General features: G+C 49.5%; 61 protein-coding genes, 1 riboswitch and 1 other annotated feature (1 of these 63 cut by a window edge). Of the genes, 9 read left to right on the forward strand and 52 right to left on the reverse strand.

All coding sequences use genetic code 11. The annotated features are described in order from the left end of the window. Positions 1-102: 102 nt before the first annotated feature. From ypeB to ABEA66_RS28780, 6 genes are all read right to left on the reverse strand, one after another. A complete protein-coding gene (ypeB, locus tag ABEA66_RS28755) occupies positions 103-1,461 on the reverse strand; it encodes a germination protein YpeB (protein ID WP_345593082.1) in 1,359 nt (452 codons plus the stop codon). 123 nt (positions 1,462-1,584) lie between these two features. Beyond that, positions 1,585-1,746, reverse strand: coding sequence for a hypothetical protein (locus ABEA66_RS28760; protein ID WP_179136005.1), 162 nt, complete (start codon positions 1,744-1,746; stop codon positions 1,585-1,587). A gap of 51 nt (positions 1,747-1,797) precedes the next feature. Next, entirely contained in the window at positions 1,798-2,490 is a 693-nt protein-coding gene (prsW, locus tag ABEA66_RS28765) for a glutamic-type intramembrane protease PrsW (RefSeq protein WP_345593084.1), read from the reverse strand. A 27-nt stretch (positions 2,491-2,517) separates the two neighbouring features. Then, positions 2,518-3,762, reverse strand: a complete 1,245-nt coding sequence (locus ABEA66_RS28770) for a Glu/Leu/Phe/Val family dehydrogenase (protein WP_079910712.1) — start codon at positions 3,760-3,762, stop codon at positions 2,518-2,520. 277 nt (positions 3,763-4,039) lie between these two features. Continuing rightward, on the reverse strand, positions 4,040-4,642 hold the full coding sequence (locus ABEA66_RS28775; protein ID WP_079910713.1) for a genetic competence negative regulator: 603 nt from the start codon (positions 4,640-4,642) through the stop codon (positions 4,040-4,042). A gap of 199 nt (positions 4,643-4,841) precedes the next feature. Continuing rightward, complete coding sequence (locus ABEA66_RS28780; RefSeq protein WP_079910714.1) at positions 4,842-5,177, reverse strand: hypothetical protein; 336 nt, start codon at positions 5,175-5,177, stop codon at positions 4,842-4,844. A 104-nt stretch (positions 5,178-5,281) separates the two neighbouring features. Between ABEA66_RS28780 and ABEA66_RS28785 the strand changes: the two genes are divergently transcribed. After that, the gene (locus ABEA66_RS28785) at positions 5,282-6,181 is read left to right on the forward strand and encodes a polysaccharide deacetylase family protein (protein ID WP_345593088.1); all 900 of its coding nucleotides are present in this window, start codon (positions 5,282-5,284) and stop codon (positions 6,179-6,181) included. Positions 6,182-6,255: 74 nt separating this feature from the next. On the opposite strand, the gene ABEA66_RS28790 is transcribed toward ABEA66_RS28785, so the two are convergent. Together ABEA66_RS28790 and ABEA66_RS28795 are read right to left on the reverse strand one after the other, a co-directional pair. Further along, positions 6,256-6,471, reverse strand: coding sequence for a hypothetical protein (locus tag ABEA66_RS28790; protein WP_144027856.1), 216 nt, complete (start codon positions 6,469-6,471; stop codon positions 6,256-6,258). Then, positions 6,472-7,065: a CPBP family glutamic-type intramembrane protease gene (locus tag ABEA66_RS28795; protein ID WP_345593090.1), complete on the reverse strand. Its 594-nt coding sequence runs from the start codon at positions 7,063-7,065 to the stop codon at positions 6,472-6,474. Between the two features lie 66 nt (positions 7,066-7,131). On the opposite strand from ABEA66_RS28795, the gene ABEA66_RS28800 reads away from it, so the two are divergent. Continuing rightward, positions 7,132-8,049, forward strand: a complete 918-nt coding sequence (locus ABEA66_RS28800; protein ID WP_345593092.1) for a hypothetical protein — start codon at positions 7,132-7,134, stop codon at positions 8,047-8,049. 130 nt (positions 8,050-8,179) lie between these two features. Here the strand turns inward: ABEA66_RS28800 and ABEA66_RS28805 are convergent, their stop codons facing one another. Beyond that, positions 8,180-8,506 (reverse strand): rhodanese-like domain-containing protein, encoded by a 327-nt coding sequence (locus ABEA66_RS28805; protein WP_345593094.1) that lies wholly within the window; start codon positions 8,504-8,506, stop codon positions 8,180-8,182. A gap of 267 nt (positions 8,507-8,773) precedes the next feature. Then, positions 8,774-9,027 (forward strand) — a binding site (T-box leader). Between the two features lie 136 nt (positions 9,028-9,163). Between ABEA66_RS28805 and serA the strand changes: the two genes are divergently transcribed. After that, entirely contained in the window at positions 9,164-10,750 is a 1,587-nt protein-coding gene (serA, locus tag ABEA66_RS28810; protein ID WP_345593096.1) for a phosphoglycerate dehydrogenase, read from the forward strand. A 144-nt stretch (positions 10,751-10,894) separates the two neighbouring features. Here the strand turns inward: serA and ABEA66_RS28815 are convergent, their stop codons facing one another. The 26 genes from ABEA66_RS28815 to ABEA66_RS28940 form a co-directional block, all read right to left on the reverse strand. Beyond that, positions 10,895-12,739 (reverse strand): ATP-binding protein, encoded by a 1,845-nt coding sequence (locus ABEA66_RS28815; protein WP_345593098.1) that lies wholly within the window; start codon positions 12,737-12,739, stop codon positions 10,895-10,897. A gap of 1 nt (position 12,740) precedes the next feature. Continuing rightward, positions 12,741-13,457 carry a response regulator transcription factor gene (locus tag ABEA66_RS28820; RefSeq protein WP_079910721.1) on the reverse strand — a complete coding sequence of 239 codons (717 nt, stop codon included), beginning with the start codon at positions 13,455-13,457 and terminating at the stop codon, positions 12,741-12,743. Between the two features lie 36 nt (positions 13,458-13,493). Then, positions 13,494-14,720 (reverse strand): c-type cytochrome biogenesis protein CcsB, encoded by a 1,227-nt coding sequence (gene ccsB / locus ABEA66_RS28825; protein ID WP_345593101.1) that lies wholly within the window; start codon positions 14,718-14,720, stop codon positions 13,494-13,496. Beyond that, a complete protein-coding gene (resB, locus tag ABEA66_RS28830; protein WP_345593103.1) occupies positions 14,720-16,402 on the reverse strand; it encodes a cytochrome c biogenesis protein ResB in 1,683 nt (560 codons plus the stop codon). Before resB ends, ccsB begins: the two co-directional genes overlap by 1 nt. A gap of 213 nt (positions 16,403-16,615) precedes the next feature. Beyond that, positions 16,616-17,146 (reverse strand): thiol-disulfide oxidoreductase ResA, encoded by a 531-nt coding sequence (gene resA / locus ABEA66_RS28835; protein ID WP_345593105.1) that lies wholly within the window; start codon positions 17,144-17,146, stop codon positions 16,616-16,618. A gap of 65 nt (positions 17,147-17,211) precedes the next feature. Further along, complete coding sequence (locus ABEA66_RS28840; protein WP_079910725.1) at positions 17,212-17,958, reverse strand: pseudouridine synthase; 747 nt, start codon at positions 17,956-17,958, stop codon at positions 17,212-17,214. A 20-nt stretch (positions 17,959-17,978) separates the two neighbouring features. Then, entirely contained in the window at positions 17,979-18,320 is a 342-nt protein-coding gene (locus ABEA66_RS28845; protein WP_079910726.1) for a peptidoglycan recognition protein family protein, read from the reverse strand. 58 nt (positions 18,321-18,378) lie between these two features. Continuing rightward, on the reverse strand, positions 18,379-18,912 hold the full coding sequence (locus tag ABEA66_RS28850; RefSeq protein ID WP_079910727.1) for a spore maturation protein: 534 nt from the start codon (positions 18,910-18,912) through the stop codon (positions 18,379-18,381). A 6-nt stretch (positions 18,913-18,918) separates the two neighbouring features. Beyond that, positions 18,919-19,551: a nucleoside recognition domain-containing protein gene (locus ABEA66_RS28855; RefSeq protein WP_192704894.1), complete on the reverse strand. Its 633-nt coding sequence runs from the start codon at positions 19,549-19,551 to the stop codon at positions 18,919-18,921. Positions 19,552-19,577: 26 nt separating this feature from the next. Then, positions 19,578-20,750: a D-alanyl-D-alanine carboxypeptidase family protein gene (locus ABEA66_RS28860; protein ID WP_079910729.1), complete on the reverse strand. Its 1,173-nt coding sequence runs from the start codon at positions 20,748-20,750 to the stop codon at positions 19,578-19,580. Positions 20,751-20,951: 201 nt separating this feature from the next. Beyond that, a complete protein-coding gene (locus tag ABEA66_RS28865) occupies positions 20,952-21,638 on the reverse strand; it encodes an SOS response-associated peptidase (protein ID WP_345593109.1) in 687 nt (228 codons plus the stop codon). Further along, the gene (locus ABEA66_RS28870) at positions 21,638-22,732 is read right to left on the reverse strand and encodes an HD-GYP domain-containing protein (protein ID WP_345593111.1); all 1,095 of its coding nucleotides are present in this window, start codon (positions 22,730-22,732) and stop codon (positions 21,638-21,640) included. Before ABEA66_RS28870 ends, ABEA66_RS28865 begins: the two co-directional genes overlap by 1 nt. A 147-nt stretch (positions 22,733-22,879) precedes the next feature. After that, entirely contained in the window at positions 22,880-23,356 is a 477-nt protein-coding gene (gene ytfJ / locus ABEA66_RS28875) for a GerW family sporulation protein (protein WP_079910732.1), read from the reverse strand. A 127-nt stretch (positions 23,357-23,483) separates the two neighbouring features. Further along, positions 23,484-24,161 carry a DUF2953 domain-containing protein gene (locus ABEA66_RS28880; protein WP_345593114.1) on the reverse strand — a complete coding sequence of 226 codons (678 nt, stop codon included), beginning with the start codon at positions 24,159-24,161 and terminating at the stop codon, positions 23,484-23,486. A gap of 176 nt (positions 24,162-24,337) precedes the next feature. After that, positions 24,338-24,946 (reverse strand): SMC-Scp complex subunit ScpB, encoded by a 609-nt coding sequence (gene scpB, locus ABEA66_RS28885; RefSeq protein WP_079910734.1) that lies wholly within the window; start codon positions 24,944-24,946, stop codon positions 24,338-24,340. After that, a complete protein-coding gene (locus tag ABEA66_RS28890; RefSeq protein WP_345593118.1) occupies positions 24,915-25,703 on the reverse strand; it encodes a segregation and condensation protein A in 789 nt (262 codons plus the stop codon). Before ABEA66_RS28890 ends, scpB begins: the two co-directional genes overlap by 32 nt. 157 nt (positions 25,704-25,860) lie before the next feature. Beyond that, positions 25,861-26,328: a 6,7-dimethyl-8-ribityllumazine synthase gene (gene ribH, locus ABEA66_RS28895; RefSeq protein ID WP_079910736.1), complete on the reverse strand. Its 468-nt coding sequence runs from the start codon at positions 26,326-26,328 to the stop codon at positions 25,861-25,863. Positions 26,329-26,394: 66 nt separating this feature from the next. After that, positions 26,395-27,603, reverse strand: a complete 1,209-nt coding sequence (locus ABEA66_RS28900) for a bifunctional 3,4-dihydroxy-2-butanone-4-phosphate synthase/GTP cyclohydrolase II (protein ID WP_079910737.1) — start codon at positions 27,601-27,603, stop codon at positions 26,395-26,397. A 25-nt stretch (positions 27,604-27,628) separates the two neighbouring features. Beyond that, on the reverse strand, positions 27,629-28,297 hold the full coding sequence (ribE, locus tag ABEA66_RS28905) for a riboflavin synthase (RefSeq protein WP_192704902.1): 669 nt from the start codon (positions 28,295-28,297) through the stop codon (positions 27,629-27,631). 16 nt (positions 28,298-28,313) lie between these two features. Beyond that, positions 28,314-29,447, reverse strand: coding sequence for a bifunctional diaminohydroxyphosphoribosylaminopyrimidine deaminase/5-amino-6-(5-phosphoribosylamino)uracil reductase RibD (gene ribD / locus ABEA66_RS28910; protein WP_345593121.1), 1,134 nt, complete (start codon positions 29,445-29,447; stop codon positions 28,314-28,316). A gap of 239 nt (positions 29,448-29,686) precedes the next feature. Further along, a riboswitch (FMN riboswitch) is annotated at positions 29,687-29,846 on the reverse strand. Between the two features lie 111 nt (positions 29,847-29,957). After that, a complete protein-coding gene (locus ABEA66_RS28915; protein ID WP_377739199.1) occupies positions 29,958-31,073 on the reverse strand; it encodes a phosphodiester glycosidase family protein in 1,116 nt (371 codons plus the stop codon). A 172-nt stretch (positions 31,074-31,245) separates the two neighbouring features. After that, positions 31,246-31,677 carry a peptidylprolyl isomerase gene (locus ABEA66_RS28920; RefSeq protein WP_079910741.1) on the reverse strand — a complete coding sequence of 144 codons (432 nt, stop codon included), beginning with the start codon at positions 31,675-31,677 and terminating at the stop codon, positions 31,246-31,248. Positions 31,678-31,883: 206 nt separating this feature from the next. Next, positions 31,884-33,215: a diaminopimelate decarboxylase gene (lysA, locus tag ABEA66_RS28925; RefSeq protein WP_345593126.1), complete on the reverse strand. Its 1,332-nt coding sequence runs from the start codon at positions 33,213-33,215 to the stop codon at positions 31,884-31,886. Between the two features lie 116 nt (positions 33,216-33,331). Beyond that, entirely contained in the window at positions 33,332-35,053 is a 1,722-nt protein-coding gene (locus ABEA66_RS28930) for a spore germination protein (protein WP_345593128.1), read from the reverse strand. A 20-nt stretch (positions 35,054-35,073) separates the two neighbouring features. Beyond that, positions 35,074-35,499, reverse strand: a complete 426-nt coding sequence (locus ABEA66_RS28935) for a stage V sporulation protein AB (protein WP_079910744.1) — start codon at positions 35,497-35,499, stop codon at positions 35,074-35,076. Further along, complete coding sequence (locus ABEA66_RS28940; RefSeq protein WP_079910745.1) at positions 35,496-36,128, reverse strand: stage V sporulation protein AA; 633 nt, start codon at positions 36,126-36,128, stop codon at positions 35,496-35,498. The genes ABEA66_RS28935 and ABEA66_RS28940 overlap by 4 nt, the downstream gene beginning before the upstream one ends. A 167-nt stretch (positions 36,129-36,295) precedes the next feature. Between ABEA66_RS28940 and ABEA66_RS28945 the strand changes: the two genes are divergently transcribed. Continuing rightward, a complete protein-coding gene (locus ABEA66_RS28945; RefSeq protein ID WP_345593132.1) occupies positions 36,296-36,505 on the forward strand; it encodes a DUF378 domain-containing protein in 210 nt (69 codons plus the stop codon). 179 nt (positions 36,506-36,684) lie between these two features. Here ABEA66_RS28945 and sigF read toward each other — a convergent pair whose 3' ends face one another. From sigF to ABEA66_RS28985, 8 genes are all read right to left on the reverse strand, one after another. After that, positions 36,685-37,440: an RNA polymerase sporulation sigma factor SigF gene (gene sigF / locus ABEA66_RS28950; protein ID WP_079910747.1), complete on the reverse strand. Its 756-nt coding sequence runs from the start codon at positions 37,438-37,440 to the stop codon at positions 36,685-36,687. Positions 37,441-37,452: 12 nt separating this feature from the next. Beyond that, positions 37,453-37,899 carry an anti-sigma F factor gene (gene spoIIAB, locus ABEA66_RS28955; protein ID WP_192704907.1) on the reverse strand — a complete coding sequence of 149 codons (447 nt, stop codon included), beginning with the start codon at positions 37,897-37,899 and terminating at the stop codon, positions 37,453-37,455. After that, positions 37,896-38,249 carry an anti-sigma F factor antagonist gene (gene spoIIAA / locus ABEA66_RS28960; RefSeq protein ID WP_079911049.1) on the reverse strand — a complete coding sequence of 118 codons (354 nt, stop codon included), beginning with the start codon at positions 38,247-38,249 and terminating at the stop codon, positions 37,896-37,898. The genes spoIIAB and spoIIAA overlap by 4 nt, the downstream gene beginning before the upstream one ends. Positions 38,250-38,399: 150 nt before the next feature. Beyond that, positions 38,400-39,581 carry a D-alanyl-D-alanine carboxypeptidase family protein gene (locus ABEA66_RS28965; RefSeq protein WP_079910749.1) on the reverse strand — a complete coding sequence of 394 codons (1,182 nt, stop codon included), beginning with the start codon at positions 39,579-39,581 and terminating at the stop codon, positions 38,400-38,402. A 163-nt stretch (positions 39,582-39,744) separates the two neighbouring features. Beyond that, positions 39,745-40,122, reverse strand: coding sequence for a cupredoxin domain-containing protein (locus tag ABEA66_RS28970; protein WP_079910750.1), 378 nt, complete (start codon positions 40,120-40,122; stop codon positions 39,745-39,747). 208 nt (positions 40,123-40,330) lie between these two features. After that, positions 40,331-40,744: a flagellar protein gene (locus tag ABEA66_RS28975; protein ID WP_345593139.1), complete on the reverse strand. Its 414-nt coding sequence runs from the start codon at positions 40,742-40,744 to the stop codon at positions 40,331-40,333. Positions 40,745-41,099: 355 nt separating this feature from the next. Beyond that, a complete protein-coding gene (locus tag ABEA66_RS28980; RefSeq protein ID WP_345593141.1) occupies positions 41,100-42,596 on the reverse strand; it encodes a sensor histidine kinase in 1,497 nt (498 codons plus the stop codon). Continuing rightward, a complete protein-coding gene (locus ABEA66_RS28985) occupies positions 42,593-43,276 on the reverse strand; it encodes a response regulator transcription factor (protein ID WP_079910753.1) in 684 nt (227 codons plus the stop codon). Before ABEA66_RS28985 ends, ABEA66_RS28980 begins: the two co-directional genes overlap by 4 nt. Before the next feature lie 267 nt (positions 43,277-43,543). Here ABEA66_RS28985 and ABEA66_RS28990 point away from each other — a divergent pair, with 267 nt between their 5' ends. The 4 genes from ABEA66_RS28990 to galU are packed head-to-tail and all read left to right on the forward strand — an operon-like array spanning position 43,544 to position 48,069. Then, the gene (locus ABEA66_RS28990) at positions 43,544-45,748 is read left to right on the forward strand and encodes a glycosyltransferase family 39 protein (protein ID WP_345593143.1); all 2,205 of its coding nucleotides are present in this window, start codon (positions 43,544-43,546) and stop codon (positions 45,746-45,748) included. A 17-nt stretch (positions 45,749-45,765) separates the two neighbouring features. Beyond that, entirely contained in the window at positions 45,766-46,749 is a 984-nt protein-coding gene (locus ABEA66_RS28995; protein ID WP_345593145.1) for a glycosyltransferase family 2 protein, read from the forward strand. Then, complete coding sequence (locus ABEA66_RS29000; RefSeq protein ID WP_345593147.1) at positions 46,742-47,149, forward strand: GtrA family protein; 408 nt, start codon at positions 46,742-46,744, stop codon at positions 47,147-47,149. The genes ABEA66_RS28995 and ABEA66_RS29000 overlap by 8 nt, the downstream gene beginning before the upstream one ends. Further along, entirely contained in the window at positions 47,146-48,069 is a 924-nt protein-coding gene (gene galU, locus ABEA66_RS29005) for a UTP--glucose-1-phosphate uridylyltransferase GalU (RefSeq protein ID WP_345593149.1), read from the forward strand. Before ABEA66_RS29000 ends, galU begins: the two co-directional genes overlap by 4 nt. A gap of 132 nt (positions 48,070-48,201) precedes the next feature. Here galU and ABEA66_RS29010 read toward each other — a convergent pair whose 3' ends face one another. From ABEA66_RS29010 to ald, 5 genes are all read right to left on the reverse strand, one after another. Then, on the reverse strand, positions 48,202-49,032 hold the full coding sequence (locus tag ABEA66_RS29010; RefSeq protein ID WP_079910758.1) for a purine-nucleoside phosphorylase: 831 nt from the start codon (positions 49,030-49,032) through the stop codon (positions 48,202-48,204). A gap of 24 nt (positions 49,033-49,056) precedes the next feature. Then, a complete protein-coding gene (gene deoB, locus ABEA66_RS29015; protein ID WP_345593152.1) occupies positions 49,057-50,232 on the reverse strand; it encodes a phosphopentomutase in 1,176 nt (391 codons plus the stop codon). Between the two features lie 102 nt (positions 50,233-50,334). Then, the gene (gene xerD / locus ABEA66_RS29020; protein ID WP_079910760.1) at positions 50,335-51,249 is read right to left on the reverse strand and encodes a site-specific tyrosine recombinase XerD; all 915 of its coding nucleotides are present in this window, start codon (positions 51,247-51,249) and stop codon (positions 50,335-50,337) included. A 103-nt stretch (positions 51,250-51,352) separates the two neighbouring features. Next, on the reverse strand, positions 51,353-51,586 hold the full coding sequence (locus tag ABEA66_RS29025) for a DUF4227 family protein (protein ID WP_079910761.1): 234 nt from the start codon (positions 51,584-51,586) through the stop codon (positions 51,353-51,355). Positions 51,587-51,647: 61 nt separating this feature from the next. After that, positions 51,648-52,784 (reverse strand): alanine dehydrogenase, encoded by a 1,137-nt coding sequence (ald, locus tag ABEA66_RS29030; RefSeq protein ID WP_345593157.1) that lies wholly within the window; start codon positions 52,782-52,784, stop codon positions 51,648-51,650. 201 nt (positions 52,785-52,985) lie between these two features. On the opposite strand from ald, the gene lepB reads away from it, so the two are divergent. Further along, positions 52,986-53,537 (forward strand): signal peptidase I, encoded by a 552-nt coding sequence (gene lepB, locus ABEA66_RS29035; protein WP_192704918.1) that lies wholly within the window; start codon positions 52,986-52,988, stop codon positions 53,535-53,537. A gap of 173 nt (positions 53,538-53,710) precedes the next feature. Here lepB and fur read toward each other — a convergent pair whose 3' ends face one another. From fur to ABEA66_RS29055, 4 genes are all read right to left on the reverse strand, one after another. Next, the gene (gene fur / locus ABEA66_RS29040; protein ID WP_079910764.1) at positions 53,711-54,169 is read right to left on the reverse strand and encodes a ferric iron uptake transcriptional regulator; all 459 of its coding nucleotides are present in this window, start codon (positions 54,167-54,169) and stop codon (positions 53,711-53,713) included. A 136-nt stretch (positions 54,170-54,305) separates the two neighbouring features. Then, the gene (spoIIM, locus tag ABEA66_RS29045; protein WP_345593162.1) at positions 54,306-54,947 is read right to left on the reverse strand and encodes a stage II sporulation protein M; all 642 of its coding nucleotides are present in this window, start codon (positions 54,945-54,947) and stop codon (positions 54,306-54,308) included. Positions 54,948-55,074: 127 nt separating this feature from the next. Next, positions 55,075-56,262, reverse strand: coding sequence for an endonuclease Q family protein (locus ABEA66_RS29050; protein ID WP_345593164.1), 1,188 nt, complete (start codon positions 56,260-56,262; stop codon positions 55,075-55,077). Further along, positions 56,262-56,665, reverse strand: partial view of an NUDIX domain-containing protein gene (locus ABEA66_RS29055; protein WP_345593166.1) — the 3' portion only. The gene runs 160 nt beyond the window's last position; the window shows 404 of its 564 coding nt (coding positions 161-564); its start codon lies beyond the right edge, outside the window; it ends in the stop codon at positions 56,262-56,264. Before ABEA66_RS29055 ends, ABEA66_RS29050 begins: the two co-directional genes overlap by 1 nt.

Consider the following 56,665-nt stretch of genomic DNA (forward strand, 5'->3'; position numbering starts at 1 on the left):
TTTTTATGCAATCCATTTATTACCTAATGCGATGAAGTTTCTTTACACAGAGGGACTTTTTCGACAATCTGAGAAGAAGCTCGGCGCTTCTTCCTCTTATGATTAAGATTGTGTTACCTGCTGCTCGTCCTTCCCAAGACGGTCAATTTTCTCTTCGGTTCCGGTCTCGCCATTGATATAGATCCGGTACACGCCGCCGTTAATTCGGCCTGTATATTCGTAGCACAGTACTTCTTCCTGAGCATCGTTGCGAATCAAGGCCTTCGCTTCTTTATCGACCTTCAAATTCGGGTTCAGCGATTTGCGCGCTTCTTCCGCCGTCAGCTTAGGCGCCTTATGCTCCCGGTCTTTATGATCGAATACGTAGTCGGTTGCCTGCAAGCCCAGGATTTCCCCGTTATCCAAAGCCACTTTGACCGATACTTTGTCCAGGTAGTTGATCACATCGTTTTTACGGCTTGCAAAAGTAATATTGGCGTTATTATTGTATTCGTCATAAGAAACAGCCGTCATATTCTTGTAATCGTGCGAGTCCAAAAACTCGGCGGCCGTGTCGCGGGCCTTGCGTACGTCCAGTTTTTTCTCGGTGACATCACGAGGCGCTGCAAACCACAGCAGCTGTCCGCCTTTTGTACTATAGTCCATATGGACCCCATCCGACGATTGATTGCGTGGAGCCGTTACGCTAAAGGAATGGAACTCCGTCCCCGCGCCATTCTCGACAACCTGCAGCACGGATGGATCCTGGAGATTCAGGAATTGGGCTGCCTTCCGTCTGATCTCTTCAGCGGTAGCATCATTGCCGGATAGCATCTTCATATCCCGCTTTTGGTAAATATTCATTACCGACGGGCTCCATTTGACGTCAGAGTATTCCGATACTTTTTTGTCCATGGTTTGGAAACCGTCAATGATCGCATTATCGAGCGGCTCCTTCTCCGTCGCCAAGGCGGTTTCGACATCCATCCAGCGGAGGTTGTTAGTCAATACCTTGGACTGCATATCCCTAAGGTTTGTGGAGATTTCAGAGGAATGCTGATACAAAGCGTTCAAGGTGCCCAGCTCTTCCTGGGTCAACGGCTGCTTGTTCAGGTCCCTTAACGCGGCCCTATAAGAGAAGTTAGCCATATTGGCCAAAAACTCCTCCGTTTTATTGAACGGCAGCAGGGTCAGCGGAAGCTGATTGATCTCGCTTTGAGCCTGGCTGGTGATGCGCCAAACATTGATTAATCCTTTCTTATAGCTGTCCTGGGACGCCGTATTCACCGCTAATGTATTCCCCAGCTCGCTATGCAGCTTGTTGACATGAAAGGATAAGTCGTGAAATGCTCTTTGGTATTGGTTCTCGGCTTTAATTAGGATCGAGTTTTTTTCCTGATGCTCCAAGTACCCCCATACACCGGCGCCAATCAAGGCAACAAGTAGAATCGGAAACATAACAATACTTAATCTGCTGTACATGTAAGTGGAATCTCCCTTCTTCAGCCAAACTTGGCTTTAGTTTTCGCTCAAGGAAGAAGTCTTATGCACAAAAAAAGAAGCTCGGAAAGGTGCTGCGACACACAGCTTCCAAAGCTTCTTTCATCAAAAATCATGAGTCTCAATATCAAAATCGTTAGCGTTGTTGCAGATGCACTGTTTGAACCCGGTATCGATCTTGCCCTTATCCTTTTTACCCCGCAGAATAAATCGTTCCCCGCAGTTTTTGCAGCGTATGGTTACCTTGACTCGTTCATTTACAGACATGCATACCCTCCGGTTTTATTAAAGTCGATACGTCAAGTATAGACAAACCGGTTAAATTTTAACCCTATCATCCGCTTGAACGACCCGGAGGGGGGAGGTTGCGTTAGCTCTCTCCACTTTGCGCAAGCTTCGAATCCATAGAAAGACCATGAGCGGGATCATAAACCAGATCCAGTAGGTTTTGGTCGTCGCAAGCACATAATCGAACACGCCGTGCCAAAAAATCGGAAACGCCAGAGAAAACGCCAAATGCCTTGCAGACCGATGGGGTACAAACTTCGCTTTCCCCAAATGATAGCCCATAATAACGCCGAACATCGCATGCCCCGATACTGGAAGCAGCGCTCGGAACAGAAGGCTGGATATGGACGAGGAATTCAGCAGCGCGTAAAATACGTTCTCCAGCGTTGCAAACCCAAGCGATGCGGCAACCGCGTAGACAATGCCATCATAGGGCTCATCAAAGGATGTATGCTTATAAATAATGAAATAGACAAGGAACCATTTCAGAAACTCTTCAATTCCAGCCGAAATGATAAAGCTGAACACGAACGGATTTTCACCGAGCGCATGAACAAATGCCCGCTGCAGTACCATGACCGGGAATACAAGGAGCACCCCGAACAAAAATACTTTCATCACCAGATGAATCGGCTCCGTATCGTAGCGATCCTTCAAATAAAAATATGCAAGTAGAGCGACACCGGGCGCTATCGCCGCCGCTAAGACTGAGAAGACGCTCATGTGTCCCCCTCCATTTCCTATCCAGAATCAGATCCACCCTCTGAACCGGGCGGCCTCTGCCATCTTGCGTACGCCAACCATATAGGCGGCCAAGCGCATATCAACATTTCTTGTAATATGAATATTATAGACATTTTCAAACCCTTTTTCCATCACTTCTTGCAGTCTGGCATGCACTTCCGCCTCTGTCCAGTAATATCCTTGGTTGTTTTGCACCCATTCAAAATAAGACACGACCACCCCGCCCGCACTTGCCAGCACGTCCGGTACGATCAGGATGCCTCTGTCCGTTAGTATCTTGGTCGCTTCCAGAGTCGTCGGTCCATTCGCTGCCTCCACAACGATGGAAGCCCGGATGCGGTCTGCATTCTCCGCTGTAATCTGATTCTCGATCGCCGCCGGTACAAGAATATCACATTCTTGCTCGAGCAGCTCTTTGTTCGTCAGCGTATTCTGGAACAATTTCGTTACCGTACCGAAGGAATCTCGGCGATCGAGCAAATAATCGATGTCAAGCCCATCTTTATTGTACAGTCCCCCATATACATCGGAGATTCCCACAACCTTGGCTCCCGCATCATGCAAAAATTTCGCCAGAAAGCTGCCCGCATTGCCGAAGCCTTGAATAACAACCTTGGCGTCCTTCAGCAAGATTCCTTTCTTTTTCAACGCAAGATCGATCATAATAGTTACACCCTTGGCTGTAGCCGTTTCCCGGCCTTGAGAGCCGCCGAGTACAATCGGCTTGCCTGTAATAAAATTCGGCGCATCAAACTCGCGAATGCGGCTGTATTCGTCCATCATCCACGCCATGATCTGGGAGTTGGTCATCACATCGGGGGCAGGAATATCTTTGGTCGGCCCGACAATCTGGCTGATGGCCCGCACATATCCGCGGCTTAGCTTTTCAAGCTCACGCATCGACATGTTCCTTGGATCGCAAATAATGCCTCCCTTGCCGCCTCCATAAGGAAGATCGACGATACCGCATTTTAAGCTCATCCAGATGGACAGCGCTTTGACTTCGTCCTCATTGACATCAGGATGGAAGCGAACGCCCCCCTTGGTAGGGCCAACAGCATCATTGTGCTGGGCACGGTAGCCGGTGAAGATCCGGATAGAGTCATCATCCATACGAATCGGAATTTTTACAGTTAATACCCTCATAGGCTCCCGGAGCAGCTCCACCATACTTTGGGAATAGCCGAGCTTGGTCAAAGCCTTTTCAATAATGATTTGGGTGGAATGAAGCACATTCAAATTCTCTGTCATCTAGAATCATCCTTTTGAAGTTGATTGGTCTAGTCCTGAACGGTTCATTCCCCTATTGTTGCACTATCGAAACACCCTCATGCACTCCCCATTTCTCCCAAAAAAGGGGAAAGAAAACGCCAAAATAACCCCCACCGAATGGAGCCTTGGCTTCGGTATTCATTCGAAGGACTCTGCGGGAAGCCCCGGAGTAACAAATTCAAAAAAAAGCATCCCCCAAAAACATCAAGTTTTTGTTGGACGCTTTTATCATCTAGGTCAAGCCGACTGTGACAGCTTATTTAAAGTGGGAACACAGCACCTTCACAGCGTCAGACGCTATAACCGTCTTGCCATACTCCTCGAGAACCGCACGCGTTACGGTAGCCACATCCCCAAACTCGGACAGAACAGCAATCACAGCCTGGTATCCGCTCTCATCCAGTTCATCGGCATTTAATTGCAGAAACCACTTGTTCTTATACGAAAACAGGATTCCACCGTCAGTAACCAACGGATTCAGCACTTTCGCCATGCGCAGTAAGTCTTCAAAATCATGAAACATATAGGAGATTTGGTCCGTTTGCTCCAGCGTGACTTCAAGCTCATACATTTCTTCGACTTCCTCGTCGTAGGACTCAACGGAATGTTGGAAATCGACCTTCCCGCGCGTAACGATAACGACCATACCTTGCGCCGGGAGCTGGAGCACCTCAACGGCAAGCGGTCCGGAAGGCTCGAAGCCTAGCTCGGAATAAGCCTGATCCATCATATCGCTGAACAACTCGTGCACTTTAGGAATTTCTCTCCACATGTCATCCTTTTGAATGCCTCGCTCCGTCAAGTCGTCGAATGTGAGGAAAATCCGTATCTTGTCCTGACTTAAACGCTCCATTTTCATACAGGATTCCTCCTTGCCGACGCATATATTATAGCTTATGAAGTAAGGTTAAAAAGGTGAGTAAGCATTTATAGCTTGTATTCAATTATATGACTATTATATCACAACATAACAAGAAATGTACGAATGTCCTGAAAAAAAGAAAAGACACGAGCACAGGTTCTGCTCATGTCTGGTACTTCCGGTCCATCTACAGACTTCATTGAGTCTGATATACTTCCTTTTGTTGATTCTCTGTCAGAATTTCATCGACTGCGGCTTTGATTTCGGCATCCTTATTAATAAGGGCTTCCACTCTGGCGAGGCCTTCATGGGTGGAACCCGCTTCCTTCTTAGCATGTATGGATTCCGATCCGGAGGCAGGCTGGTTTTTAACGTCCGAGTGATTTGAAGCGCCTGCTTTGTCCGCAAAGCCGCCGAGCGATTGGTTTTTGCTGCTAATTGCTGAAAAGAGCATGGATTTGCTTTTATTATTGAAATAAACAACAGCGGCAGCTCCAACCAATCCCCCAAGCAAGAATGATCCGAACTTCATGGCTATCCCTCCATCCGTTTGATTACATACGTATTGTCCGCTATGAAGAAGCGAAGCATGCATGATAAAATTAGGAAACCAACACAGAACAGGAGAAGTCAGACATGAACAAAAAGCTGCTTACAGGGCTTGCAGCCCTTCTTATTTTGACAGCAACAGCCTGCCAAAATGACGCAAAGCCTTCCGGTACCATCACAGGTGCGCAACCCAGCCCTTCCGTAGGGACGACGGAGCATTCCGAAAATACCCCAGCTCAAACAACCAAGCCGACGGATACCGCTCCCTCGCAGCCGCCTACGGTCCAATCTGCCGAAACTGCGCCATCGCCGAAGCCATCAGCCGCGCCGTCCACAGCGCCGAAGACAACCTACCGGTTAAATACGAAAAGCTATGATATCCAGCCCATCGATCCCTCAGTGACCGAGAAAAAAATGGTGCTGCTTACGTTCGACGACGGACCCAAGGATAAAGAAATGCTCGAATCGATGCTGAACACATTGGACAAGCACTATGCCAAGGCGATTTTTTTCGTCAATGGGTACCGCGTGAAGCAAAAGCCGGAGCTCCTCAAGCTGATTCATGAAAGGGGGCAAACGATTGGTAATCACTCCTGGGATCACATTGACTTGAAAAAAGAAAACGAAGAAAAGGTCAATCAGCAAATCGGAGACGTTCAGGCTATCGTAAAAGAAGCCATTGGGGAAGCGCCTCGCTTCTTCCGTCCTCCATTCGGTTCCGGCGGTGATATCGTCAAGGCCAAGGTAAAGGAGGAGCAAATGCTCTTTATGACCTGGTCCAACGGATCGAAGGACTGGGAGATGAGCACCAAAAACAACAATCCCGATCAAGTGGTCGCCAATGTGCTGGAGCAGCTTCGGCCCGGAAGCAACATCTTGATGCATGAGCTTCCTTGGACCGATAAGGCGCTGGATAAGCTCCTCACCGAGCTGGAGCAGAAGCAGTACGGCTTTATCGATCCGGCGACGATAGAAATCACGCCTTAACCCCGTTCTTCAGATCCGCGGGCAAAAAAAAGATCCGTTCCCCAGGACGGATTCAAGATATCTTCTATGGTTTGTTAGCTGTGTTTCTTCAGATAATCCCAGCCCCAGATCAAAAGTCCGATGACTAGCAAGATAAATAACCACAGCAAGGTCCGGTAAAAGACAGGGAGCCATCTTTCCTTTTCCGTAGGATGTATGGTGCTGCGCGGAGGAAGAAAGTGTTCCTCCTCCCATTCCTCTTCCGGGCCTTGTTTGTTTTGTGCGCTCATATCTTGTTGACTCAAATGCATTTAATCCTCTCTCCTGTAACGTATAATACATCCCATTATAAAATCGATGACGAAATGGGCTATGATAGGCGTCCATAAGGAACCCGTCTGAATATAAATCCAGCCCAGGCCATAGCTGATGCTGAATACCAGACCCGTCATAAGCCAATGCTGCAAATACCGGATATGAATGGCCGCGAATAATATACTTGTCCAATAAGGCCCCCATGAAGCTTGAACGGCGCCTCTGAATAAAAGCTCCTCACATAGGGCAACGAAAAGGGACATAAGGGTAATATGCCATAAAGGGCGGTTTTTGAACAGCAGCTCGTTAATTCCGCCGTCGTCTGTCACTTCGGGAGGCACCCATCTCGAAATTAGCAAGTCGACAATCAACACGGCTAAGGCGAAGACAACTCCCCAAACAGGGATCCAGATTCCATGCTTCCAAGAAAACATCTGAGACAAGGAAGGCTTCTGAAAAAACATAATAATGGCTCCAAGCAGCAGCACCAGCACTTGCGTCATGTATAAATTCATGATGAGAAACCGTTCGTCGATTTCATCGGCCTGGACGTGCCTGAACTTAAATTGTTTAAAATTAAATTTTTTCATGCAAATTATTCCTTTTTTCGACAGGATCACCTATACTATCAATAAAAAACATCAAGGAGCTTGAACATGGAGAAAAGGTTGACCCGTACAGATTACTTATTTGTCCTCATCTTCATTTTTATGCTCGTACTCGCTCTCGGCACTTTTTTCCTCGGAGTCAAATTGGGTCAGGAACGTTCCGCCGCAAAGTACGAAGGTCAGATCTCCCGGCAGCAGGATGCTGCCAAAGCGTATTCCGCTTATCATCAACAGTATCTGGTGTCTTTCTATCATACCATTTATCAACACTACAGGGAATTTCAAACGAGCTGGTTTGATAAATTAGACGTGCTTGAAGTCAACCGGAGCGCGGATGCCTCTTTATTGCTCAAGGATTTGTCCAAGCTGGCTAAAGACAAGTACGATGAAATCATCGACAAATCCATGCCGGAATCCTCGCCTCTTCTGCAGGAAGGACAGCAAAACTATGCCAAGAGCCTGAAGCTGTTTAGCGAAGCTTTGAGCAGCCTTCAATCCAGAGCCAATTCCATGCCGGCTGCGGAGCTGCTGAAGGATATGGACAGCAATGCATACTTGATCGAAGCGAAAAACTTTGCTTTGGCAGCGCAAAAGAACTATTACGATTCCATCGTCAAATGGCAGCAATCTGCATCCGCTTCCATTCAAACCGCCGATGCCGGAAAGCCGTTAACCATACAGGAGTGGAACTCACTCCCTCTTAATGTCAAGAATGATTACATATCCGGTGTTCTGGTAAATACCAAGCTGTATAAGCCGTTTACACCGCAGGATCTATCCATCCGAATCGACGAGATGATCGCAACGGGGCAAGCCGCGAAATACAATCTGACTCAGATTCAACCGGTTATTGAAGTGCTTCTGGCAACGGACGCCGTTCGCTCCGGAGATTTTACCCGTAACAAAAGCAGATGGTATCCGAACGAAACCCTGCCGCAAATCCCCTTCTTTACCGGACAAAATTGAGGTAACCCTACAAGGTGGTGCCGCGGCTTCGAAGCACATTGAAGTGCTTTACGGGAAGCCAGAAATTAAAAGGCCGTTTCATTGCAGACCCGCGGGTTTGCATTTTGAAACGGCTTTTTTTGTCAAATCATTAATCGTATTGGAAGCCTCGAAGCATGGCTACGGCTGCCATGCCTCCTTCCACATTCACGACATTGTCATACCCTTGCTGCTTCAAGTAATAGCACACGTTGGCGCTCCTCACACCGTGAGCACACACGATATAGAGCTTACGATCCGTGGGAAGCTCCGATAAACGGGCAGGTATAGTGTTCATAGGAATCAGCTTCGCCTCGTCCAGATGGTAATATTCCCATTCCATAGGCTCTCTTACATCAATGATAATGGAATCTCCCATCTCCTCTTGGTTCAACTTTTCCACGAATGCTTTCGGATCTATCATTTCAAAAGGTTCCATTTAGCCCATCTCCTTCTCTTGATTGCCTCGTAAAGAACAATAACGAAAAATTCACAATTGATCAAGTAAAAACCATTGCAATCCGTACGAAATTGCCATAAAATATGGTTTGTAGCTAGTGAAAGGCGAACAATAATCGCCATTCAAGCACAAAGCGTACGTAGATATCGTCCCCTAGCAGGCTTGTCAAATTAGGTCGGACAACCTATTCGACACCTATTGACACGAATTACAGGGTCATGGTACGCTAATGAAAATTCATTTTAACAATCGACTTTGACGGAGACAGTATAATCCGGTAATGCGCAGAGAGCCGATGGTTGGTGCGAGTCGGACATTATCCTTTATACGGAGCACTCCAGAGTTGCTGTATTGAAATGCTACCGCTTCGTGTGAACGGGCAAAGTAGGTGCAGCCGGGTAGGAACCGTTACCTTTCTGAGTCTTATGACTCGCGAGGCTGCTCGTGTGAACGCGCAGCGAATTAGGGTGGTACCACGAAAGTAACTCTTCGTCCCTTATATACGGGCAATCGTATGGGGATGAGGAGTTTTTTTATGCTCATTTACAAGGTGATATGGCTCGAGGTGCAGCCCACCCTCCCTATCGTCCGTCATTTGAGCTGTTAGACATTATACTATATTTGGAGGTCTGAACAATGTTTAAAGTGTTAGTAATGGATGGCATTAGTGACATGGGAATTCAAATGCTGTATGACGCAGAGGATGTTACCGTTGAGAAGAAAAACGGTTTGTCCGAAGACGAGCTGATCGCCATTATCGCCGATTATGACGCTTTGATGGTACGCAGCCAGACGAAAGTAACCGAGAAAATCATGAATGCCGCTGCTAAATTAAAAGTTGTAGGCCGCGCAGGCGTTGGCGTTGACAATATCGATTTGGAAGCTGCAACCAAACGCGGTATCGTGGTTATCAATGCTCCGGACGGAAATACCATCGCCACTTGTGAATTGACCTTCGCCATGATGATGTCGGTCGCGCGCTCCATTCCTCAAGCTTACAAAAAAACAGTCGGCGGCGAATGGGACCGCAAAACCTTCGTCGGCGTAGAGCTGCGCAACAAAACCTTGGGTATCCTGGGTATGGGACGCATCGGCAGCGAGGTTGCGAAGCGCGCTAAAGTATTCGGCATGAATGTTATCGGATATGACCCGTTCCTGACAGAAGAACGCGCTGAGAAAATCGGTGTCAAATTAGGTACGGTTAACGAGATCGCCGCACAAGCCGACTTCATTACCGTTCATACGCCATTGACTAACGAAACCCGCCATATGATCTCCCGCCCGCAGTTCGAGCTGATGAAAAAAGGCGTACGCATCATTAACTGCGCGCGCGGCGGCATTATTGATGAAATGGCTTTGGTTGAAGCTATCGAATCGGGTATTGTAGCAGGTGCTGCATTTGACGTATTCGAACAAGAGCCGCCAAAACCGGATCATCCATTCCTGAACAACCCTAAAATTATCGTGACTCCTCACTTGGGAGCTTCCACTGTAGAAGCACAAGAGAACGTAGCGATTGACGTTTCCGAGGAAGTCCTTCATATTCTGCGCGACCAGCCGTTTAAAAATGCCGTTAACATGCCTCCTGTTCCTCCGACTGTGTTGAATAAGCTTCAGCCTTACTTCAACCTAGGCGAACAGCTCGGACAATTCGCAGGACAATTGACCGAAGGCGCCGTCAACGAAATCGTAGTGAACTATTCCGGCGATTTGAGCGATGTGGATCCTACTCCGCTTACCCGCTACATCGTCAAAGGCATTTTGGCTAATCAGCTGGAAGGCGTAAATATCGTAAATGCGATGCATTTGGCAAAAACTCGTGACGTCAACATCGTGACTCAAAAATCGACGGCATCCAAAACGTTCACGAACTTGGTATCCGTTACTTTAAAAACGAAAAATGAAGAGCGCACATTGGCTGGAACCCTGCTTGCAGGCTACGGCGAACGTATCGTGCAAATCGATCAATATCCTGTTGATATTGCCCCTCACGGTCATCTGCTGCTGATCTCCCATAATGATAAACCGGGCATCATCGGTAAAGTGGGAACCTTGCTTGGCAGCAACGACGTGAACATCGCCTCGATGCAAGTGGGACGTAAAGTATTCGGCGGCTCCGCGATCATGGTTCTGACTACGGACAAAGCAGCTCCTGCAGACGTACTGGAACAGCTTGCACAGCTTCCGGAAATCGAGAAAGTAGCCGACCTTACTCTGCAATAATTTCACTTTGTTTCACGGACAACAAGATTTACTTCCTGCATTCAACAAAAAGAAAGAGCTTCCGATAATTTCTGTCGGAAGCTCTCTTTCTTCTTGTCGATATGTGATGCAGATCCGTGTAGAATCGTCCGATATCCTGCTTACCTACCTAGGATCGCATGGAAGAATAACCGAAAAGGTCGTCCCTTGCCCTACCGTACTCTTTACTTGCACGGTACCCTTATGGGCTTCCACAATGCTCTTCACAATGGAAAGGCCAAGTCCGGTGCCTCCGCTCGTTCCCCGCGTACGGGCTTTATCCGCTTTATAAAACCGCTCAAATATATAAGGCAAGTCTCCAGCAGGAATCCCTTGTCCCTGGTCCGAAATCTCGAGCAAGATGGCATCCTTGCCCTCATAGGTATGCTTTGCGGCACGCAATTGGATTTGCGCTTGCGGAGGAGTATGGCGTATCGCATTATCGAGTAGATTGGTCATGACCTGCTCCAATCGATCTTCATCCGCATGGGCCAGCAGCAATTCCTCCTCGGGAAGATCCACCGTCATCGTGATGCCCCGCTCCTTGGACAGTACGGCGAATTTCCGGTGCATCCGCCTCATGAAATGAAGGATATCCACTTCACGGAAATTCATCTCCATATTGCCGGTTTCCATCTTGGCCAGATCCAGAAGATCGCGTACCAGCCTGCCCATGCGAAGGGACTCGTCATGGATGACTTGGGCCAATTCTTTCCGTTCCTCCGGTGATGAAGCGATATCATCCACAAGGGCTTCGCTGTATCCTTGAAGCATAGATAACGGCGTCCGAAGCTCGTGGGAAACATTGGCTACGAAATCCTTCCTCAGCTTATCCAGCCCGAACTCTTCCGTTACGTCCCTCATAACGGCAACGACTCCGCGGACGACATCGCGCGAATATAACGGAGCCATTACAACCGACCAGACTTCATTACGAACATGAAGCTTGGATGTGATCTCGGCGGCTCCGTTGATGACTTCTTCGAATAACGGTCGAACGGGCGGCGGAATCATATCGATATGCAAGCTTTGATCCCCTTCAGGATCCTTCTCCTGACCAAAGTCGGTCCATTGAAGCTGCCCCCAATCGCGAACGATTTTATAGCCTTGGGGATTCGTAAGGATCACTTGACCGTCTGCATCAAAAGTAATAACGGCGTCCGCCATGCTTCGCAGCACGCTGGACAGATGCTCCTTCTCATGATTCAGCGCCTTGATCGTATCCGACAGCTCTTCTCCCATCCGGTTGAACGTTTTGGACAGCTCGCCGATCTCATCATCCGAGGAAATCGGTACCCGAGTACCGTATTCTCCATGCGAGATTAAATCCGCGGCTTTTTTCAGCTGCTGCAGCGGCTGCGTAATTTTGGTCAACAGGAAGAAGGCGAAGAACGTTGTCATGAGGAACCCAGCGAGCGATACGTACGCAAATAAACGCATGACATAGGCTTGAGTCTCCTCTACCGACTGGGTCGATTGATACAGCACTGCCGCACCGATAATGGTTTGCTGGGACGCATCCTTCAAGGGGACGGCTACAGCGGAATACAAATTATTGGCTCGCTGTTTGCCCCCCGCCTTTCCGATAACCTTATTATCGATGATCTGACCTGCAAATACCTTCTGCATGTCCTGCTTGCTGAAGAAATCGTCATAATGAAGATCCCCCAGACTGCCAGGCTCAAAATAACCGGATTGGTTAAACTGTTTGTCTAGAATAAACACGGTCGCTTCCTGAGCGCTCAGCAAATCGTTGACCATCGTAATATAGTGATTGTCCTCGCTATGAAGGGAAATGCCCTCTGCAACCTTCGAGCCCAATTTATGCAGGCTTTCAATCTGATCCTGCGACTTGGGGAATGAGGTCTGTATATATTGAAACAGGAACAGGCCTAATACCATCAAGATAACAGCAACCAGCCCGATAATAGTCAGCCAGAGCTTTCCGACAATACTTTTTAAAATAAACACCTTATTTAGGCACCTCAAGCTTATAGCCGACGCCCCAAACCGTCGTGATCATGGCGGCAGCATCCGGCGATACTTTATTCAGCTTCTCCCGCAGTCTTTTGACATGGGTGTCCACGGTTCTAAGATCACCGAAAAATTCGTAGTTCCATACGTCCTTCAACAGCTCTTCTCTAGAAAATACTTTGTCCGGCGAGACCGCCAGGTAATGCAATAGCTCGTACTCCTTAGGTGTCAACGCCACCTCTTGTCCTCCGGCCGTAACACGGTGTGCATCATGCTCAATGACCAGATTCGGGAACACGATGTTATTGCTCGTGTTAACATCTTTGGACAAGTACGCTGTAACCGAGGAACGGCGCAATATCGCTTTGACCCGATAGATCACTTCACGAGGGCTGAATGGCTTCACGACATAATCGTCCGCTCCCATTTCGAAGCCCTGCACACGATTGGTCTCCTCACCCTTGGCTGTCAGCATGATGACCGGAGTGGATTTCACCTGACGCAATCTCGAGCATACCTCGTTGCCATCTATACCTGGAAGCATAATATCGAGCAATATTAAATCATAGTCGTTCTCAACCGCCTTCTTCAAGGCCGTTTCTCCATCCTCCGCTTCCTCGATAGAAAAGTTCTCCTTCTCCAAGTACATCCGCAGCAACCGGCGAATGCGCTCTTCATCATCGACAACCAATATGTTCATCTTTCTTTCTGTCATGAACCTTCATCCCTTTCCTGTTCCATTATCCCTGCATTATACACCCGCGTAAGAGTGCAATCCCGCAATGACCAGGTTAACACCGATCAACGTAAACATAACGACGATAAATCCGATAACAGCCAGCCAAGCGGATCTTTTACCCTGCCAGCCTCTGGACAGACGAAAATGCAAGTATGCCGCATAGTAGAGCCATGTAATAAGTGCCCACACCTCTTTGGGGTCCCAGCCCCAGAACCGCCCCCAGGCCTCCGCGGCCCATATCATGGCAAAAATAAGTGCGCCTAAGGTGAAGATAGGATAGCCGATCGCAATGGCGCGATAGCTGATTTCATCAATATCTTCAGGGTCAATTTCCTTCATCAACGGACTGATTGCCGCCGACAAAGGCTTTCTTGCGATCAAACGGAGCACCGCATAAAGAATGAGGCCGCCGAGGAATGACCAGATCACGGTATTCAGCTTTCTCGCCGCTCCGCTGCCCTTAAACCATCCCGGGGCTTCAAATAAAGGCTCGGTCAATCCAATAAACGGTTTCATCTCGAGCACTTGAGAATCCTTAGGCATAACAATCGGAGGCAGTACGTACTCCGTCGTTTGCTGTACGGCTCCTTCTGCTGCCGGCATCGCGAATTTGGCGCTGTAGCCTGCGGCATTGAAGCTAAAGATCATAACTACGAACGCTACGATGGTTACCAGGAAGAACATCGTGATCTCGACGCCGACTCTCTCCTTCTTGCCGGCTTGATCGCTGCTGTTGAAATTGATGGTTCGAAGCAAGTACATCAATCCGGCGGCGAAGCCTACTGCAAAGAACGCCTCACCGGCAGCTGCCGTGGTCACGTGAATTTTCAACCAGTAGCTCTGCAAGGCCGGGATCAGCGGTTGCACCTCTTTTGGAAATACCGATGCATACCCAATGATAATGATGCCTACCGGCAATGCAAACACTCCAAGCACCTGCGAACGATAAATGAAGTACACGATAATAAACGCCAGCATGATCATCATCGCAAGGAAGGTCATAAATTCAAACATGTTGCTTGTCGGTATATGACCTGCTTCCGCCCAGCGCTTGAAGAAGAAGCCCAGATGACAGAGGAATCCAATAATGGATAAGATAATCCCTGCATTCCCCCACTTCTCGCTTTTGGCCTCCGCATCCTGCCGGTTTAGCTTCTTGCCCGTAATGCCAATTACAAATACTAAAAATGCTGCGCTGTACACAATGAAAGCAAGCAATAACAAAGAACTGCTGTCCACTACTTCAACACCCCTGCCTCTAATGTCTTGGGATCTACCTGAATCCCGGTTTTATGAAGAATGTGCGCCACTTCTTTTCGAATGCCGAACCAGTTTTTGTTGGTGTGCGCACCTAACGACAGCTGCCCGTCGTCAATTCTTACCCAGACACGGCGGTGGTGCCAATAAAAGCCCATTACCAGGCCGATCATGGATATGGCTGCGCCTACCCATATGAAAGGAAGCGCTCGGTCCACGCGGATATTCAAGTAGCTTGTATAGGAAGAGAATTGTACATCTGACATCGAATTGACGGAGAGGTCCAACTTCTTGGCAATCTCCCCGTTAATCTGATCTTGTGCAAATGCTTCTTTATCCACTTGTCTCGGGAAATAGATAAACGGCTGGCCCTCCGGAGATAGTCCAGGCCCGGTTATGTAAAAGATAAACGCGGGAGCCTTTGCTACATTGGACTTCGTCATTGGAGTCCCTTTGTCGTCCAGGCCGAATTCAGGGAAATAGCCCTTCAGCTTGAACTGGTACGGACCGACTTTGTATTCGTCTTCCGGCCGGGTCATTGATAATTCCATGCTGCCGTATACTTCTCCTGTCTGTTTATCTTTCAGTGAAGGCTTCACGGAAATTAAGAGCGGATCTTCCTTGTAGTCGTACTGGTATGCCAGCAGGCCTTTATAATTAAGCGGCTTGTTGACGATGATATCCTGACGATGAACTTCCTCTAGGGTTGGTTCCTTGAGCGGGTCATCACAGTTAGCCGTACATTTGTAGAGAACGGCCTTGGTCTCGTAGATTTTGGCGACGGCTTGCTGCTTGGCCCGGAAATCGGCGGACATCTCGTCTTCCGAGTAATAGTCTACGGTAAATTTCTCGTTTTTCAGATAGTAGGAAGTAGAAGGGATTTTTATAGGAGTTCCTTCCGGAAAAGCAACGTACTGGTCCATATTCCATCCTGGAAGACTGCGCATAAGGACGGCCATTAAAAAAATGATCAGCCCGATATGATTAATGTATGGTCCCCATCGGCTGAATCGGTTCTTCTCCGCAAGGAGCGCTGTACCGTCCGTATGAACTCGGTAGCGCTTCTTCTTGAGAAGCTGGGCCGTTTGTTCAATCCACGCCCTTGACTGTTGTTCTATATCGGCTTTCTCCGTGCTTTGCGTAATAGGACCGCTGTAAGATACTTTTTGCCGCAAAATAAAGTTGATATGCTTGCGAATTTGCTGCTTGCTGAGCGCCCGGTACAGCGGTAGGACACGGTCCAGACTGCAGACCACAAGCGAAGTGCCTAGCATAAAAAGAAGTGTAATAAACCACCATGATTCGTATGTACGTGATAAGCCAAGCTTGTAATAGATATCCCCAATAATTCCGTACGTTTCCTTGTAATAGGTCGACGGGTCGAAATTAATGAAGTTGCTTTCTTGCGTAAAGATGGTACCCAGGGCGGCCCCCAACAGTGTGATAATGATAATATAGATGGCGATTTTCACGGAAGAGAAAAAATTCCACACCTTGTCAAGCAAACCCGGATTGGCCTTCTGCGAACGTCTTGCGACACCGTCATAACGCATTTCAAGCGGTTCTGTACCATCATCGTCAAACAGCGGCTTGCCGCAAGACTCGCACAGCACGGTTCCGACCAAATTTTGATGACCGCATTCGCATTTTGTATTCTGAATCATGATGTTCCTCCTGAGAGCTTCATGGAAAGCTTGCTTCTTGTGCCAAAGCCGATGATTCGTTGGAACATCCGCCTTGCCAGACTAACTGGATTCATTGAGAATCGATATCCGTCTACGTTACTGCGCTCATACAGCATTACGTAAAGGGAGTATCGGAAGGATAGCACGCCTTTACGTAATGAAATCACTGCTATGAGCATCACCGCTGGATGATTATTTACCGGGAGCTGCTATGGAAGCGAAAGTCTGCTCAATATAAGCTTCGTCCATTTCGCCGATTTTAATCTTCGCAATCTTGCCGTCCGGAGAAATAAAAAAGGTAGTAGGGTACTGCATAACGCCGTACCGCTTACGAGTCTCTTCGTTGTCGTCCAGCAGAATGGGGAAATTAATTTTGTACTGATCAATAAAGCTCTGAACCGTAACCTTGCTCTCCCCCAGATTTAATCCGAGTATTGCCGTCGTATCCTTGTTCATCTTATCGTAATGATGCTGAATGGCCGGCATTTCGTTCTTACAAGGCGGGCAGAACGTACCCCAGAAATTAACCATAACGGACTTTCCCTTATAATCGGACAGCTTATGCTGCTTGCCGTCCAGGCCTACAAGCGTAAAGTCGGGTGCTTTGGAGCCTTCGACCGGCTTTTTATCCGTAGCATACAAATTGTTGAACATCGTAAGCGCACCGATAACAATCACCGCGGCAAATATCACCATCTGAACCCAACGTTTATGTTTTCCCATTATTTTACACCCCAAACCATCTCGGTCGATTCTATCCCCATTATATCGAAATTTGGCGTCAGCGATTATTTGCCTTTTTGAATTTTATGTGTCTTGAGAGCGCTATCGATCAGTTCTTTCACTTCCTGCGGTTTTAAAAGCCGGAATTTGCCTCTGGGTACCCCGAGCAAAGGTATAGGACCGAATTGAACACGCTTCAGCTTAATAACCGGAAACTGGATCGCATCAAACATACGCCGAACCTGACGATTTCTTCCTTCGTAAATGGTCATGGAGATTATAGTTTCATTTTTTTCCGGATTGACATCGTAATATTCAACCTCCGCAGGAGCTGTCATTCCGTCCTCAAGCTGAATCCCTTCGCGGAGCTTGTCCAGAAGTGAACCGTGCGGCACCCCTTTGACGGTTGCATGATATGTACGTGGAACATGATGCTTCGGATGCGTTAGCAGATTGGCGAAATCGCCGTCGTTTGTCAACAGAAGCAAGCCTTCGGTGTCGTAGTCCAGCCGGCCTACGGGGTAGATTCGTTCCTTAATTTCTTTCATGAAATCCGTAACGATTTTGCGGCCGCCGGGGTCGGAAGCGCTAGTAATGACGCCCTTCGGCTTGTTGAACAGGACGTAAACCTTCTTTTGCTGTCGAATAGCCCGTCCATCTACGTGAATCACATCCTTTTGGGGATCAACCTTTACCCCTAAAGTTGTGATTACCTTATCGTTCACCTGCACGCGGCCTGCAGTGATCAATTCCTCACATTTTCTCCGGGAGGCCACTCCCGCTTCTGCCAATACTTTTTGTAATCGTTCCATTGGACTGTATTCACCTCAACCTAATGATACCTATCATCAGGTGAAATCACAAGTTGAGACCATGGGAAAAAAGCTCCCGGACACGAAATACTGTGCGGAAATATGTCATCCGGTTGAAAACGCCATGCTTCCGCAAGCCGGATGATCAGTTTATTCAAAATAAACAGCTGTTCTTTCTCCTTAACCGTATAGCTGTAACGGGGCTCGGAGAAATCACCTTCCACACAAATGTGAATATACAGGGGGTCGGTTTGCTCGGAAGCCGGGATAATGGTGCCATCCCGGGAGATGAAGAAATCATAGCCTTTACCGTTAATGGAGGGACATACCGAATGGTGGATAATAATGCCGTAATACTGCACTCAGCTCACCTCTTATCTGTTAGCTGGTACAGTATATGTGCGGAGAATTTTGGGGGTTCTAGGCGAAGACTAAATAACAGATGGCGATAGAGGCTATAAACCCTACGGCATCGGATATTAAGCCGACCTTAAGAGCATAGCTCGCCTTGCGGATACCGATGGCACCGAAGTATACCGTAATGACGTACAGCGTCGTGTCAGTGCTCCCTTGGATTGTAGAGGCAATGCGGCCGATCATGGAATCAGGCCCAAACTGTTGAACAAGATCTGTCGTAAAAGCAAGCGAGCCGGCGCCCGTGAGCGGACGAAGGATCGCAAGTGGCAGCACTTCGCTCGGGATGCCGATCATCGCACAGAATGGCTTCACCCATCCTATCAGCAGCTCCATAGCCCCGGATGCCCGGAAGACGCTGATAGCAACCATCATGCCGACCAGATGCGGAATGATCCGGATCGCCGTATCAAAGCCTTCCTTGGCCCCGTCTACGAACGATTCATAGACGGGCACTTTACGGTAGGCGGCGAATAACGGAATAAAGACAATGATGACCGGGATGGCCCAAGCCGAAATGATATTGACGAAGGAGTACAAACGCGATCATCCTTTCCCTGGAGGAGTAGCTGGCGGATTGGCGGGAGGCTTCCGAAACAGGGGTGCGCTTCGGCTCCGGTACCACTTATCGACTATAATTGCTGCCAAGGTCGATATGAAGGTTGCCACCAGCGTCGTTCCGACGATATCGGTAGGGTTCGCCGATTGAAAATTCATTCGTATGGCAATCAGTGTCGTAGGAATGAGAGTAATACTGGCTGTATTAAGCGCTAACAGTGTACACATGGCCGGGCTCGCCTTATCCTTGTCCGGATTGAGCGATTGCAGCTCCTGCATGGCCTTGATCCCCATCGGGGTGGCAGCGTTGCCCAGCCCCAAAATGTTGGCGCTCATATTGGACATGATGTATCCGATAGCGGGATGGTCTTTGGGGATGCTTGGGAATAAGAAACGCACGAAAGGCCGGAGCAGGACAGCCAGCTTCTGCAGCAGTCCCGCATCCTCCGCAATTCGCATCATGCCGAGCCAGAACACCATCACGCTGATCAAGCCGAAGCAAACGGTTACTCCGCTCTTGGCACCCTCAAACGCCGCCTGCGTGACAACTTCAATATTTCCCTTGACGGCAGCCACTACAAAACCGGCGACAATGAAAAACAACCATATAAGATTCACCATAGAAGAGGCGTCTCCCTTCCTAATTGTTAAGCCGCTTGTCCCGTGAATAAGACACGGACCAGGAACTGTACAATATAGAGCCATTTATCCGCGTATGTCGCCGTTCCCTGATCGGAGGCCTGAAAGAAAAATGCAGACTGCTCCTGCTGATTTAACCTCGGACTATCCTTGTCGTACAGCGGAATGCTGCCAATAGGCTTGCCGTTCAAGCTGTAGGTGAGTGACCCTCTTTCACCCAGACGATAATTCGTTGAAGCAGGGTCAACTAATTGGATCTTGGTTGAGAATTGGCCCTTTTCGCTTTCCAGCACCGGATAAGCAAAGCTTTTGCCGGCAACCAGGTCGGTGCCTTGCACCGCATCGCCTTTGCCGATAAACTGCTGCAGAGGGTAATTCTTGAACCCGTAATCCAAAAGCTTGGCGTGATCAGCCCAATCATTGCCGTCATTCAGTGTGACGACAGCCAGCTGTTGTCCGTTGCGGGTGGCCGATGAGACGAGGCAGCGTTTCGCGGTCTTGGTATAGCCGGTCTTGACTCCGTCCGCGCCTTCGTACAAGCTCAGCATCTTGTTCTTGTTAAGCCAAGTATAATCCCAGGCTTCGTTAGGATTTGGCACCTTCTTCACCTTTGTTTTTACGATTTCCTGGAAAACCGGATTTTGAAGCGCGTGGGCCGCAAGCTTGGCCATATCATTCGCTGTTGAATAATGTCCTTCCGCATCAAGTCCGCTAGGATTCTTGAAGCTGGAGCGGGTCATACCGAGCAGCTTGGCTTCCTCATTCATCATGTAGGCGAATCCTTCCACAGTTCCTCCTACATGCTCCGCGATCGCGGTAGCCGCATCATTGCCGGAACGAAGCATCATCCCGTACAGCAAATGATTCAGGCTCATTTCCTCACCGACCTTCAAGTAGATGGAGGAGCCTTCTTTGCCGGCGGCATTTCTGCTTACTTTCACCATATCTGACAGCTTGCTGTTCTCTATCGCAACAATCGCCGTCATGATCTTCGTCAAGCTGGCAATCCGCATCTGCTTGTCTCCCTGCTGACTATACAAAATACGGCCCGAGGTTACATCTATCAGCGCTGCCGCCTCCGCATGCGTGGATACAGGGGGAGCGGCTTGTACAGCTGCCGGCCAGCCTGCCGAAATTATCAGGTAGATCCCCATTATCAACAATGAACCCAGTCTTTTCATGTGGTCCGATCCTCCTAATTTTATTGCAGCCTCCGGCATACCATTTCCGGATGGCTTGATTCCTGTTAAGGAAACGTGACTCGATTCGTTTACGGAACATCTTGTACAAGTATATGCTTATCCACCATGGTTATGAGTTGCCATGCAAATAAAATAGCCCTGCGGAAACGAGGTATCGTTCCTGCAGAGCTATTTTTAGCGTTATATCAAGGATCGCATCGGAGCGATGCAATCCGGTTCATCATAGCGTACGTTGCCCACCTTGGGGTCGACTTCATAGGAAGTCATAAGGCTGGCGGGATAAGAAGCCAGCACCGGCTTGAGTCTTGAGACCTCCGTTACAGTACGGTCCAGCCATAGCGATTCCGATTCTTTGGTTAAGATAACCGGCATCCGATCATGTACGGCGGCCACAAGATCGTTGGGTTCCGTAGTAAGAATAGTACAGGTATGCAGCTTCTCACCATTAGCTTGTACCCAGGTATCATATAAACCCGCCATGCCGAAAAGACCGCCGTCTTTCATCGTAAACCGGATAGGCTGCTTGCTTTTCCCCGCCTTCTTCCACTCATAGAATCCGTCGGACGGAATCATGCATCGTTTACGGCTTAACAGACGTTGAAAGGACGGCTTCTCCGTCACCGTCTCCGCTCGTAAATTGATAGGGGTGACACCAGCCTTCTCATCCTTAGACCAGCTCGGCACAAGCCCCCAGCGAAGCTCGCCCAACCGGCGATCTCCTTGGCTCTCTCCCCCTATGATAGCGGGAATCCATTGGCCCGGAGCTACATTATACCGGGGAGCATATCGGGCTGCCACGTTCTCGCCTAATAAGAAATGGAGCATCAGCTCCTCCAGTGTAACGGTGACCGTATACCTCCCGCACATTATCTGCCACCCCCAGCATCCACACTGCTTACGAACACAGTCAGCTTTTCAGATAGATCCACTTCGTACGGCTGTGTTTTCTGCCCTTCAGCATCCTCAAAGATACGGATGACAGGACGCTGAGGTACCGCAGGGTTAATATTGACAACGACTCCCTTCTCGCCTGTACTTAGTACAACGGATAGTCCGAGCGGGTAGATCGCGACATTGTCCCGGAATAAAGCTACCTTCTTGTGCTCATATAATGTCCCTACGCCTGCGAACAGTGTCTCCATCGCTTGGTGCGGCAGCATGGCTGTCCTGTACGGGCGATGCATCGTCATCGCGTCATAGCTGTCTACAATGGCGATCCATTTGGCGTATTCATGAATTTCCTTGTCTTTAATTCCTCGCGGATAGCCGCTGCCATCCAGACGCTCGTGATGCTGGAAGGCGCAATGGGCAGCCAACAACGGTATGTTAGGCTCGTCCTTCAATAATTTGAAGCCTAATTCCGCATGAGTCTGAACCTCTGCGCGTTCGGCATCAGTCAGAGGTCCCGGTTTTTTCAGCAAGTCCTGATTAATCTTGATTATTCCGATATCATGTAATAGCGCTCCCAGACCAAGTGTCAAAATTTCATCCCGGCTGTATCCGTTAGCCATGCCCAGCATGGTAGCATAAATGCAAACATTAAGAGAATGCTGGTATAAATATGTATTCGTGACATTCATATTCATCAACATAATAAGGGCATCTTCTCTGGAATCCAGATCTTCGATAATCATCTTCATCACATTGCCGAAGGCTTTTCCCATAAAATGATTTTTTGAAAATTTCGGTCTGCTGTTACCTTCGATCATGCTTCTAAATTGTGTTCGTATTTCGCTAAGGGCTTTAACCCTCGTTTCATCTGAGATTGGATCTTCTATGACGATATCGCTAGTCGCTTCATCTTCAATGTATAAAAAATCGATGCCAAGCTGCTCGAGCCGGTTGAGAACGGTTTGTGAAAGCTCAACATGCTCTTTAAGCAGGATGACACCTTCCTCATTATAAATGCATTTCCCTAGCTTCATACCAGGAATACAGGATCGAGTAGGAAGTAAACGCACAAAAAAACCTCTTTCATTATTGACTCATAACCTAACTATAAAAGAAAGCTTTTTAAAGAGCAACCATAAACAAAAAGCAAAGCTGCCCAAACAAATTTGAGCAGCCGGCAAAAGTTGGAACCATACTAATCACTTATAAAATTGCCGCTAAACAATAAAATTTTGGTTCTCGATATTATTTGTCACGTGGCTACCGCTCTCCGGCATGCCGGTTTTGTTACCTTTCATCATGCTTTGGATACGGTCCACCACCGTCGGTGCGGAATCAATGAGACGCTCCAGCAAGTGCGTTTGGTTATCTAAAGGAACGATTTTTACGCCATGCTTGCCAACCACCAGGAACGCTATTGGGGTAATCGACACACCGCCGCCGCTGCCTCCGCCGAAAGGAAGGGCTACTTGCGCGTTCATTGCATCGTTGCGATGGCCTCCCGCATTGTTCTCTTCGGCGGATGAAAATTCACTGCCCCCTGCCGCAAAACCGAAGCCCACCTTGGAAATCGGCATAATGACGCTGCCGTCAGGGGTTTCTACAGGATCGCCGACAATGGTATTCACGTCGACCATTTCCTTAATGTTTTCCATTGCAACCTTCATTAAGCCTTCGATCGGATGTGTTGTCATTTAGTCTCCTCCTCTTCGTGTGACACAATACTTAAGGGAATCCTGTCGCATCTTTATCATCTCCAGAAGAAGAGGTGCCTATGTAATGGTAAATTTATTTAACAAGCCCTCAAGAAGTCGATTCGCATTATGACGCTTTGAACAGCACTTTACGCCACATCCGTAAACCGCCTTTAATCTTCATGATGCGCAGCAGCAATCGAAGACTGGCGTACATGATTTCGTATACGCGGATTTTGAGCAAAACCTGAACTTCCGAGGAAAAAGTAGTTATATTGTACTGAGGGACCACTTGAATAACCGGTTTCGTCTGCAGCTGAATATACCGGAATACGTAACCTAAAAGGGAAGCCTTGAGTCCCCAGACCATTCCTGCCGTCATGGCCGTTTCTGCCGCATCTCCAATGCCCACGTTCGTTTTCCAAAATAACTCGGTACAGCGTACATGCCGCAGCGTCTCTCGGAACCATCGGTTAAATTGGAAACAATGGGCCAGCAGCACCTGATAATTCGCGAACGCCTCTTGAATGGTCCGTTTGGTGATATGGCTCTTGTTATCGTTCGTCAGCTCATTATTGGTTTTATTAACTTGTTCCGCCTTAAAATGGACTCCCTCTTGAACATTCAAAAATTTGATAACAGGAATAGCGAATCTACGTTTCACCAAACCGTACAGTGTATGCAAATCCAGCACGATTTCATCGTCCTGCCGCTGTCTCACCACCGTGAATCTGCACTGCATACTGCTGCAAGCAAAAAGAAGGATAAGGACAAACACTATTCCTACAATCCAAGGCCAAATCATGTTCTACCTCCCGCATGCATCGCGCTGCCAAAATCCATAATCCTTTGCAAGCAAGGATAGATGTATTTTCGCAAAGCGCAAATAACTCCTTATGCTCAAGAAGCACAGCTTCTGTTCATTCAGGAGTTAGTATAGCCCTGTGATGGTAAAACATGCGCAGCTATATACAGGCTTTATTATTCGGATTGGGATACATCCTCGAAGGTGATTTGCTTTTCATCCAGCTTGTCGAAAAGCAATCTTGTCTCTTCTTCCAAATTATCATCATTTTGAAATAATGAAGTTTCCGGCAGCTCATCAATCGAACTAAGAGCAAAGTAATCAAGGAACGCTTTGGTTGTACCGTATAAAATAGGACGGCCCGGCGCATCTGCGCGATCAACCTCTTGAATCAAATCCTTAGCCACCAATGTCTGGAGGGCACGATCCGCCTTGACGCCGCGGATTTCCTCAATCTCGACTCTTGTGATCGGCTGCTTATAAGCAACGATGGCCAGGGTCTCCAAAGCCGCTTGTGATAAGGAGGAACGGGACGGAGAATACGCCAAGCGCTCTAAATAAGGAGCATGGTCCGGAAGCGTCGTCAGCTGGTAAGCTCCTGCCAACTCAACAATTTGCAAGCCGCGGCCGCTTCTCTTGAAGTCCGCTTGAAGATCCAGCACAAGTTCTTTGATGAAATCAGCGTTTTGCTCTAACACTTCAGCCAGTTGCTTGGCATCCAGACCCTCGTCCCCCGCCACAAACAGCAAGCCTTCAATAACTGATTTCATCTGTTGAAAATCCATGTGCTATTCCTTCCTCTCTTGCCTGAATCACGATATCCTCAAATAATTTATGCTGATAGCAGATGACAACCTTCACCTTCATCAGCTCCAGCAGCGCCAAAAAGGTCGTTACGATCCCTTCCCTGGTCATGTTGTTGTCCACCAACCTGGAAAACAACACCTTGCCCCCGGCCTTCTCCAGATACTCCACTACTTCTCTCATCCGGTCCTTAACAGAAATCTCATCCTTGCGGATTTTGGCAACCATATTGCGGCTGGACATCCGGTTCATCGCCCTTTGGAACGCACGTACCAAATCTGCTATGTGCAGGCCTTTGACCGGATTTTCAACGATGGCGGGAACATAAGGCGTCAAGTCCTCGGGTTCCCTGGTATATATTAAGCTCCGCTCCAGCTCCTTGTCCCTCAAATGATCGGCAATCGCCTTGTATTTGCGATATTCAATCAGCTTGGCAACGAGCTCGGCACGCGGGTCATAATCCTCGTCCATCATATAGTCATCATATTCCATCTCAATAACGGGAGGCTTAGGCAGGAGCATCTGACTCTTAATGGACAAGAGCGTCGCGGCCATCACCAGAAACTCGCTGGTGACTTCCAGCTCCAGCTCCTGCATAGCATCCAAGTATTCCATGTATTGATCCGTAATCTCTTTGATCGGGATGTTGTAGATATCTATTTCTGATTTATCTATTAAATGCAACAATAAATCGAGGGGGCCTTCAAACGTATCCAGCTTGTATGTAACCTTTTCCAAGTAGAATTTCCCCCTAAGATTTTTCTTTAGAAAAATCAACTTCGTAAGCGTACGCTAAGATTTTTCGTAAGAAAAATCGACTTCGCTAGTATCTCGGGCGATAAATTTCGCGCAAATATGACATCGTCTGCAAATCGCCCTAATACATCATTGTAGTTCAGGAAAGCTGTTTGGTCAAATTCGCCATCTCAATAGCGGTGGTAGCCGCTTCCCATCCCTTGTTGCCGGCTTTGGTTCCCGCACGCTCCACAGCCTGCTCAATGGAATCCGTAGTCAATACGCCAAAGATGGTCGGAACACCCGTTTTAAGGCTGATCGCCGCAACTCCTTTGGCAACTTCATTGCACACATAGTCAAAGTGAGGAGTGGAGCCGCGGATTACTGCTCCCAGGGTGATTACAGCGTCATATTTGCCGCTTTCGGCCATTTTTTGAGCGATCAACGCGATTTCGAAGGCCCCCGGTACCCACGCAATTTCAACTTCTTCATCCGCTGCACCGTGACGCTTCAAGGCATCCAGCGCACCGCCAAGCAGCTTGCTTGTAATAAATTCATTAAACCGTCCAACAACAATACCGTATTTTAATCCTTTAGAAATTAAATGTCCTTCGTATATTTTCGCCATGTTTTTACAACATCCTTCCGCTGTAGTCGTTATTTTATAAAAAAAATGTGTAGGTTTCGACAAAGGTCAGAACCGCAGCATGTGACCTAGCTTCTCCTGCTTTGTGTGCAAGTAGTTCGTATTCGACTCATTCTCTTTCATTTGGATCGGGACGCGTTCCACAACCGTTAAACCGTACCCTTCAAGACCTTTGATCTTGCGTGGATTGTTCGTAAGCAGCCGTATTTGTGAGATGCCCAAATCCTTCAATATTTGAGCGCCGATTCCATAGTCCCTCAGATCTGCCGGAAAGCCCAGCTGCAAATTCGCATCGACCGTGTCCAGACCCTGTTCCTGAAGGACGTACGCTTTAAGCTTATTGATCAGACCGATGCCGCGGCCTTCCTGCCTCATATACAGCAGCACGCCCGACCCCGCTTCGTCAATTTGCTTCAGCGCCGCATCCAGCTGTGGACCGCAGTCGCACCGATGCGAATGGAATACGTCTCCGGTCAAGCATTCCGAATGAACGCGAACCAGCGTTGGCACGGAGCTGTCAATTTCTCCTTTGACCAAGGCTACATGCTCTTTTTGGTCCACAGCATTGGAATATGCAATAGCCGTGAACAAGCCGTAATCTGTCGGAAGCTTAGCCGCCACCTCTCGTTTGACCAGCTTCTCCTTGTGGTTGCGGTATTGAATCAGATCCTGAATGGTGATGATTTTCATATCATGCTTGCGGCTGAATTCCATCAGCTCGGGAACGCGGGCCATTTCCCCATCTTCTTTAATGATTTCGCAAATGACCGCGGCAGGGTAGGAACCGCACAGACGAGCCAGATCAACGGCTGCCTCCGTATGTCCCGCCCGGCGAAGTACTCCGCCCTTTTTGGCAATAAGAGGGAAGATATGCCCCGGACGACGGAAGCTCTGAGGGTTCGTGTCAGGATCGATCAGCGACTTCACCGTCATAGAGCGCTCCGATGCGGAAATGCCTGTCGTCGTATCGACGTGGTCTACCGAAACCGTAAAGGCCGTGCCATGGTATTCCGTATTTCTCGTTACCATCGGGGGCAGCTCCAGCTCCCGGGCACGTTCCTCGGTAATAGGGGCGCATACGAGACCGCGGCCTTCCTTGATCATGAAATTGATGATCTCCGGGGTCGCTTTTTCGGCCAGAGCGATAAAATCTCCCTCGTTCTCTCTATCTTCATCATCGACAACGATAATGATTTTTCCAAGCATCAAATCCGATATGGCTTCTTCAATCGTATGGAATTGAAACGATGTATCCATGCTCACTCCCGCCTTTCTTGATCGTTTAGATAAAACCGTTCTCAGCCAGAAACGCTTCCGTCAGTGTTCCCTTTTTGCGAGCCGTTTCACCGCTCCCCGGCATCCGGTGATTCATCAGCTTTTCCATATATTTGCCCAGAACATCCGCTTCAAGATTCACTTCATCTCCGGCTTTCTTATGCTGAAGAATCGTCTGAGCCAGCGTGTGAGGGATAATGGACACCGTAAAGCTCTGTTCCGTTACCTGCACTAGTGTCAGGCTGATGCCATCAATCGTAATGGAGCCGTGCGGAATCATATACTTCAATATGGAAAGCTCCGAAGGCTCGATTTGAAACACAACGGCGTTCTCTTCCTGGTATCTGTTCGTTATGAGACCCGTTGAATCTACATGGCCCTGAACGATATGGCCGCCAAAGCGCCCTCCCGCAAGCATCGCCCTTTCCAGATTGACAGGGTCCCCGACATGCAGCTTGTGGAGCGACGTACGCCGGAAGGTCTCAGGCATGACATCCACCGTAATCGACGATTCGTCATACTGAACGACCGTTAAACAAACGCCGTTAACAGCAATGCTGTCGCCCAAATGTACATCCTCCAGGATTTTCCTGGCACCTATGGTCAGAATCATTGCTTGTCCTTGCCTGGTTATTCTTCTCATGGAGCCTATTTCTTCAATGATGCCCGTAAACATCCGCCACATTCACCTCTCATCCGTATTTCGGATAGCCGGATATACATACATCCTCGCCAAACTGTTGAACCTGAATACGTTCCAGTTGAACTGCGTCCTTCATCTTCTCAAAGCCGGCAAAGTCAAAATTGGACGGCGCGTCGGCGCCTCCGCCTATAATTTTGGGGGCATAGAACAGCAGCACCTTATCAATCAAGCGATTTTCCAGCATGGAGCCGTTCAGCTGTCCCCCGCTTTCGAGCAGGATCGATGCAATTTCTCTCTCGCCCAACAGCTCCATGGCTTTTGGCAAATCAACCTTAGGGCCTTCTCCGCATTCAAGAACCGTCACCCCGGCCGCTTCCAGTGCCCTTCGCTTGGCTGTATCGGCATCTCCCGTTGTCAAGACCAGCGTCTCGGCAGACCGATCCTTGACGACACGGGCATCCAGGGAAATCTTGAGCTTCGAATCGACGATTATACGAGTGGGGTTCAGCGCAGGAACATCCAGTCGGGTCGTCAGCAAAGGATCATCGTTCAACACCGTTCCAACACCCACCATGATGGCTTGATTGCGATGTCTCAGCGTATGGACGAACGACCTCGATTCGGGGTTCGTTATCCACTTGCTGTCCCCTGTCCGCGATGCAATCTTGCCGTCCAGCGTGCTTGCCGTCTTCAACGTAACGAACGGCATCTTCGTCACGATATACTTGTTGAACGCTTCGTTTAACGACAGGGCGCGTTCTTGCAGCACGCCTACCGTAACATCAATCCCGTGCCGTCTCAGCCGTTCTACGCCGCTTCCTGCGACAAGCGGGTTCGGATCGGTGCATCCAACGACGACACGCTTCACCCTCTCCTTAATAAGCCGATCGCTGCAGGGAGGCGTCTTGCCGTAATGGCTGCATGGTTCAAGCGTCACATAGGCCGTTGCCCCCTCCGCCTCAGAGCCGGCCATTTGCAGAGCATGAATTTCGGCATGGGGAGTTCCGCGCTTTAGGTGCGATCCCATTCCGATGATGCGTCCGTCCTTAACCAGTACGCAGCCTACTGCGGGATTGATTCCCGTTTGGCCCGAAGCCCCTTCGGCAAGCTGGATAGCCAGCTTCATGTAGAACTCGTCGTTGATCAGCTCCACCGCTGCATCTCCTTTCTTTGTCTCTGGCATGCTATTTCCTTTGCGGACATACAGAAAAGGCCCTCTTTCCTCCACGAGAAAAGGGGCCTGACTTTGATAGGCATACGTAAAAAACGCACAACTAAAGCAATCTACGGCACAGCTAAATAAAGTTAATGAACCGACAGATTTTTTCTTAAATCTGCCATGCGGAAAGAAACATTTCCTAAGTTGTGAAAATGACTTTCCCCTGTTTCATTAACTGCCGCGACGATAGTTCGCCGTTTGCATTTTTCCTTCTCCCATCCAGACTATACTGTCGGTCTCGGAGTTGCACCGAGTCAGCCGAGCGGCGGCATGAAGCCACTGCGCGGGTCACGGACTAAGTATTGCAGTCAGCTGCAATACATCACCGCCGGTGGGGAATTGCACCCCGCCCCGAAGGAAATTCTTATGAATCTTCATGCGCCGATGATAACCGACGTTTGTCAGAAATCATAACACCCTGAAACAAAAATTGCAAGACATTACTCGATGAGAGCATGGGTATTCCCATCGGAATTAGGGATTAAACGGCTTATAGGATGAGTTAAAGTGATCCATATCGATGTTTTCCCAGATATTTTTGACTGCAACCTGATCCGGTTTGCTGAATACCAGGAAGGCCGTTGGCAAATATCTCATTCCGTAGCTGCTGGAAGGCTTATTGACGACCTGATTGTCTTTAACGAGCACAGAGGATGAGCCTCCGTCGAGGTTAGCCGCCGTTACCGCTCCTCTGTCGAGCAAAATGTTCTGGACGTCATATAGCGTTGCGCCGATGGAGTAGCCCGGCTGGCGACCGTCAATAACGACGAACATAATGGTTCCGTCCTGCTTCTGGGCCATACAGGTTCTTGGGGCGATCCCCCATCCGTCGGCCTGATTCTTGATCAGCCCTTTTCCGTTGACGATAAATTTGGGCTGGAAGGTCACCGCATCCCTTACCCCCATGCTGAGCAGCTCGGATGGCTTATAGCGTCCTGCCACCATGAGACCGTTCTTGTCAATCCCTACGACATTGACAGGGTCCTCCATGCCCACATCGCTGTACAGGAGCTTCCCTCCGGACATAACAATTCCCGCAGGCTTGAAGCCGTTGCCGTCCCAGTTCGGGTCGTCAAAGGCCCCGCCGTTCACGCCAGCTATTGCCTTCGTCCGCTGAACCATGCTCAATATTTGCTCGCCTTGCCCTACTATGCTTGTTGTGACTACGCGGATCATCTTGGGGTCATGAACATATAAAATATGCCCTTTATAATTTTTCCCCTCTATATCTTCTACTTCCACATTCTTGTTCGCTTTATTCTCCAGATCAATATTGTGCTGGTCCTTGATCTGTGCCATCTCGTCGAATTTCTTCTCGTAGTCCGCAACCCTACGGTTCAGCTCGTCTTCGCCGATCAAATACTTGGCCCAATGCCTATGCTGCGTCGTTATCAGCGTATCGGCCATCATGTAGCGGAGCGTAGAGCCGGAAGCCGTACCGTAGAACCATATCAGCGCCGCAAGAGCTAAAAATATAAACACCAGCAGCGTATAAGCGATTTTGCGATTCCTTCGCTTCTTACGGGCATTCTTCCCTGTCGAAGTGCGGGTTTGTTGCAGGGATAAGCCTTGATTGCTATCCAACGTGATAACCTACTTTCATTCTAGTAATCTGAGTTGTCTATTAAACAATACCATGAAAAAAAGCTGAAAATGAACTGGGAATGAAAAGAAATTGGGCTGGAGAGCACGGAAAATGCACGAAAAAAAGACCGAAAGCCCTGTAAAAGAGAGCTTCCGGCCTTCATTTCCTGTCGAGAGATTACACTTCGACTACCTTTACGGATTCCATGCGGTCTCTTCCTTGGAATTCGTCAACATGCTCCATACCGGAAACCACTTTTCCGAATACGGTATGCTGACCGTCCAGATGCGGCTGCGGCTGGTAGCAAATATAGAACTGGCTGCCGCCGGTATTGCGTCCGGCATGCGCCATAGCGAGCGTACCGCGTTCATGCTTGTTAGGGTTGATTTCGCAGTTGATTTTGTACCCAGGGCCGCCTGTGCCGGTGCCATGAGGGCATCCGCCTTGCGCTACGAAGCCAGGAATAACGCGGTGGAACACCAGACCGTTGTAAAATCCTTCGTTCGCCAATTTTTCAAAGTTAGCGACCGTATTAGGCGCATCTTTGTCAAACAAATCGATAACGATTTGGTTACCGTTTGCCATAGTAATATGAGCTTGTTTTGCCATTCTATGTACACTCCTTTATTCTTCAATGTGTCCTATTGTACTATAACCAAGCCTCGTTCACAAATCACTTTTTGTTCAAATGCCAAAGAAACCCGCAAAGCGGGGGGATTGGCATCAGAGCTGATTCAGGAACTTTGCGGGTAGCCCCGAAAGAATGCCAAAAAAGCTGGCTCTCCGAAATTTTCGAGAGCCAGCCGGCTTGAAAACTATACCATTTTGGTCACTTGCTTCATACGCTCAGGAATCAAATCATTGCCAACGATGTTGTCGTAGGATTCGCGCTGAACTACGACGTCCGCTTGGCCGTCTTTCACAAACACTACAGCAGGTCTGCGAATACGGTTATAATTGCTAGCCATGGCATAATTGTATGCCCCTGTGCAGGATACGGCCAGAACATCTCCGCTGTTCACCTTAGGCAGTTGAATATCCCAGATGAGCATATCGCCGCTTTCGCAGCATTTACCGGCGATAGATACCAGCTCATCCTCCGGCTCAGTTGCCCGGTTCGCCAGCATCGCCTCGTAACGCGATTCATACAACGCTTGGCGAGGATTATCCGTCATGCCGCCGTCCACAGCAACATACTTGCGGACTCCAGGGATATCTTTATAAGTACCCACCGTATAAAGTGTCGTTCCCGCTTCGCCGACAATGCTGCGGCCCGGCTCGACCCAAATTTCCGGCGTCGGATAATTGTATTTGCTGAAGTTGGTTTTGATCGAGCTTGTAATGGCTTCAACGTATTTGCTGACCGGCAAAGGAGTGTCCCCTTCAACATAACGGATGCCGAAGCCTCCGCCCAAGTTGACAACGCTGAACACAACGTCCAGCTCATCCCTTACCTTGGCGGCAAAAGCGATCACCTTGTCCACGGCCAGCTGGAAGCCTTCGACCTCGAAGATTTGCGAGCCGATGTGGGAATGAACACCTAACAGCTCGATATTTGGAAGCTGAACCGCTTCTTGAACCGCGCGGTACGCTGAGCCGTTATCCAAATCCAGGCCGAACTTGGAATCGATTTGTCCCGTCGAAATGTACTCGTGAGTATGTGCTTCAACCCCCGGAGTAAGACGGAACAGGATGTTTACCTTTTGACGCTTCTCACCCGCAATGGCATTGAGCAAATGAAGTTCGACCATGTTGTCAACGACAAAGCAGCCGATCTTGGCATCAATCGCCATTTCGATTTCATGCGGAGATTTATTGTTGCCGTGGAAATGAATGCGTTCGGCCGGGAAACCGGCCTGCAGCGCTGTATACAGCTCACCGTCGGATACGACGTCCAGCGACATTCCTTCCTCTTCCGCAATGCGGCACATCGCCATCACGCAGAACGCCTTGCTCGCGTAAGCCACCTGAAATTTCAGGCCGGACGCGCGGAATGCTTCGACATACTCGCGGCATCTTTGGCGAATCAGCGCTTCGTCCATCACATACAGCGGTGTTCCGAATTTAGCTACGAGATCGGTTGTATCGCAACCGCCGATCTGGAGGTGACCTTTATCATTAATTTTACTGGTTCCATGTAAGTACATTATCGGTTTCCCTCTTCCCCCTGAACATTACTTCTAACTTACCATAATCGAATGCAGGCTGACAATAAGAGAAACTTGTAATTGTCTTTTTGTGCGGTTCGAAGTCGATAACACCGTTAAGATTTCGGCTGCCGGGTATTATCTGTCGTCTGGGTTAAGCTCATCCGGTTCTTCCGCGCCATGAACGGACGACGGACAATAATCTCGTTCAGGGCTTTGAAATTGAACGGTATGAACGGCCACATGTACGGAGCGTTGTAGGATCTCCGCGTCGTCAAGTAGACCAGCATTGCCGTAAACCCGATGACGACACCGGGCACTTTAAATACGGCTGCCAATACGAGCAGCCCCAATCGGCTTAGACGGTTCGCAAGGCTTAACTCATAGCTCGGCGTCGCAAAGGTTCCTACCGCCGCTATGGCCAGGTACAAGATGACCTCGTTCACGAACAGCCCGCTTTTCACCGCTACATCGCCTACCAGTATGGCGGCAACAAGCCCCATCGCCGTAGCCAGCGGGGACGGCGTATGTACGGCCGCCATTCGCATCAGATCAATGCCTAGCTCGGCTATGAGAAACTGGGCCAATAACGGCAGTCTGGCCGTTTTTTGCGGACCGAGAAACTCCAGGCCTGCCGGCTTCAGCTCCGGTGAAGTAACAAGCAGGAACCAGAGCGGCAGCAGGAAGATCGATGCAGCGATCCCGATAAATCGGACCCAGCGCAGATAGGTCCCTACGGTCGGCGTCTGTCTGTATTCTTCCGCATGCTGAACATGGTGGAAGAAGGTGGTTGGCAAAATAATGACGCTCGGGGACGTGTCTACAAACACAGCGACATGACCCTCCAGCAGATGAACAGACACAATATCAGGTCTTTCGGAGTAGCGGACCATCGGATAAGGATTCCAGCTCTTGCCTACAATCGCTTCCTCAAGCTGCTTTTCGGCAAGGGGAAGTCCGTCAACCTCCACCTTTTGAATTTTATCGCGGATGGATTCGACCAGCGCGGGATCACAGATGTCATCAATATAAGCGAGGCAAATATCCGTGTGCGTTCTTCTCCCTGCACGCAGCATCTCCAGCTTCAGCTTGGGGTCCCGGATGCGGCGGCGCACCAGGGTAACGTTCGTCAGCAGCGTCTCGACAAAGCCGTCTCTGGCTCCGCGCACGACCCTCTCCAGGTCCGGCTCCTCCGTAGTCCGGACAGGGAATGATTTCGCATCCACAATAATCGCTGTGTTCGACCCCTCGAAGAAAAAGCCGCTCGCTCCCATGGATACGTTATCGATCACTTCGCTCAGCTTGTCCGTTTCCTTAACCTGGATGTGGGGAATGATGGCATCCATGAACAGCTGTACCGCATCCTGCCCTTTACCGCCGGTGACCTGATGTGAGACGGGGGACTTCGTAATGTCGCCTTCCAAAGTGCGGCTGTGAATTTCCGCGGCCGACATCCGGTCCAATATCATGGTCAGAACCGTATCTTTTGCAAATCCGTTGTAGTAGAAAATCCCGGTTTTATGCCCTCCGAATACCATTTCCCGGAAGACGATATCAAAGCTTTGATTCAGGCCGACCTCTTTTTCCAGCAGCTTCTTCAGCCGTCCAAAATCGCTTGGGATATGGTCTTCCTTCGATGAGCCGCCGGCTTTTGAGGGACCTCGATGCTCCGTCTCCCTCTTCTCCGCTTCGTCTTCCATCGCCTCGTGATGGAACTCCGGCGGCAGCCAGTCATGAGATGAAATAATGTTGCCTTCATGGTCAATTTCAAGCTTCGCCTCTTCACCGGCTTCTTCGCGGCCGGATAATTGTTTAGGCTTAATCGGTATTTTTTTCATATCCTTCAGCTCCCTTTCTCTTATCCCAAAAAATTAAGCCAATCCAGCAAGGAACCCAGTACTTTCCCGAAAATCATAGCCATAAGAAGCCATATCATATACGAGCTCATTCCAATGCGCTTTGCCAAAATAGGAATCACGTTGACCACTTCCGTAAGCGCGCCTGCCAGCATGCCTACGAAGCCGCCGGCGAATAATCCGAACAGCCCTGCAGCCATCGGAAGAAAGGAATAGGACCAGTTAAAGAAATCGGATAATGTGAAAAAGAGGGAGCCCGTAATCACGGAGGCCTCATACCATCGGATAAGATGATAAGTCCTTGTGATTTGCGCCAGTCGTGGAATCACGTCGAGCACGACGAGAAAAGCCACCATCCCGCTGCCTACCGCGATACCGCCCGCCAATCCGATGAACATCTGAAGCGGTGTCGTCCACCACCCGTTCATTTCCGCTCCCTCGCTTCATGGATTTTGGCGTATTCCTCCGCCACGACGTACGTGTTCACATTTTCCTCATACAGGAACATTTCGACTTCCAGAGGACTCGGCTCCTCGTTGAATTTCTTTTTAAAAAGGTGATTAAAAAAGACGATCATTCCGATTCCGATCCCGATGGAATAAGGTATTTGCAATATCAGCGGATGCTGCTCCCATTTGCCCGTCAGCAGCTGATAGATTCGCCGGTGAACCTCGGCCATGCTGACATCGGCGTGAAAGTTCATGATGGCAAGCCCGGAGCCTACAAATAAAAGAAGCCAGACCACAATAATCTGGACTATGTTCGGCGGCTTGCGGGATTCATGAATATCGATCAAGCAATGGGGTTCTCCAAAATGCTCAATTTGAAAAAATGGATACAGTTTCCTCACCTTCTCCACGATCAGCATCATATCGATTAATATTTTGTTGCCCTCGTTCTCCTTAGGCTGATGAATCAGCAGATGATTCAAAGGCTCTTCATAATCGCTATCGACCAACAATTGTGCTATCCTGCCAAGGTAGATCGCCTCACCCCGGCGCACGCAAACCCGTTTGCGCAATCGGATATATAAGGTTGGATTGGAGGCAGCACTCATTCCATTCACTCCCTTGTGCATTTATCCCATAGTATGAATAACAATCATCTCTCATAGTCATTTGCCGGCTTGCCAATAATTCACTGCCCCTTCTGCATAAACTTTTGTCATTTATGAAAAAGTAACAATATGACATAACTCTTAATCCCAAGAAAGGGTGCGTAGAAATGGGTAAAATCGCTTTAACGCTCGTAATTATCGGTGCCTTAAACTGGCTGCTTGTCGGTCTGTTCCAATGGGATCTGGTTTCCGCTATCTTCGGCGGAGATATTCATCGCACGTCCTCCGGCATAAGCCGCATTGTATATACGCTGGTAGGCTTATCCGGATTATATTGCCTGAAATATTTATTCGTGGATGAATCCAGAGCGTCGTAGAGGGTCATTCATTTTGGGGTTCCCCCAAGTACCTTTAGTTCGAAGTCCGGCCTATTGTGCGGAGCATGTTTAAAATAAATCACCGTTGCAGCCGGAGACCTGTGTTCAAGTAACGCGAGCGATCCGGTTTTTTCTATTGGTTGGATCTCGATCCCGGCACGTAAAAAAGACCAAACAGCCTATTGGGCTATTTGGTCTTTAATGGACTGCAATATTTTTTTCTCAAGCCTTGAAACCTGTACCTGCGAAATTCCGAGCCGGCTTGCGACCTCGGACTGCGTCTGATCCCTGAAATACCGCAGGTAGACGATAAGCCGTTCCCGCTCCGATAAACTGCCTATCGCTTCGTTCAATGCCAGCTTCTCAAACCATTTGTCTTGACCATCATCCGCAATTTGATCCATTAACGTAATCGGATCTCCATCATTTTCGAACACGGTCTCGTGAATGGAAGACAACGGTTTATTCGCTTCTTGCGCGAAGACGACATCCTCAGGAGAAATCTGCAGCTCACTCGCTACCTCGGTAATGGTAGGCAAGCGCCCATTTCGTTTGGACAGCTCATCCTTGGTTTTTCTTATTTTATTCGCCAGCTCCTTCAAGGACCGGCTAACCTTCAGCGTGCCGTCATCACGGAGAAAGCGCTGAATTTCGCCGATGATCATAGGAACCGCATAGGTTGAGAACTTTACATCATAGGATAAATCGAACTTGTCTACCGATTTTAACAATCCGATACAGCCAATTTGAAACAGATCCTCGGCTTCATATCCTCGGTTCAAAAAGCGCTGCACAACGGACCAAACCAGACGGATATTGCAGTTTACCAGCGTTTCTCTGGCAAGTGCATCTCCGGATTGACTCAAAGCAATTAACCTTTTGACTTCGGCATCATCCAAATAGCTGTGGGAGGCATGTTTCAAATCGACATCCATAAGATCAGACCCCTAATTGAACAAAGCTTTTTTTGATAAAATTCGCTTTTTCATTTTAATTTTTGTTCCGATCCCGACTTCGGTAGTCACTTCGATCTCATCCATGAAATTTTCCATAATCGTAAAGCCCATTCCCGAGCGTTCCAGCTCAGGTTTGGAGGTAAACAACGGCTGTTTGGCCAATTCCAAATCCTCGATTCCTGCCCCTTGATCCTCAATGGTCAAGTAGACGGTGTCATCCTCCATCTCGGCATGAATCGTAACAATCCCGTCCGGCCGATTGTTGTAGCCATGAATAATGGCATTCGTTACCGCTTCGGAAACGACGGTCTTCAGATCCGTCAGCTCATCCAATGTCGGGTCAAGCTGCGAAACGAAGGAAGCGACGGTAACGCGGGCGAAAGATTCATTCTCAGAGCGGCTAGCAAACTGCAGTGTCATAAAATTTCGTTCACTCATGATACGACCTCCAAACTGGTAAGAGCTTGTCTTTCGTTATCCTGAATAGACAAAATTTTAAATAAACCGGACATTTCAAACAAACGGTATACGGACGGATTGACGTCACAAACTACCATTTTGCCGCCCTTTGCCGTAACTTGCTTGTAGCGGCCAAGAATGACCCCGAGCCCCGAGCTGTCCATGAAGGATAAATCCTTCAAGCTCAGTACGATATGGCTCGTATTGCCCTTCAGCAGAGCCTCCTCCATACGCGTTTTTACGGAATCCGCGGTATGATGGTCCAACTCTCCCTTAAGCCTGACGATCAGCGTTTTGCGGTTATGCTCCAGTTCAATATGCAGACTCAAGCTGCTCACTCCTTCCCTTTCATGCACACTCATTTCTACATCGATTTTGTCTTTTCCTGCCCTCCGACAAAACTAGAAGAAATGCGCTAGAAATAGAAGAAATGTGACATATTGCGCTTGAGCCGCACATCTGCCTCTGCAGGCAGCTCCTTAATCAATAAAGAACAAACGTTTGGCGGTACGCTTGGTCAGCACCCATAAGCCCGCTTTCTTAACGTCAACCGGCGAAGTAAGCTCGAACTCCGAGAGCACCTGATCGCCTTTATACACAACAAGCTTACCGACCTGCTGGCCCATGCTGATTGGTGCCTTCAAGTCCTGATTCAGCTGCACCTCGTGGCGGATGCCTTCGGCAGCATCGCCTTTTTTAAGCAGCAGGCTGTAGCGCTGCGTTGCGGTCAACGGAATAACCGGCTGCTCGCCTTTGCTTACCTTAATTTGTCCCAGGGTGTCTCCTTTGTTGACAATCGGCAGGTTTGTGTATTGAGCGAAGGCATAATCGAACAGGCTGGATACTTCCGCATTTCGCGTCTTCGTATTCGGCTCGCCCATCACAACGCTGATGACTCGCAAATTATCTCTTTTGGCCGTAGCCGATAAGCAAAATTTCGCTTCGCCTGTGAAACCCGTTTTCAGACCGTCGGCACCGCTGTAGAACCGGACCAGTTTGTTCGTGTTGACCAGCCAGAAGGGCTTAGGCGTATCCTTGCGCAAGTAGTCTTGATATGCTCCAGTAAACTGTGTAATCTCTTCATGCTTCAATAGTTCTCGCGACATGATGGCGATATCTTGGGCAGAGGAATAATGATTATCCGCCGGGAGGCCGTTACAGTTAACAAAATGAGTGTTCTTCATTCCCAACTGCTGGGCCCGCTCGTTCATCATTTGAACGAAGGCCTGCTCGGAGCCTGCTATCCTCTCCGCCATAGCGACGGAAGCATCGTTACCTGAGGCCATGGCAATCCCCTTCAGCATGTCTTGAACGGTCATTTCTTCTCCCGGTTCAAGAAATATTTGCGAGCCTCCCATAGAAGCCGCATATTCGCTGGTGCGAACCTTATCATCCATCTTGAGCTTTCCATGATCAATCGCTTCCATGATGAGCAGCATCGTCATAATTTTCGTAATACTGGCCGGGGGCAATTTCGCTTCCTTGTTTTTCTCGAAAATGACCGTTCCCGTATCCGCATCGACGGTAATTGCCGACATCGCATTCGGTGCCAAATCAACAGCTTGGGACGGAGCCTTCTTCTCCTCCGCAAACGCCGCAGGCCATGCAAATGACGCCAGCAGCGAGATAGAAACGAACAGTTTGAGTACCTTGTTGAGCATACCTTTCTACCCCTCCAAAAATGTTATATTACTGCTTATCAGTGTTGACTACTTTACCTTGAAATATTCCAATCCGTGGAAAAAGAAAAAGCCGGGATGAATTTCATCCCGGCCCGGAATAGAAAAGAGAGCCGATCTCTCGACTCCCTTAAGCTGTTCTACCTTATTGTACGATAAGCTTGGTTTTCATGTCAGCATGTCCAGGACCGCAAGGAAGCACGCAGTGTACTTCGTAAGTGCCTGGTTTGTCAAACGTAACATCAGCGGATTTCGTGTTATTGTCCAGCTTCACGTTCAATCCTACGATTTCCAACGCATGAAGACCTTCTTTGTTCATCAGAGAAACGGTCACCTTTTCGCCAGCTTTGACTGTATATTCAGGCTTATCGAACTGATAGTTCGAAGCCACGAATTTCAACTGGGGTCCGGCTTTCGCTTCCGCTGCCATTTCCGCTTGACGCTCCGAAATGTTTTGGAACAGCACTCCTGCACCCAGAAGGCAGGCTACAATAAATAAAGTAAACATGATCCACTTTTGCATTTGGAAATATCCCCCTTACAGTTTTACCAACAGACGTATAGCCTTATTGTACATAATGAAACGTGCTTTACCTATTCCTTTTCGAGGGAATCCGGTGAAAAATTTGTGACAATTTATCACATTTCCGTTTCACCAGATATTCTAACACAAGTTTATGCAAAAACAAAAAGCCCCTCCAAATGCCGTTGGAGCAAGGCTTTCCTCTATCTTATTTGCTTCTTGCCCGAACCCTGTCTCTGCTGTAAAAGCCGATGCCCGGATCTATTTTCTTCGCCTCCTGGGCGTGGAACTCCCGGATGTCGCGAGTCAATCTGCTGCTGCATGGCAAGCATAAGTGATGCTGGCGGATCGGAGCTCCGCAGCTGTTGCAGGAATAGGTCAGATTAGGAAAATCGGCAACCGATAGCCGATGGTCTTTCATCCACTGCGTGATACGCTGCTGGCTGACACCTGTAGCTTGTCTTAATTGTTCAGTCGTAGCTCTACGGTTATATAGCATAAAACGGTAACAGGCTTCGAACTCATCGTCAATAGACTTGATGCAGTCCATACACATGTTGCGCAGGTTTCTTTGGAACACTCTCCCGCATCCCGGACAATTGGCCACCGCCAAAATACTCATCGCCGCCACTTCCTAACCTTGTATGTAAGTACTTTGTGCCTAGATTATAGCACGAAAGAACTATTTATCATAGGTCTAAATCCGTGAAAACCGAATTTGGCCCTGTGATACAACCATGTATATGCTCATGAGAGGCATGTCATACTAAAAAAGCTTGTCCATTACAGGAGACAGGCTTGGGAGGTGACGAGGATGTCCGATAAGCAGCAAGGTCATGCAAACCAAAACACAACGACCCGAACCAGCGATAAAGGCTCGAAAAAATCGAACAAACGTTAACACTGAGCAACAATACGTCAAAAAAGACTGCCGGTCGACGTTTCGCTTTGTTCAAGCAAACCGTCGACCGGCAGTCTTATTCGTGATGGTCTGAAGATTCTACAGCAGGCTGGTGCTCGGGTATCCAGACATGGAATGTGCTTCCCCGTCCTTCTTCACTCTCGACCTGGATCGCGCCTCCATGCATATCAACGATCGTCTTGGTGATGGATAATCCAAGCCCTGCTCCCCCATATTTGCGTGCCCGGGACGTATCGACGCGGTAGAATCGGTCGAACAAATGAGGAAGATGTTCCTCCGGAATGCCGGAGCCGTTATCTCCTATAGAGAGCCGCACCCCTTGACCCGCTCTGGCCAGGCTGATGGTTATATGACCCGTATCGGCATTTGTGTGCTGAACGGCATTATGAAACAAGTTCAAGATGATCTGCTTCATTTTGTCCTGATCAAACATGCATGACGTGTCAGGCTCTACATGCAATGTGACCTCCCTATCCCCCGCAAGCAGACGAAGCTGGGGCTCCATGCTCAGAACCACCTCGTCCAGATGCCCCTCCTCCATCTCCGATGTCGGTGTGCGATCCAGCCGCGCCAGCAGCAGCAGATCCTGCACCAGCTTGTTGATACGCTCCGATTCGGAATACATGCTCTTCAACGCCTTATGCAGCTGCTCAGGCTGATGGATGGCCCCGCGAAGCAGGATTTCGAGAAATCCGTGGATGGACGTTAACGGCGTACGGAGCTCATGCGAAGCATCCGCAATAAACCTCCGCATCCGCTCCTTGGCCTCCTTCTCCGCCTCAAACGAAGCCTCCAGCCGTTCAAGCATCCGGTTAAAGGAAATGGACAGCCGGTCGATTTCCAGCTGATTTTGCCGACTCGGAAGCCGTTCGTCCAGATTGCCTGCATCGATCTTTTCCACTGTACCTACCATTTTGGATAGCGGAACCAATGTCCGCTTGAGCACCGGCAGGAAGGTGAGCAAGCCGAACACGAGGGCCAGGAAGGATAGGCCTATAAAGGTCACCAGCTGCAGCAGCAGCACATCCTTCAGCGGAGCCGTTCCCGTATTGACTTGAGCGAGACCGATAAGCTTGCCGCGGTTGACAATCGGCTGCAGAACGACAAGCTGCTCGACTCCGTTCTCGTCGTTGACGATCTTATAGTTAATCCAATGCTTGGAACCCATAGCTTCCTGATATTCCTGCTGGGAAAGCTTCACCGTCGCCCCTGTCTCGGGTGGGTCAACGATCAGCTTATAATTGCCTTCCGTATCGATAAAAGCAACCGAGGAATCCGGAGAAAAGAACAGCAGGCGCATCGGCGGATCCTTTCTTGGCCCCTGCATCTCTTTGTTCATATTCGACCAAGCTTCCCGCGGGATCGTCATTATCTGGCTTTGAATGCTCTCCGCCTTATTTTTATACACGAATTGCTGCATAAACAAATATTGGAAAATTCCGATAAGCAGCAGCAGCCCTGCCAATATCAACAAGGAGCGGGAAAGAAGCTGATATCGCAAAGAACGGGGCGCGAATAATCGGGCCAGCCGTCTTAGAACGTTACGTTTCATGACAGATCCACCCGATATCCGGCACCCCGCAGCGTACGAATCAACCGATGCTCCTTATCGTTCAATTTGTCTCTCAAGGAACGGATATACACTTCCACAATATTTTCTTCCCCGCCGAAATCATAGCCCCATACCTTGTCCAATATTTTACTTTTGCTGAGCACCAGCCCGTGATTAATGACAAGAAAGGAAAGAAGCTCATACTCGGTCGGCGATAGCTCCAGTACCCGATTCTCATAGCTGATCTCCTTGCGACGGTCGTCGATGCGGAACGGACCGATCGCGACCTCCCCGAGCAAATTCGGAAAATGATTGCGAATCCTGGCATGAATGCGCGCCAGCAGCTCCTCGAAGCTGAAGGGCTTCGACATGTAATCGTCCGCACCAAGCGTGAGCCCCTTGACCCGGTCTTCTACCTCCTCCTTCGCCGTCAGCATGATCACCGCAATATTCTCGGTTTTCTTTAGCATCCGGCATACCTCGAAGCCGTCCATGCCGGGCATCATGACATCGAGGATGGCGATATGCGGTTGAAATTGCCTTGCTGCGGTGATCGCCGCAAAGCCGTCCTGAGCGGTTTCAACCTCGAAGCCTTCATTCGTAAGTCCCAGCTCCAAAAATTGAAGTATATTAGGCTCGTCATCAACGAGCAATATTTTGATTCCTTTTAGCTGATTCATTCTCTGATCCCTCCGGATTCCATTGTACACCATTTTATCCTTTGTGCACTCCTATTATCCGGCTTCGATCTGAAAACGATCTGAACGCAAGCTGAACGTCCGCTGAAAATCAAGAATGATTTCATTAAAAGCACTTCCTGGAGCCCGCACCTCTCAGCAAATATTCAGCGGACTCTCACGTTCAATTAAGGTTGCAGGTACATAATGATCCCAAGCTAAGCTCATCACTTGATAACAGCCATAAAGGAACGGAGTGAACATGGACAAATGAAGCAGCCTCGGACTCGATTTCAACATATCGATGCGGTCCTTCTTCTCATAGCCGCATTATCCGCTTTCCTGAATACTTTTAATATTTGGAAAGAAAAGTATGTTAACGCCTATTACACCTCAGCCGTGCAGAGCATGTTGCAAAGCTTTCACAATTTCTTTTACGCCTCATTTGACCCGGCGGGCTATGTAACGGTAGATAAGCCTCCGGTTACGTTCTGGATTCAGACGTTAAGCGCAGCTCTATTCGGTCTGCACGGCTGGAGCGTTATTCTTCCTCAGGCTTTGGCAGGCGTAGGCTCAGTACTCCTCGTGTACTGCCTGGTAAAGCCCAGCTTCGGAAGGGGCGCCGCACGTATAAGTGCTTTGGTAATGGCCTGCACCCCCGTTGCAACGGCGGTCGCCAGAACCAATAACGTCGACAGCCTGCTCGTCTTTACACTGCTGGTCGGTGCCTGGATGCTGTTCCGTGCCGTCAGAAGACAGCAGGCCTGGTGGCTCTTGGCCGCATTTGCCGTAATCGGTATCGGCTTTAACATGAAAATGATGCAAGCCTATATGGTGGTTCCAGCCTTCGGCCTGTTTTATCTGCTTGCCTTCAAAGTGAATTGGAAAAAGAAGACCGCCCTATTGGCGGGAGCAGCGGCTGCCCTGCTTCTCGTGTCCTTGTCATGGCCTGTAATCGTCGACTCGATTCCTAAGGAAGACCGGCCTTACATCGGCAGCAGCCAAACCAACTCCGTACTGGAGCTTGCTTTTGGCTATAACGGGATTCAAAGGCTGACCGGAAAAAATCGGGGCAGCACCGGGCCCAGCAATGCCGCTCAAGATCGAAACTTGCTTGAACAGTCTGAGCAGCAATCCGGCAGCCGGTTTGCCAATCCTTCGGTTCCAGGACAAACGGGAGCTGAAGGTTCAGCTGCTATAACACCGAACCAGCCGGAGGCCGGCTCCAATGTATCGCAGTCACCGGACCGGATGGACGACTCCAACAGTGCTGCTAACCAGAATCAGCCGGATGGCATGATGCGGGATGGCAGCGGGAATCGCGGTCAGATGCCGAATTCGGGCGACGGCGGCGGCAGGCTCCGATCTGGCGGTTCTATGGGGGACGGAGGTCCTATGGGAGGAGGCGGACCGGGCGGCGGAGGCATGTTTGGAACCGGTAACCCGGGTCCGCTTCGCCTATTCCAGTCCGGACTGTCCGGGCAAATCAGCTGGCTTATTCCTTTAGCCGCCATAGGCTGCGTAGGGCTGCTCGGAAGCATCCGAAGAAAAAGCGGTTTGACACCTCGGCATAAAGAAACGATCTTTTGGCTGGCGTGGCTTATTCCAGGAATGATTTTTTTCAGTATCGCCGGATTTTTCCATCAATATTATCTCATTATGCTGGCTCCTCCGATAGCGGCTCTAACGGGAGCCGGGTGGATTGCCTTATGGAACCTGTATAAAGCCAAATCGGGCTGGACTTCATGGCTTCTTCCCGCTTCCGTGCTGGCCACTACAGCCCTGGAGGTCGTTATATTGTACGAGAATATCCGCTCCATCCACGCAGCGTGGTTATATGGCGTCGGGACAGCGGGCTTGGCTGCTACCCTGGTCCTCGTGCTGATAAAGCAGCAGCACAAGTCTTACTCTTATTACGCTGCGCTGGCCAGTCTGCTCATCCTGCTTGCCGCACCCTTGTACTGGACGGCGACACCGATTCTATACGGACAAAACAGCAAGCTTCCGGAAGCAGGGCCTCAAGCATCGGGAAGCGGCCGTGGAGGAATGCCGATGGGAGGAGACGATCAGATCAATGCTGGTCTATTGTCCTACGTGACCCGTCATAATACCGGAGAGACCTTCCTGTTCGGCACAACTAACGCAACTACAGCAGCGCCTTATATTATCGAATCCGGTAAAGCAGTCATGGCTATGGGCGGCTATAGCGGCTCTGACCCCATCATGACGGTAGACCGATTGAAGCAAATGGTTGCCGACAAGCAAATCAAATACTTTTTACTGCCGTCTGGAGGCGGATTTGGAGGAGGCCCGGGCGGCCAAGGAGGCAGCTCGGAGGTGCTCCAATGGATTAAGGACAATAGTCAGGTGGTACCTTCATCCGAATGGCAAACAGGCGCCTCATCTGACACAGATACTCAATCCTTCAGCAGAAGCAGCAGCTTAACCTTGTATGAAATCAACGTAAACGGATGATAAGGAGGAAGAATGGTATGGATAGCCCCATTCGATATACCATCATTATCCCTGTATATAACGAAGAAGCCGTCATCCACGAGACCTACCGGCGGCTCAAAACGGTCATGAACCGGACCAAAGAAACCTATGAGCTTCTGTTCGTCAATGACGGAAGCCGTGATCAAACGGCCTCCATCCTGCTGGATTACAGCCGGTTCGACCCTACGGTCAAGCTGATCGATTTTTCCAGAAATTTCGGACATCAAATTGCCATTACGGCAGGAATGGACTACGCCTCCGGGGATGCCGTCGTCATCATTGATGCGGACTTGCAGGATCCTCCGGAGCTGATACCGCAAATGATTTCCAAATGGAAGGAAGGCTACGATGTCGTCTATGCCAAACGTACGAGGCGTAAAGGTGAAACGGTGTTTAAGAGACAGACGGCACGCCTGTTCTACAGACTGCTTAGTGCAGCAACGGACATCTCCATCCCCATTGATACCGGCGACTTCCGGCTGCTGGACCGCCGAGTCTGTGAAGAGATGAAGCGAATTCCCGAGAGCAACCGGTTCGTACGGGGGCTGGTCAGCTGGGTCGGCTTCCGCCAGACCGCCATAGAATATGAACGCGATGAACGGCTTGCCGGAGAATCCCACTACCCGCTGAAAAAAATGCTCAAGCTAAGTCTGGACGGCATGACGTCATTTTCCCATAAACCTTTGAAATTAGCCGGTTATCTGGGATTTCTCTTCTCCTTCTCCGGCTTCATCTATATGCTGTACGTGCTGTATGCCAAGCTGTTTACCGACGCGACCCTCCCCGGCTGGACATCCATTACGATTATTCAGCTCTTCTTTAACGGGTTTATTCTCATCATGCTGGGAATCGTCGGCGAATATATCGGCCGGATCTACGACGAAACCAAAGGCCGTCCCTTGTATATTATTCGCGAAAGCTATGGCCTGGCTAAAAAGGACCGCCATCGCAGCCAACGAGCCGGTGCCGGCTATGAGTAAGCCGATTCAGCGCCTGGTCAAATTCAGCATCGTCGGCTTGATGAATTCCGGCATAGATTTATCCATTTTTGCTGTGCTCAGCTGCTTCGGCGCTCATTATTTGATCGCCCAGTGCGTCTCGTTCCTATGCGGTGTGCTGAACAGCTACACCTTCAACCGTTCCTGGACCTTTCAGCGGAAAGGCAAGGCGGATAAAGGAGAATTCACCAAATTTCTATTGCTTAATATCGTCGTCCTGCTCTTTACTTCCTGGGTGCTTTCACTTCTGTACACGGAGGCAGGCCTGTCGCTTCCGGTAAGCAAGCTCATCTCCGCTTTTGCCGGTGCATTCATCAATTTTGCCGGCAGCCGTCTATGGGTATTTCGATTTACCAGAGAAAACAAGGAGGAAATGTTATGAAAATCAGAAAAGCCGTTATTCCTGCCGCCGGTCTTGGCACCCGGTTTCTCCCGGCAACGAAAGCACAGCCCAAAGAGATGCTTCCGATTGTGGATAAGCCCGCGATTCAATATATCGTGGAGGAAGCGGTCCAATCCGGCATTGAAAGCATCATTATCGTGACAGGGCGCAATAAAAAATCGATCGAGGACCACTTCGACAAATCCTTCGAATTGGAGCAAACGCTGCAGCAAAAAGGGAAGCTGGACTTGCTTAACGAGGTGCAGCGCATTTCGGAAATGGCGAGCATTCACTATATCCGGCAAAAAGAGCCGCTGGGGTTAGGACACGCTATTCTTTGCGCGCAGCAATTTATTGGCGATGAACCGTTCGCTGTACTGTTAGGGGACGATATTATGGTGTCCGATACACCTGCCCTCCAGCAGATGATTCATGTATACGAGGCATTCGATGCACAGGTCGTCGGCGTCCAGCAGGTGGATCGGTCCGAGGTCAATAAGTACGGCATTATCGCGCCTGCCAAGCAGCATCGGCAAGTGTATGAAGTGGGCGATCTGGTAGAAAAGCCGGATCCCGGCTCCGCTCCTTCCCATATTGCCATTATGGGGAGATATATATTAAAGCCTTCCATCTTCTCCTATCTTGAAAGAATCGATCGAGGCGCAGGAAATGAATATCAGCTGACGGATGCGCTTCGCGTGGCTTGCAAGCAAGAGCAGCTGCTAGCCTTGGATGTGGCGGCGAACCGTTATGATATCGGCGACAAATTGGGCTATATGAAAGCGATCGCGGAAATCGGCTTGCAGAGCAAGGAGCTGCGGCCGCAGCTGCTTTCCTATCTTCAGCAATTGGTACAAAGGGAGACGAATAAGGAAGAGTTACAGCTTCGGTACACCCAGGGTTCTATCGAGGTTTTTTAGAGGAAAAAGCGATGTCCGGCTATCATCAGCCTTGCAGGTGCTGCAAGGACATGCCTTCATCTCATACTCGATGAGGTTGAAGGCATTCCTTCGGTCACCGGCACAGCGTACAAGCTGAAATGCTGGTTGAGCCTAGTCCAGCTTGCCTACGATACCCAGAATCAATTGCAGGAACTTCGGCTTCACGCGTTCCGTTGTTTCCATCACTTCTTCATGTGATAACGGTTGATCAAGAATTCCGGCCGCCATATTGCTTATGCAGGAGAAGCCCAGCACTTCAATGCCAGCATGGCGGGCAACGATGACCTCCGCTACGGTAGACATCCCTACAGCATCGGCGCCCAGTGTGCGCATCATGCGGATTTCCGCGGGAGTCTCATAGGATGGGCCCAGCAAGCCGATATAGACGCCTTCCTGAAGCTTAACGCCTTGCTCAGCGGCCACCTCTTTGGCTATTTGGCGCAATTGACGGTTATAAGCTTCCGACATATCCTGGAATCTTACCCCCAACTCGTTATGGTTAGGTCCGATAAGCGGATTGCGGGAGGTGAAATTGATGTGGTCCTTGATAAGCATCAAATCGCCGACTTCATAGGACGTATTGATCCCGCCCGCCGCGTTGGTAACAACCAGGGTTTTCACACCCAGCTCCTTCATGACGCGTACCGGGAAGGATACGACCTCCACTCCATATCCTTCGTACATATGGAACCGGCCCTTCATCAGCAGCACATGCTTGCCTTGAATCGTGCCCAGTAGTAATTCGCCTGCATGTCCTTCTACAGTGGACACTGGAAAATGCGGAATATCGCTGTAAGATATCACCGTGGCGTTCTCTACCAGATCGGCAATCACGCCAAGCCCGGAGCCGAGAATGAGTCCGATGCTCGGTGCTGTCGCATATTGGCTTCGTATGTATGCTGCTGCCTCTTGAATTTTCACAAGTATCGATTGATCTTCCATCGTTTGACCCTCTTCCTGAGATTATTAGGATAATTGCTGTAAAAAGCTGTTCCCGTTGCCTGTCGATTTCATACCGAAATTATCGGCAATCGTGGCCCCGACGTCGGCGAAGGTGGTTCTCACACCTAAGGAGCCTTGGTTGTTCAAGCTCGGACTATAGACCAGCAAAGGCACGTATTCTCGTGTATGATCCGTTCCGTGATGAATCGGGTCGTTGCCGTGATCTGCTGTCAAGATAAGCAGGTCGTCCGGACCGATGCACTCCTGCAGCTTCGGGAGCCATGCATCGAATTCCTCCAATGCCCGGGCGTAGCCCTGCGGGTCGCGGCGGTGACCGTACAAGGAATCGAAATCAACGAGGTTCGTAAACAAGAGCCCGTTGAAAGGCTTCTTCATGTATTCAATGGTCGCCTGAATGCCGTCCAGATTGCTTTTGGTAGAACGCGCTTCGGTAACGCCTTCGCCGGAATAAATGTCGTTGATTTTCCCTACGGCAATACAATCTAGTCCTGCGTCCTTCAAATAGTTCATAACCGTTGGCTCGGGAGGCTTCACCGCGTAATCGTGACGGTTCGGCGTTCGCTTGAATGCGCCGGGTTGTCCGACATAAGGTCTCGCGATCACCCGTCCTACCGCATACGGGTCTTCAAGCGTCAGCTTGCGGGCAATCTCGCATGCCCGGTACAGCTCCTCCAACGGAATAATGTCTTCATGTGCAGCCAATTGAAACACGCTGTCCGCAGAGGTATAAACAATCCATGAGCCCGTCTTCATTTGTTCTTCGCCAAGCTCGTCCAAGATTTCCGTACCCGAAGCAGGCTTGTTGCCCAGCACCTTGCGTCCAGTCTCCTGCTCGAACCGTTCGATTAATTCCTTCGGAAAACCGTCCGGGAACACGTTAAACGGGATGCTCACCTTGAGCCCCATAATTTCCCAGTGGCCCGTCATCGTATCTTTGCCTACAGAGACCTCGGCCATCTTGCCGTAGGAAGCAAGCGGCTTCTCCACCGGCGCAATGCCTTTAAGCGGGGCAATGTTGCCAAGCCCGTACTGCTCGAGATGCGGCAGGGCAAACGAAGGGTTCTTCTCCGCAATATGTCCCAACGTATGGGAACCGGTATCGCCGAAGGAAGGCGCGTCAGGCAGCTCGCCAATGCCTACACTATCAAGAACAATCAAACATATACGTTGAAATTTCAAGCGGTACACCTCCTGTTCATCCTCAAGTCTGATGTTATTATCGCAAATCCTTCATTCGTTTGCAAAAAAAGCCTGCTTGTACCTTAAGCAAGCTTTCATGCATTATGGCCGGTCTGCCAGCGCCTTTTTCGCCCTCGGATGAGCGTTGTCATACACGTCCTTCATTTTGCCGCGGGCTACCTGGGTATAGATTTGCGTCGTCGAAATATCGGCATGTCCGAGCATTTCCTGTACCGACCGAAGATCCGCCCCGTTCTCAAGCAAATGAGCGGCAAAGGAGTGGCGCAGTGTATGCGGCGTGATCTCCTTCATGATCTGCGTCTCTGCTGCATACCGCTTGATAATTTTCCAGAACCCTTGTCTCGTCATTCTTGTGCCGAGATGATTCAAGAACAAAGCCTGCTCGGATTGGGACTGCTTCAGCATTTTTGGCCGGGCCGCCGTGATGTAGTGCCCGACATATTCCGAAGCGATAGCCCCGAGAGGAATAATGCGTTCCTTGGACGCTTTTCCGATGCAACGAAGAAATCCCATCTCCAGATTCACGTTCTCTACGTCAATCGAGATCAATTCCGATACGCGTATCCCCGTAGCATACAATATTTCCAGCATCGCTTTGTCCCTCAATCCATTAGGCACTTCCGTTTGAGGGGCATCCAGCAGCGACTCCACTTCCTCGATGGTCAACACACTGGGAACCCGCTTTTCCAGCTTAGGCATTTCCATAAGCATGGTCGGATCATGGTCCATTCGATGCTCCCTGACCAGATATTGATAGAAGGCCCGAATAGACACCAGACTCCGGGATTGTGTAGCGGCAGCTCGTCCCATTCGCTTCAGGTGCAGCATATAACTCGATATATGTATTTTTTTGGTATCCTTTAATGCAGCAATATCCTGATTCTCCAAGAAATCAAGATACTGGATAATATCTCTTTCATATGAGTCCAGCGTGTTCTTCGCCAATTGCCGCTCGACGGACAAATAGTGAATAAACGAGTCCAGTTCCTTTTTCATGCTGATTTCCCTTTCTATGTCAGTCCCCGCGATGGACGCTTGTCGTCCAATCCGTTACTAAATTCAACATGAAAAAGGATAATCCTGCTTTTTGCTCAAATCGTTATTCTCCGATCCAGTAAAAGAGCTTCAACCGTTCGCTCATCGGCCCCTGCTCCGTCATCATGACATGATTCTGGAATACTTTGACCGCTCTCCCTGTCGGCTCCTTATATCGCTGGGTCGGCTCGATCCATTGGGTAATCGCCAGCAGCATATGATACATCGCATAAGAGAACACAACGAAGACAAGCAGAAATTTTAGACGCCCTACCCATTTGCGTAAAGAAAAGATCATAGCCTGTACCTCCCCTCTTAGGATAGACTATGATCCCTTTCGCCTTTTTATGTTCGGTTGCTCAAGAACGCGGAAGCAGCGAATCCAGGTCGACATATGGTTTTCCCACCGCCGCGGCAACGGCCGGATGCGTAATTTGTCCCTGATACGTATTCACTCCGAGCTTAAGCTCTTGATGGCCCTTGATGATTTGGGAAAGCTCTTTACCGGCGAGCTCGGCCGCATAGGATAGGGTCACATTCGTCAGAGCCAACGTGGAGGTACGGGGGACCGCTCCCGGCATATTCGCTACCGCATAATGAATAACGCCATGCTTCACGTAAACCGGATCGCTGTGGGTCGTTACACGATCAACCGTAGCTATGGTGCCGCCTTGATCGACCGCAACATCGACAATAACGGAGCCGGGCTTCATTTGTTTGACCATTTCCTCCGTAACAAGCTTCGGCGCCTTGGCTCCCGGGATCAGTACAGCGCCGATCAGAAGGTCCGCCTTTTGGACCGCACTGGCAATATGATGGGGATTGGACATTAAGGTTCGTATTCTCCCGTGAAACACATCGTCCAGATAACGGAGACGCTCGGCATTTCGGTCTATGATCACTACGTTAGCTCCTAGTCCCAATGCCATTTTGGCTGCATTCGTCCCGACAATACCGCCTCCCAGGATCACCACATCCGCAGGCGGTACTCCAGGAACGCCACCGAGCAGAATCCCCCTCCCGCCATAAAACTTTTCCAAAAATTGTGCGCCGACCTGGACGGACATTCTCCCTGCAACCTCGCTCATTGGAGTAAGGAGGGGCAGGCTCCCATTAGATAGCTGGATGGTCTCATAGGCGATACCGGTTACTTTCTTGTCGAGCAGCGCTTCAGTCAAATAAGGTGCGGCAGCCAGATGGAGGTAGGTGAACAAAGTCAAGCCTTCCCGGAAATATCCGTATTCCTCCGGCAGCGGCTCCTTGACCTTCATAATCATATCGGCCTGCGACCATACGTCAGCCGCTTGCTCCAGCAGGATGGCCCCTTCCTTGGCGTAATCCTGATCCGCAAAGCCGCTGCCTGCACCCGCTCCGCTTTCTATCACTATTTTATGGCCCAATTGGCTAAGCAAGCCCACGCCTCCCGGAGTTAAAGCGACACGGTTCTCATTGTTTTTGATTTCTTTAGGAACCCCAATCGTACATGCACGACTCATACCGTCGACCTCTCCTTCCATATGCTGTGACAGGATGCCCTTAATTTCCCCGTTATTGCTCTACCTTAACCGTTTCTCCTTCTCTGTCGCGTCAGAAACCTACGCTGACCTATCCTAATGACCCATTTTTCAACTTTGGAACTTATCGCTTTCTCATGATATACTTTATTCAGCAAATGATATTGGGGAAGGGGAACCCGAATGAAAAAATTAGGAGCTGAGATTCGAAGCTGGGCAGGCTCCATTGGAGCGGCAATTGGCTGCGCCCTATTGATCGGCATCTTTATTATTCAGCCGACCAAGGTTATGGGACACTCCATGGATCCGACGCTTCATGATCAGCAGCGCATCTTTATCTCGAAACTATCGCATACGTTCCATCTTGAACCCCAGTATGGCGACATTGTCATTCTGGACAGCCGAGTGGACCGCGAAAGAACCTTTGCAGACGATTTGGCAGAGCATCCGCTGATTTCCTTGTTTACCCACGGTGCAGATAACCAGATTATTTATGTAAAACGAGTCATCGGCAAGCCGGGAGATGTTCTGGAATTCAAGAACCATCAGGTGTACCGAAACGGGGAGCCTTTGAATGAGCCTTATCTCAATGAAACGATGAACTACTCCAGCAGCGAGAAGCTGACCGTTCCGCCGGATCATATCTTTGTCATGGGAGACAACCGGAACAATAGTAAGGACAGCAGAAATATCGGCTTTATTCCATTGGATCACGTATTAGGCAAAAAGATATAACCGTCCCACGGGGTTGTCTCAAAGTCATGATAGATGACGGAGGGACGCCCCTTTTCTCATTCCATGAATACATGGATCTCCTTGGAGATCATTCCAGTCTGACCCCTTCCGAAAAGGTCTTATTAACGTAAAAAACCTCCCGCTTGGAATCCCAAGCAGAAGGCTTCGTCATTTTAATTTTTAGTTTTGTCCGTCTTATCAATACATCGGTGGCAAATCCCCTGAAAATCAAGACGGTGGTCCAGCACCTGGAAACGGTATTCCTTCTCAAGCCGTTCCTCCAGCGGACCCAGCCAATCCTCCATAATCTCATCGACGGCGCCGCATTGCACGCAGATTAAATGATGATGATGATGATGAGTGCTGTCATTGCGCAGATCGTAACGGGCAACGCCGTCCCCGAAATTCATCTTCTCCACGACATGAAGCTCGGTGAGCAGCTCCAGCGTCCGATAAACCGTCGCCAGACCGATTTCCGGAGCTTTGTCCTTCACAAGCATAAATACATCTTCCGCGCTTAAATGGTCTTCTTCGTTTTCAAGCAGCACACGGACTGTAGCTTCCCGTTGAGGAGTTAGTTTGTAGCCCTGTGACTGCAGCTGTTGTTTAATTTTATCAATGCGAGATTCCATGCTACTCCCCCTACGGGTTTTGCGAAAGCAAAACCTGCTGCGTAAGTCTGCGCCCAGAATGGTGCGGCAAGAGCTTCAGCTTCTGCTGGGCTTCATTCTTTCATTATAGGTTGAGGGTGCCCGGAAAGTCAAACATTTAAAACGACATCGTCATAAGCATCGGCGTAACCCACTTCATCATGACAGGCGATACGTAGGCCTCAAACAGTGCTACACCGGCCAGCAGCACGCCCGATAGTAAGATCGTTGCCGAATATCGCATGAACGGTTCATAGAATGTTCCTCTCCGCGTCATAAACCGGTGTTTGACCATATGAATGGAAAAGGCCATGGCTGTCACGCTGCATATGATGATCGCCGGGATGACGATCAAGTTCTGCGGAGCGACTGATACAAGGGCAAACAGCAATCCCTTCCAGGACAGCTGACCGACCAGATAACCAACCGTGAAGCCTACCAATACCCCTTTTAAAAAATCGAGCACCCATATAAGCGGAAGTCCGATAACGGACATCCCCAAGATCCAGATAATGAGAATCCACTTGATATGCAGACTGAAGGACTGCTGGAACGACTGCTGGACATCGCCAAACTCTCCCTGGTCCACCGTAGAGAAAAAGTGGCTCAAATACCGCATAATCTCTTGCTTTTGCTCCAGAGAAAGCGCATTGACCATGACCGCGCCGAACACTACACCTATGATAAATATAATTAAGACAAAAACATACAGAGGCAAATGTTCCTTCATATAGAGCTGTAGCGAACGATTCCGGTTCATGCTGCATAATCCCCCCTTGCACGATTAGTACAAGCATATGATCGGAGAACGGCAGATATGACCATAAACCAACGAATCGATGTACAGGTAACGACATGTAGAGCTTAGAAGTACGGCCGGCATTAAGCTACTTTCCGGTTACTTTGCCGTACTTTCCTCCCCCGCCTACCTGCAGCTTCAGCTTATCCTGACGGGCTTGGACAATATAGTGGGCGATCTCCTCGCCCGCGGCGCGCTCCAGCTCTTCCGGCGATACACGGTGCAGAAGATTCATCTCCGTACCGAACTCCGCTAGAAGGGCGTTGAGCTTCTTGGGCCCCAAGCCGGGGATATATTCTAACGGAACCTGGTAAAAATACGGAGGCCTCGAGTCCGGTACGTAGGGCTTCCCTTCTTCCCGGTCCGCAAGCTCCAGGATGCGGTCCATAACGCCACGGACGATTTTGGGGCTGCCGCAGTACCTGCAGCGTTCTACGCTTATTTCCCCATCGTCCGCAATAGTCCCGCAGCTGGCGCAATAAGTCCGGTGATATTTGCCGAGCCGCGGATTCAACCCGTAATTGGCAGCGACACCCCGGCCGTTCAACCCCGCCAACGCCTGGCGCAGCTCCTCAAAGCTCGGCTCCGCCAACAAAAGCTTATTATATTCCCGCCCTATCTTCGCCAGGGAATGGGCATCCGAATTCGTCAGGAACGTATAGCGGTCCAGCTCCGAAATGTATCCTGCCATCTCGGAATCAGCGCTAAGACCAAGCTCAACCGCCGCAATACCGTCCAAATCAAGCAAATGCTCCATACGAGTTGAGCAGCTGCCGTAGACACTCTTATGAGGCGTGAAAATATGCGCGGGGACCAAGAGGCCTCCCCTTCCCAGCACTTCCTGCTGTAATTCCCTGGCGGTAACATAGATCCGCTGAGAGCTTAGGCCTACGTTCTTCATATACCTGGAAAGCCAGCTTGTAAATTCTCTCATTACGGCAACCGTAGGCATGTAAGCCAGCAGGTGGGCCGTACCGAGTCCGGGATCGTGAACCTCAATTTCACTGCCAAGAATAATGGTCGTCTGCTGGTAGCGGATTCCGCCGCCCGGCAGCTCCTCCATCTCTCCTTTATCCAGGTAGTTCAGCATATCCTTCTGAACCGAGGGAGACTGGCAGTCAATAATGCCGACAATATCGATTCCTTTACGTTCGGAAGCTTCGTGGGCAATATTGTAAAAGGTCAAATTGTTCGCAGCACTGATTTTTACGGCCTGTCCCTCTTCTGTCCGTCCAATGTGTATATGCAGGTCAGCGTAAAAAGGTCGTACTTGCATCAGAATGACCCCGTCAGCTTAAACGATTGCCATGCATAGACTGCCGTGATCGTCTTGGCATCGCTGATCCGCCGGTCGTGGATATATTGCTTCGCCTGCTCCAAGGTAATGCTGTCGCATTCCAGAAATTCATCCTCGTCGAGGTGAACCTCTCCCCGGGTCAAATTCTCGACGACATAGAGATGGAGGATTTCATCAGCGAAGCCGGGTGAAGTGTAGAAGGAACAAATATGGCGGATCGTCCCCGCTTTATATCCGGTCTCCTCCTCCAGCTCTCTCCGGGCGGCTTCAAGCGGCTCCTCTCCGGGATCCAGCTTGCCTGCAGGGATCTCTACCTGACTTTTCTCCAGCGGCTTGCGGTATTGCTCCACAACGAGCATACGATCATCCTTCAGTGCCAGAA

Source organism: Paenibacillus vulneris, assembly GCF_039543185.1.
GTDB lineage: Bacteria > Bacillota > Bacilli > Paenibacillales > NBRC-103111 > Paenibacillus_S > Paenibacillus_S vulneris.

Excerpts from the sequence above, each read along its gene's own strand:
- ABEA66_RS28800 (WP_345593092.1), top strand. The coding sequence starts at position 7,132 with ATGGAGAAAAGGTTGACCCGTACAGATTACTTATTTGTCCTCATCTTC.
- spoIIM (WP_345593162.1), bottom strand. The coding sequence starts at position 54,947 with ATGAACCGGAATCGTTCGCTACAGCTCTATATGAAGGAACATTTGCCT.
- serA (WP_345593096.1), top strand. The coding sequence starts at position 9,164 with ATGTTTAAAGTGTTAGTAATGGATGGCATTAGTGACATGGGAATTCAA.
- ABEA66_RS28805 (WP_345593094.1), bottom strand. The coding sequence starts at position 8,506 with ATGGAACCTTTTGAAATGATAGATCCGAAAGCATTCGTGGAAAAGTTG.
- ABEA66_RS28930 (WP_345593128.1), bottom strand. The coding sequence starts at position 35,053 with ATGAAAAAAATACCGATTAAGCCTAAACAATTATCCGGCCGCGAAGAA.
- ABEA66_RS29025 (WP_079910761.1), bottom strand. The coding sequence starts at position 51,586 with ATGATCTTTTCTTTACGCAAATGGGTAGGGCGTCTAAAATTTCTGCTT.
- ABEA66_RS28945 (WP_345593132.1), top strand. The coding sequence starts at position 36,296 with ATGGGTAAAATCGCTTTAACGCTCGTAATTATCGGTGCCTTAAACTGG.
- ABEA66_RS29000 (WP_345593147.1), top strand. The coding sequence starts at position 46,742 with ATGAGTAAGCCGATTCAGCGCCTGGTCAAATTCAGCATCGTCGGCTTG.
- ABEA66_RS28775 (WP_079910713.1), bottom strand. The coding sequence starts at position 4,642 with ATGAAAATGGAGCGTTTAAGTCAGGACAAGATACGGATTTTCCTCACA.
- ABEA66_RS28975 (WP_345593139.1), bottom strand. The coding sequence starts at position 40,744 with ATGAGTATTTTGGCGGTGGCCAATTGTCCGGGATGCGGGAGAGTGTTC.
- ald (WP_345593157.1), bottom strand. The coding sequence starts at position 52,784 with ATGAGTCGTGCATGTACGATTGGGGTTCCTAAAGAAATCAAAAACAAT.
- spoIIAB (WP_192704907.1), bottom strand. The coding sequence starts at position 37,899 with ATGAGTGAACGAAATTTTATGACACTGCAGTTTGCTAGCCGCTCTGAG.
- resA (WP_345593105.1), bottom strand. The coding sequence starts at position 17,146 with ATGGGAAAACATAAACGTTGGGTTCAGATGGTGATATTTGCCGCGGTG.
- ABEA66_RS28995 (WP_345593145.1), top strand. The coding sequence starts at position 45,766 with ATGGATAGCCCCATTCGATATACCATCATTATCCCTGTATATAACGAA.
- ABEA66_RS28965 (WP_079910749.1), bottom strand. The coding sequence starts at position 39,581 with ATGCTCAACAAGGTACTCAAACTGTTCGTTTCTATCTCGCTGCTGGCG.
- ABEA66_RS28935 (WP_079910744.1), bottom strand. The coding sequence starts at position 35,499 with ATGAACGGGTGGTGGACGACACCGCTTCAGATGTTCATCGGATTGGCG.
- sigF (WP_079910747.1), bottom strand. The coding sequence starts at position 37,440 with ATGGATGTCGATTTGAAACATGCCTCCCACAGCTATTTGGATGATGCC.
- lysA (WP_345593126.1), bottom strand. The coding sequence starts at position 33,215 with ATGTACTTACATGGAACCAGTAAAATTAATGATAAAGGTCACCTCCAG.
- ABEA66_RS28855 (WP_192704894.1), bottom strand. The coding sequence starts at position 19,551 with ATGGTGAATCTTATATGGTTGTTTTTCATTGTCGCCGGTTTTGTAGTG.
- ABEA66_RS28795 (WP_345593090.1), bottom strand. The coding sequence starts at position 7,065 with ATGAAAAAATTTAATTTTAAACAATTTAAGTTCAGGCACGTCCAGGCC.
- ribH (WP_079910736.1), bottom strand. The coding sequence starts at position 26,328 with ATGGCGAAAATATACGAAGGACATTTAATTTCTAAAGGATTAAAATAC.
- prsW (WP_345593084.1), bottom strand. The coding sequence starts at position 2,490 with ATGAGCGTCTTCTCAGTCTTAGCGGCGGCGATAGCGCCCGGTGTCGCT.
- scpB (WP_079910734.1), bottom strand. The coding sequence starts at position 24,946 with ATGGATTTTCAACAGATGAAATCAGTTATTGAAGGCTTGCTGTTTGTG.
- lepB (WP_192704918.1), top strand. The coding sequence starts at position 52,986 with ATGAAAAAATTAGGAGCTGAGATTCGAAGCTGGGCAGGCTCCATTGGA.
- ypeB (WP_345593082.1), bottom strand. The coding sequence starts at position 1,461 with ATGTACAGCAGATTAAGTATTGTTATGTTTCCGATTCTACTTGTTGCC.
- ABEA66_RS28880 (WP_345593114.1), bottom strand. The coding sequence starts at position 24,161 with ATGATTTGGCCTTGGATTGTAGGAATAGTGTTTGTCCTTATCCTTCTT.
- ABEA66_RS28970 (WP_079910750.1), bottom strand. The coding sequence starts at position 40,122 with ATGCAAAAGTGGATCATGTTTACTTTATTTATTGTAGCCTGCCTTCTG.
- resB (WP_345593103.1), bottom strand. The coding sequence starts at position 16,402 with ATGATTCAGAATACAAAATGCGAATGCGGTCATCAAAATTTGGTCGGA.
- ABEA66_RS28900 (WP_079910737.1), bottom strand. The coding sequence starts at position 27,603 with ATGGATACATCGTTTCAATTCCATACGATTGAAGAAGCCATATCGGAT.
- ABEA66_RS28820 (WP_079910721.1), bottom strand. The coding sequence starts at position 13,457 with ATGACAGAAAGAAAGATGAACATATTGGTTGTCGATGATGAAGAGCGC.
- ABEA66_RS28860 (WP_079910729.1), bottom strand. The coding sequence starts at position 20,750 with ATGAAAAGACTGGGTTCATTGTTGATAATGGGGATCTACCTGATAATT.
- ABEA66_RS28920 (WP_079910741.1), bottom strand. The coding sequence starts at position 31,677 with ATGGCAAAACAAGCTCATATTACTATGGCAAACGGTAACCAAATCGTT.
- ABEA66_RS29050 (WP_345593164.1), bottom strand. The coding sequence starts at position 56,262 with ATGCAAGTACGACCTTTTTACGCTGACCTGCATATACACATTGGACGG.
- ABEA66_RS28865 (WP_345593109.1), bottom strand. The coding sequence starts at position 21,638 with ATGTGCGGGAGGTATACGGTCACCGTTACACTGGAGGAGCTGATGCTC.
- xerD (WP_079910760.1), bottom strand. The coding sequence starts at position 51,249 with ATGAAAAAGGAACTGGACTCGTTTATTCACTATTTGTCCGTCGAGCGG.
- ribE (WP_192704902.1), bottom strand. The coding sequence starts at position 28,297 with ATGTTTACGGGCATCATTGAAGAAATAGGCTCCATGAGAAGAATAACC.
- ABEA66_RS28780 (WP_079910714.1), bottom strand. The coding sequence starts at position 5,177 with ATGAAGTTCGGATCATTCTTGCTTGGGGGATTGGTTGGAGCTGCCGCT.
- ABEA66_RS28840 (WP_079910725.1), bottom strand. The coding sequence starts at position 17,958 with ATGGAACGATTACAAAAAGTATTGGCAGAAGCGGGAGTGGCCTCCCGG.
- ABEA66_RS28785 (WP_345593088.1), top strand. The coding sequence starts at position 5,282 with ATGAACAAAAAGCTGCTTACAGGGCTTGCAGCCCTTCTTATTTTGACA.
- ABEA66_RS28980 (WP_345593141.1), bottom strand. The coding sequence starts at position 42,596 with ATGAAACGTAACGTTCTAAGACGGCTGGCCCGATTATTCGCGCCCCGT.
- ABEA66_RS28990 (WP_345593143.1), top strand. The coding sequence starts at position 43,544 with ATGAAGCAGCCTCGGACTCGATTTCAACATATCGATGCGGTCCTTCTT.
- ytfJ (WP_079910732.1), bottom strand. The coding sequence starts at position 23,356 with ATGACAACACATCCGATCGAAGGCTTAATGAAGGTTGCAATGGAAAAC.
- ribD (WP_345593121.1), bottom strand. The coding sequence starts at position 29,447 with ATGCCAGAGACAAAGAAAGGAGATGCAGCGGTGGAGCTGATCAACGAC.
- ABEA66_RS28985 (WP_079910753.1), bottom strand. The coding sequence starts at position 43,276 with ATGAATCAGCTAAAAGGAATCAAAATATTGCTCGTTGATGACGAGCCT.
- galU (WP_345593149.1), top strand. The coding sequence starts at position 47,146 with ATGAAAATCAGAAAAGCCGTTATTCCTGCCGCCGGTCTTGGCACCCGG.
- ABEA66_RS28940 (WP_079910745.1), bottom strand. The coding sequence starts at position 36,128 with ATGAGTGCTGCCTCCAATCCAACCTTATATATCCGATTGCGCAAACGG.
- ABEA66_RS28760 (WP_179136005.1), bottom strand. The coding sequence starts at position 1,746 with ATGTCTGTAAATGAACGAGTCAAGGTAACCATACGCTGCAAAAACTGC.
- ABEA66_RS28790 (WP_144027856.1), bottom strand. The coding sequence starts at position 6,471 with ATGCATTTGAGTCAACAAGATATGAGCGCACAAAACAAACAAGGCCCG.
- fur (WP_079910764.1), bottom strand. The coding sequence starts at position 54,169 with ATGGAATCTCGCATTGATAAAATTAAACAACAGCTGCAGTCACAGGGC.
- ABEA66_RS29010 (WP_079910758.1), bottom strand. The coding sequence starts at position 49,032 with ATGGAAGATCAATCGATACTTGTGAAAATTCAAGAGGCAGCAGCATAC.
- ABEA66_RS28770 (WP_079910712.1), bottom strand. The coding sequence starts at position 3,762 with ATGACAGAGAATTTGAATGTGCTTCATTCCACCCAAATCATTATTGAA.